Origin of the sequence: Thauera sp. AutoDN2, from assembly GCF_051280715.1 — a bacterium.
Classification (GTDB): Bacteria; Pseudomonadota; Gammaproteobacteria; order Burkholderiales; family Rhodocyclaceae; genus Thauera.
Genome location: NZ_JBNCAR010000013.1, coordinates 1 through 55996 on the forward strand (window position 1 = coordinate 1; position 55996 = coordinate 55996).

At 64.9% G+C, this 55996-nt stretch carries 55 protein-coding genes and 2 tRNA genes (1 of these 57 cut by a window edge); 28 read left to right on the forward strand and 29 right to left on the reverse strand.

The genetic code is table 11. From position 1 onward, the window contains the following. Positions 1-553 precede the first annotated feature (553 nt). Positions 554-1009, forward strand: a complete 456-nt coding sequence (gene parS / locus ACPT9U_RS09220; RefSeq protein WP_435750695.1) for a type II RES/Xre toxin-antitoxin system antitoxin — start codon at positions 554-556, stop codon at positions 1007-1009. Between the two features lie 225 nt (positions 1010-1234). Here parS and ACPT9U_RS09225 read toward each other — a convergent pair whose 3' ends face one another. The 9 genes from ACPT9U_RS09225 to ACPT9U_RS09265 all read right to left on the reverse strand — a co-directional run bounded on the left by ACPT9U_RS09225 (position 1235) and on the right by ACPT9U_RS09265 (position 10667). Beyond that, complete coding sequence (locus ACPT9U_RS09225; protein WP_435750696.1) at positions 1235-1990, reverse strand: hypothetical protein; 756 nt, start codon at positions 1988-1990, stop codon at positions 1235-1237. After that, positions 1980-4745: a hypothetical protein gene (locus ACPT9U_RS09230; protein ID WP_435750697.1), complete on the reverse strand. Its 2766-nt coding sequence runs from the start codon at positions 4743-4745 to the stop codon at positions 1980-1982. The genes ACPT9U_RS09225 and ACPT9U_RS09230 overlap by 11 nt, the downstream gene beginning before the upstream one ends. Beyond that, the gene (locus ACPT9U_RS09235; RefSeq protein ID WP_435750698.1) at positions 4742-6721 is read right to left on the reverse strand and encodes a hypothetical protein; all 1980 of its coding nucleotides are present in this window, start codon (positions 6719-6721) and stop codon (positions 4742-4744) included. Before ACPT9U_RS09235 ends, ACPT9U_RS09230 begins: the two co-directional genes overlap by 4 nt. Positions 6722-6874: 153 nt before the next feature. Beyond that, on the reverse strand, positions 6875-7264 hold the full coding sequence (locus ACPT9U_RS09240; protein ID WP_435750699.1) for a hypothetical protein: 390 nt from the start codon (positions 7262-7264) through the stop codon (positions 6875-6877). A gap of 187 nt (positions 7265-7451) precedes the next feature. Next, entirely contained in the window at positions 7452-8435 is a 984-nt protein-coding gene (locus ACPT9U_RS09245; RefSeq protein WP_435750700.1) for an HD domain-containing protein, read from the reverse strand. Beyond that, positions 8425-9753, reverse strand: coding sequence for an Arm DNA-binding domain-containing protein (locus tag ACPT9U_RS09250; protein ID WP_435750701.1), 1329 nt, complete (start codon positions 9751-9753; stop codon positions 8425-8427). The genes ACPT9U_RS09245 and ACPT9U_RS09250 overlap by 11 nt, the downstream gene beginning before the upstream one ends. Further along, the gene (locus ACPT9U_RS09255; protein ID WP_048708876.1) at positions 9746-9979 is read right to left on the reverse strand and encodes a hypothetical protein; all 234 of its coding nucleotides are present in this window, start codon (positions 9977-9979) and stop codon (positions 9746-9748) included. The genes ACPT9U_RS09250 and ACPT9U_RS09255 overlap by 8 nt, the downstream gene beginning before the upstream one ends. A gap of 459 nt (positions 9980-10438) precedes the next feature. Next, positions 10439-10515: transfer RNA gene (locus ACPT9U_RS09260), tRNA-Met, on the reverse strand. A 76-nt stretch (positions 10516-10591) separates the two neighbouring features. Next, positions 10592-10667: transfer RNA gene (locus ACPT9U_RS09265), tRNA-Thr, on the reverse strand. A 103-nt stretch (positions 10668-10770) separates the two neighbouring features. Here ACPT9U_RS09265 and ACPT9U_RS09270 point away from each other — a divergent pair. Then, positions 10771-10944, forward strand: a complete 174-nt coding sequence (locus ACPT9U_RS09270) for a hypothetical protein (RefSeq protein WP_435750702.1) — start codon at positions 10771-10773, stop codon at positions 10942-10944. On the opposite strand, the gene ACPT9U_RS09275 is transcribed toward ACPT9U_RS09270, so the two are convergent. Beyond that, a complete protein-coding gene (locus tag ACPT9U_RS09275; RefSeq protein WP_435750703.1) occupies positions 10941-11402 on the reverse strand; it encodes a ProQ/FINO family protein in 462 nt (153 codons plus the stop codon). The genes ACPT9U_RS09270 and ACPT9U_RS09275 overlap by 4 nt on opposite strands. Positions 11403-11591: 189 nt before the next feature. Between ACPT9U_RS09275 and ACPT9U_RS09280 the strand changes: the two genes are divergently transcribed. Further along, positions 11592-11924 carry a hypothetical protein gene (locus tag ACPT9U_RS09280; protein WP_418363238.1) on the forward strand — a complete coding sequence of 111 codons (333 nt, stop codon included), beginning with the start codon at positions 11592-11594 and terminating at the stop codon, positions 11922-11924. 36 nt (positions 11925-11960) lie between these two features. Here ACPT9U_RS09280 and ACPT9U_RS09285 read toward each other — a convergent pair whose 3' ends face one another. Both ACPT9U_RS09285 and ACPT9U_RS09290 read right to left on the reverse strand, forming a co-directional pair. Continuing rightward, on the reverse strand, positions 11961-12614 hold the full coding sequence (locus tag ACPT9U_RS09285; RefSeq protein ID WP_435750704.1) for a cytochrome b/b6 domain-containing protein: 654 nt from the start codon (positions 12612-12614) through the stop codon (positions 11961-11963). 2 nt (positions 12615-12616) lie between these two features. Next, positions 12617-14239: a tetrathionate reductase family octaheme c-type cytochrome gene (locus ACPT9U_RS09290; protein ID WP_435750705.1), complete on the reverse strand. Its 1623-nt coding sequence runs from the start codon at positions 14237-14239 to the stop codon at positions 12617-12619. A 248-nt stretch (positions 14240-14487) separates the two neighbouring features. Between ACPT9U_RS09290 and ACPT9U_RS09295 the strand changes: the two genes are divergently transcribed. Next, complete coding sequence (locus tag ACPT9U_RS09295; protein WP_435750706.1) at positions 14488-16305, forward strand: diguanylate cyclase; 1818 nt, start codon at positions 14488-14490, stop codon at positions 16303-16305. A 72-nt stretch (positions 16306-16377) separates the two neighbouring features. Here the strand turns inward: ACPT9U_RS09295 and purM are convergent, their stop codons facing one another. Further along, entirely contained in the window at positions 16378-17445 is a 1068-nt protein-coding gene (gene purM, locus ACPT9U_RS09300) for a phosphoribosylformylglycinamidine cyclo-ligase (protein WP_435750707.1), read from the reverse strand. Between the two features lie 140 nt (positions 17446-17585). Between purM and ACPT9U_RS09305 the strand changes: the two genes are divergently transcribed. The 10 genes from ACPT9U_RS09305 (at position 17586) to ACPT9U_RS09350 (ending at position 25683) form a co-directional block, all read left to right on the forward strand. Next, complete coding sequence (locus ACPT9U_RS09305; RefSeq protein WP_418363243.1) at positions 17586-18698, forward strand: AI-2E family transporter; 1113 nt, start codon at positions 17586-17588, stop codon at positions 18696-18698. Then, positions 18695-19387, forward strand: coding sequence for a DnaA regulatory inactivator Hda (gene hda, locus ACPT9U_RS09310; protein ID WP_418363244.1), 693 nt, complete (start codon positions 18695-18697; stop codon positions 19385-19387). The genes ACPT9U_RS09305 and hda overlap by 4 nt, the downstream gene beginning before the upstream one ends. A gap of 103 nt (positions 19388-19490) precedes the next feature. Then, complete coding sequence (locus ACPT9U_RS09315) at positions 19491-20153, forward strand: HAD family hydrolase (protein WP_435750708.1); 663 nt, start codon at positions 19491-19493, stop codon at positions 20151-20153. A 142-nt stretch (positions 20154-20295) separates the two neighbouring features. After that, positions 20296-21660: a polynucleotide adenylyltransferase PcnB gene (pcnB, locus tag ACPT9U_RS09320; RefSeq protein ID WP_418363246.1), complete on the forward strand. Its 1365-nt coding sequence runs from the start codon at positions 20296-20298 to the stop codon at positions 21658-21660. Between the two features lie 11 nt (positions 21661-21671). Continuing rightward, the gene (gene folK, locus ACPT9U_RS09325) at positions 21672-22181 is read left to right on the forward strand and encodes a 2-amino-4-hydroxy-6-hydroxymethyldihydropteridine diphosphokinase (protein WP_418363247.1); all 510 of its coding nucleotides are present in this window, start codon (positions 21672-21674) and stop codon (positions 22179-22181) included. 94 nt (positions 22182-22275) lie between these two features. Then, a complete protein-coding gene (locus ACPT9U_RS09330) occupies positions 22276-22659 on the forward strand; it encodes a DMT family protein (protein WP_418363248.1) in 384 nt (127 codons plus the stop codon). Positions 22660-22682: 23 nt separating this feature from the next. Next, the gene (locus ACPT9U_RS09335) at positions 22683-23321 is read left to right on the forward strand and encodes a deoxynucleoside kinase (RefSeq protein WP_435750709.1); all 639 of its coding nucleotides are present in this window, start codon (positions 22683-22685) and stop codon (positions 23319-23321) included. 103 nt (positions 23322-23424) lie between these two features. Continuing rightward, entirely contained in the window at positions 23425-24240 is an 816-nt protein-coding gene (gene panB / locus ACPT9U_RS09340; RefSeq protein WP_435750710.1) for a 3-methyl-2-oxobutanoate hydroxymethyltransferase, read from the forward strand. Positions 24241-24276: 36 nt separating this feature from the next. Continuing rightward, positions 24277-25104: a pantoate--beta-alanine ligase gene (gene panC, locus ACPT9U_RS09345; protein WP_418363251.1), complete on the forward strand. Its 828-nt coding sequence runs from the start codon at positions 24277-24279 to the stop codon at positions 25102-25104. A gap of 132 nt (positions 25105-25236) precedes the next feature. Beyond that, entirely contained in the window at positions 25237-25683 is a 447-nt protein-coding gene (locus ACPT9U_RS09350; RefSeq protein WP_418363252.1) for a CBS domain-containing protein, read from the forward strand. A 124-nt stretch (positions 25684-25807) separates the two neighbouring features. On the opposite strand, the gene pepN is transcribed toward ACPT9U_RS09350, so the two are convergent. Continuing rightward, a complete protein-coding gene (gene pepN / locus ACPT9U_RS09355) occupies positions 25808-28495 on the reverse strand; it encodes an aminopeptidase N (protein ID WP_435750711.1) in 2688 nt (895 codons plus the stop codon). A gap of 94 nt (positions 28496-28589) precedes the next feature. After that, complete coding sequence (locus ACPT9U_RS09360; protein ID WP_435750736.1) at positions 28590-29033, reverse strand: RDD family protein; 444 nt, start codon at positions 29031-29033, stop codon at positions 28590-28592. Positions 29034-29330: 297 nt separating this feature from the next. Here ACPT9U_RS09360 and ACPT9U_RS09365 point away from each other — a divergent pair, with 297 nt between their 5' ends. From ACPT9U_RS09365 to ACPT9U_RS09385, 5 genes are all read left to right on the forward strand, one after another. Further along, positions 29331-31043, forward strand: coding sequence for an acetolactate synthase 3 catalytic subunit (locus ACPT9U_RS09365; protein ID WP_418363255.1), 1713 nt, complete (start codon positions 29331-29333; stop codon positions 31041-31043). Between the two features lie 31 nt (positions 31044-31074). Beyond that, complete coding sequence (gene ilvN, locus ACPT9U_RS09370; protein ID WP_418363256.1) at positions 31075-31566, forward strand: acetolactate synthase small subunit; 492 nt, start codon at positions 31075-31077, stop codon at positions 31564-31566. A gap of 56 nt (positions 31567-31622) precedes the next feature. Next, positions 31623-32639, forward strand: a complete 1017-nt coding sequence (ilvC, locus tag ACPT9U_RS09375; RefSeq protein ID WP_435750712.1) for a ketol-acid reductoisomerase — start codon at positions 31623-31625, stop codon at positions 32637-32639. A 174-nt stretch (positions 32640-32813) separates the two neighbouring features. Beyond that, positions 32814-33668, forward strand: coding sequence for a CDP-diacylglycerol--serine O-phosphatidyltransferase (gene pssA / locus ACPT9U_RS09380; RefSeq protein ID WP_418363258.1), 855 nt, complete (start codon positions 32814-32816; stop codon positions 33666-33668). Further along, a complete protein-coding gene (locus ACPT9U_RS09385; protein ID WP_418363259.1) occupies positions 33665-35200 on the forward strand; it encodes a 2-isopropylmalate synthase in 1536 nt (511 codons plus the stop codon). Before pssA ends, ACPT9U_RS09385 begins: the two co-directional genes overlap by 4 nt. A 63-nt stretch (positions 35201-35263) precedes the next feature. Here ACPT9U_RS09385 and ACPT9U_RS09390 read toward each other — a convergent pair whose 3' ends face one another. The 3 genes from ACPT9U_RS09390 to ACPT9U_RS09400 form a co-directional block, all read right to left on the reverse strand. Beyond that, positions 35264-35611 (reverse strand): DUF2069 domain-containing protein, encoded by a 348-nt coding sequence (locus ACPT9U_RS09390; protein WP_418363260.1) that lies wholly within the window; start codon positions 35609-35611, stop codon positions 35264-35266. Continuing rightward, positions 35608-36207 (reverse strand): NAD(P)H:quinone oxidoreductase, encoded by a 600-nt coding sequence (wrbA, locus tag ACPT9U_RS09395; protein WP_435750713.1) that lies wholly within the window; start codon positions 36205-36207, stop codon positions 35608-35610. The genes ACPT9U_RS09390 and wrbA overlap by 4 nt, the downstream gene beginning before the upstream one ends. 110 nt (positions 36208-36317) lie before the next feature. After that, positions 36318-37829, reverse strand: a complete 1512-nt coding sequence (locus ACPT9U_RS09400) for a hypothetical protein (protein WP_435750714.1) — start codon at positions 37827-37829, stop codon at positions 36318-36320. A gap of 168 nt (positions 37830-37997) precedes the next feature. Here ACPT9U_RS09400 and rpsP point away from each other — a divergent pair, with 168 nt between their 5' ends. The 4 genes from rpsP to rplS all read left to right on the forward strand — a co-directional run bounded on the left by rpsP (position 37998) and on the right by rplS (position 40158). Then, positions 37998-38246, forward strand: coding sequence for a 30S ribosomal protein S16 (gene rpsP, locus ACPT9U_RS09405; protein WP_418363263.1), 249 nt, complete (start codon positions 37998-38000; stop codon positions 38244-38246). 31 nt (positions 38247-38277) lie between these two features. Beyond that, on the forward strand, positions 38278-38796 hold the full coding sequence (rimM, locus tag ACPT9U_RS09410) for a ribosome maturation factor RimM (protein ID WP_418363264.1): 519 nt from the start codon (positions 38278-38280) through the stop codon (positions 38794-38796). 98 nt (positions 38797-38894) lie between these two features. Continuing rightward, positions 38895-39653, forward strand: a complete 759-nt coding sequence (gene trmD / locus ACPT9U_RS09415) for a tRNA (guanosine(37)-N1)-methyltransferase TrmD (RefSeq protein ID WP_418363360.1) — start codon at positions 38895-38897, stop codon at positions 39651-39653. A gap of 97 nt (positions 39654-39750) precedes the next feature. Next, a complete protein-coding gene (gene rplS / locus ACPT9U_RS09420; protein ID WP_418363265.1) occupies positions 39751-40158 on the forward strand; it encodes a 50S ribosomal protein L19 in 408 nt (135 codons plus the stop codon). Between the two features lie 102 nt (positions 40159-40260). Here rplS and lptG read toward each other — a convergent pair whose 3' ends face one another. After that, positions 40261-41337, reverse strand: coding sequence for an LPS export ABC transporter permease LptG (lptG, locus tag ACPT9U_RS09425; RefSeq protein WP_435750715.1), 1077 nt, complete (start codon positions 41335-41337; stop codon positions 40261-40263). Then, positions 41334-42416, reverse strand: a complete 1083-nt coding sequence (gene lptF / locus ACPT9U_RS09430; RefSeq protein ID WP_435750716.1) for an LPS export ABC transporter permease LptF — start codon at positions 42414-42416, stop codon at positions 41334-41336. The genes lptG and lptF overlap by 4 nt, the downstream gene beginning before the upstream one ends. Before the next feature lie 206 nt (positions 42417-42622). On the opposite strand from lptF, the gene ACPT9U_RS09435 reads away from it, so the two are divergent. From ACPT9U_RS09435 to ACPT9U_RS09450, 4 genes are all read left to right on the forward strand, one after another. Next, positions 42623-44122: a leucyl aminopeptidase gene (locus ACPT9U_RS09435; protein WP_418363268.1), complete on the forward strand. Its 1500-nt coding sequence runs from the start codon at positions 42623-42625 to the stop codon at positions 44120-44122. 17 nt (positions 44123-44139) lie between these two features. After that, a complete protein-coding gene (locus ACPT9U_RS09440; protein WP_418363269.1) occupies positions 44140-44580 on the forward strand; it encodes a DNA polymerase III subunit chi in 441 nt (146 codons plus the stop codon). Next, positions 44577-45236 (forward strand): hypothetical protein, encoded by a 660-nt coding sequence (locus ACPT9U_RS09445; protein WP_418363270.1) that lies wholly within the window; start codon positions 44577-44579, stop codon positions 45234-45236. Before ACPT9U_RS09440 ends, ACPT9U_RS09445 begins: the two co-directional genes overlap by 4 nt. A 78-nt stretch (positions 45237-45314) precedes the next feature. Continuing rightward, the gene (locus tag ACPT9U_RS09450) at positions 45315-48299 is read left to right on the forward strand and encodes a valine--tRNA ligase (RefSeq protein WP_435750717.1); all 2985 of its coding nucleotides are present in this window, start codon (positions 45315-45317) and stop codon (positions 48297-48299) included. A gap of 142 nt (positions 48300-48441) precedes the next feature. Here the strand turns inward: ACPT9U_RS09450 and ACPT9U_RS09455 are convergent, their stop codons facing one another. Both ACPT9U_RS09455 and ACPT9U_RS09460 read right to left on the reverse strand, forming a co-directional pair. After that, positions 48442-48672: a sulfurtransferase TusA family protein gene (locus tag ACPT9U_RS09455; protein ID WP_418363272.1), complete on the reverse strand. Its 231-nt coding sequence runs from the start codon at positions 48670-48672 to the stop codon at positions 48442-48444. An 81-nt stretch (positions 48673-48753) separates the two neighbouring features. Continuing rightward, on the reverse strand, positions 48754-50193 hold the full coding sequence (locus ACPT9U_RS09460) for a M48 family metalloprotease (RefSeq protein WP_435750718.1): 1440 nt from the start codon (positions 50191-50193) through the stop codon (positions 48754-48756). 122 nt (positions 50194-50315) lie between these two features. Between ACPT9U_RS09460 and moaC the strand changes: the two genes are divergently transcribed. Further along, complete coding sequence (gene moaC / locus ACPT9U_RS09465; protein WP_418363274.1) at positions 50316-50804, forward strand: cyclic pyranopterin monophosphate synthase MoaC; 489 nt, start codon at positions 50316-50318, stop codon at positions 50802-50804. Positions 50805-50818: 14 nt separating this feature from the next. On the opposite strand, the gene ACPT9U_RS09470 is transcribed toward moaC, so the two are convergent. The 7 genes from ACPT9U_RS09470 to ACPT9U_RS09500 all read right to left on the reverse strand — a co-directional run. After that, the gene (locus ACPT9U_RS09470) at positions 50819-51040 is read right to left on the reverse strand and encodes a hypothetical protein (protein ID WP_418363361.1); all 222 of its coding nucleotides are present in this window, start codon (positions 51038-51040) and stop codon (positions 50819-50821) included. A gap of 8 nt (positions 51041-51048) precedes the next feature. Beyond that, positions 51049-51783 (reverse strand): ABC transporter ATP-binding protein, encoded by a 735-nt coding sequence (locus tag ACPT9U_RS09475; RefSeq protein ID WP_435750719.1) that lies wholly within the window; start codon positions 51781-51783, stop codon positions 51049-51051. An 8-nt stretch (positions 51784-51791) separates the two neighbouring features. Further along, on the reverse strand, positions 51792-52496 hold the full coding sequence (locus ACPT9U_RS09480) for an ABC transporter permease (protein ID WP_435750720.1): 705 nt from the start codon (positions 52494-52496) through the stop codon (positions 51792-51794). 69 nt (positions 52497-52565) lie between these two features. After that, a complete protein-coding gene (locus ACPT9U_RS09485) occupies positions 52566-52874 on the reverse strand; it encodes a hypothetical protein (protein ID WP_435750721.1) in 309 nt (102 codons plus the stop codon). A gap of 3 nt (positions 52875-52877) precedes the next feature. Then, positions 52878-53147: a sulfur carrier protein ThiS gene (gene thiS / locus ACPT9U_RS09490; protein ID WP_094268369.1), complete on the reverse strand. Its 270-nt coding sequence runs from the start codon at positions 53145-53147 to the stop codon at positions 52878-52880. A 9-nt stretch (positions 53148-53156) separates the two neighbouring features. Beyond that, complete coding sequence (locus tag ACPT9U_RS09495) at positions 53157-54449, reverse strand: NAD(P)/FAD-dependent oxidoreductase (RefSeq protein ID WP_435750722.1); 1293 nt, start codon at positions 54447-54449, stop codon at positions 53157-53159. 59 nt (positions 54450-54508) lie between these two features. Then, positions 54509-55996, reverse strand: partial view of an aldehyde ferredoxin oxidoreductase family protein gene (locus ACPT9U_RS09500; protein ID WP_435750723.1) — the 3' portion only. The gene runs 360 nt beyond the window's last position; only the last 1488 of its 1848 coding nucleotides appear in the window; its start codon lies beyond the right edge, outside the window; its stop codon occupies positions 54509-54511.

The following is a 55996-nucleotide window of genomic DNA, read 5'->3' on the forward strand; positions in this document are numbered from 1 at the left end:
GCTCGAGCACACTGGGATCTACGGCTTGCTACCCCGGACGCTCAACATAATCGAGGCATCTACATAATCGGCCTTATGTGGAGATCCACATAAGGCCGAGGACGAGGCGGTCAGCTTGAGGAAAAGACTGGCAGCTTGACGATCAGAAAGCCGACTTCGACCTCGCAAACATCATCAGGCAGGTCAGGGTCGGTACTTCCAGTTGGCAGAATGGGGAAGCCGCTATTCACCGTCGCCTGGCGCTCGAACGGCAGATGACCAGCACATTGCTGCCGAACTGCGCCATCAAACCACCGGCAGCTAAGGCACCGATGTCCTGCCGGTCGATCGGAGGTTCGTGTTAATGCCAGCCCAATCAGACAGGAAGCCGACTGCACCGCAGAAGCCCCTGAGATGGCGCCCGACGGTGTCGGCGCGATGGCCGGGCGAAGGCGAACATTGGTGCGTCCGAGACCAAGCACCCTGGTAAGCAGCGCCGTATGGGCGCGCATGGACACTGACAGGCACTTTAACTAGACTGCGCTCGAGTTCGTAGCTTCCACTGGATTCCGCGATGCCCTCCTCTTCCGAGACAGCCTCCGATTCGATGTCGGTTATCAGCCTACTTGGGGGTGAGGCTGTTCTCCACGCGAAGCCTCGCGTGCCGCTCGAATGGGTTCCGCTTGTGCGCAAAGGGCTGCCGTCTGGCTCGATTGACGCCGCGATTCGGGTGACCCGGATTCCAAAGAGCGATCTGGCCCATGCCCTGAATATATCGGAACACACTCTACAGCGCCGGAAGCGCGAAGGCATGCTATCGCCCGAGGAGTCGGGCAAGCTCGTTCGGTTTGCCCGCATCGTCGAGCGCACAGCACTGGTGCTCGAGGATACGGATGTAGCACTGGATTGGATTCAAAGCCCCAACCCTTCGCTCGGTGGTGGCACACCCTTGTCTCTTTTGGACACGGAGATGGGTGCCGACGTCGTGCTCGACACCCTCGGTGGGATCGAGCACGGCGTCTTCGTATGAAGCAGTGTCGTTGCTCGGAATAAAGATTCCGCACTCGGCGGAGAAACTGCACGCCACTTCTGCGGCGACTCGTCGCCGTGGAGTTCCCTGATGACCTACAGGGCAAGATTGCGGTCCCTGCCCTGCTCGAACGCGTGCTGCAAAAACTCGCTTCGCGCGCGGCCCCACGATTGTCGGGCGTTACGCAGTTCGCGGTCATTTAACCTTATACATTCCTCAGCCCAATCAAATGAGCTGCTCGAAGATGAGCCGCGCAGGCTTTTGAGTAACCGGTGACAACTGTACCCTCGCCTGCACTTCGATCTGATCCCCCCCGGCTGTACTGAACAACTCGCCGACTGCGCGATGCAGCCGAACCTGCTCTTCGGAGTTGGCGGTTTCGAGCAACAGGGGAATGCGCCCCCCCGCAGGGGTCCTTAACGCGCTGCCCTCGGCCATGTCGATGATATCGGTCACCATCAACGATCGCCGGTAATGCCCGTAGACCCGCATCCGAAAAAGACGACACTCGCCGTCGATAGGCGCGGGCAACTCGGATGCCGCCAGATAAACTGGACCAGTCGGCAGATCCAGTTGTACTCCATGGTGATGGAGCACTTTCAGCCTTTTCTCCTGTCGTGGCGACAGAGCCGGGGCATGCTCATCGTCCAGACGTGCGAGGATGGTAGCGTGTTCCTCTCGAATTCGATGCTCAAGATCCGCCAACTCCCTTGCGATCGCGATCTTGATCGGCATTGCACTGACCTCGTCCAGCCCCAGCGCTACCTGTGGCGCGGCCACCATGTGAATCTCGGCAAGCATTTGGCTATGCACCGCTGTCACATGCAGCTTCAGCCATATGTCCTGACGGCGGGGCTCAGGGATCAACAAGCGCAGTTCACGCTCAAGATCCCTAACCCGCACCTGTACGCGCTCGAATGCCAGCCGCTGCCCTGGGGCACTGATTGGCATCGAGACCGCCCTGGAGAACTCATCGATCATACTCACTCCCCTTCTTCACACTAGATGGCATCAGTAGTCCAGAAACCTCCACAATTTGGTCTCGGAGAACGGCAGCGACGCCTGCGGCCAGCATCCACGCATGGAATCCATCCAGGGAAATCGCTGCGGACGGTGGCCGCACGTCTTCTTCGACCGGCTGGGTGCTCCACAGCAAGTAGATCTTGGGACGAGCCTGGTGCGGCGTATGTTCAAAGGTTGGACAGGGCACCCCAAATGCTGCGCGAAACGCCCCCCGAATGGCTGCTCGCTCACGCGCAAGACCCTCCGTCGCGTCGGAGCACACGGATATCCCGATTCGAAGACCGGACGCCCCACATCGCCGCAACCAGTCGAACAAGGTCGCGGCACGTGTCGGGTCGAGCGCGAAGTGGCCCGATCGCCGGTAGCCCTCGACCCAGCTCATCCATGCGGCGTCCCCGACACTGCTGGGTAGCGCCGACCGCATAGCGCGATACTTTGCAGCTTGCCGTCGCCTGAAGTCGATTCGGTCAGCGGACTCGTTCCACAGCAGGAACTCGCGCAGAAAATGGGCATCGTGATCGCCGCTTCTCCAGATCCGCCGACTCGGACTCCAGGCTCCGACCAAGCGCAGAATCTGCATTGCAGCATGCACGATTGAATGCACCACTTCCGGCCTGCACGCATTTCGTCTGCAGACCCACGCAACCAGATCCTCGGGCGGCTTCTGGGTTGCCAAATCCTCAAGAATCCAGGCCACGCGCTCAATGCTGGGCGGCGGATCGTCTTTCAGCCAGGACGGTGGCACGGGTTCGACCAGCGTGATCCCTTCGGCTACGTCAGGCCAAGTTGATTTGCCTGCGTATGCGTAAAGCAATTTCCAGATCTGCGCATTTCGGTCGCCCAGCCCTTCCCGCGCCCTGAGCCGCTCCAGCCGTTTTCTAACGGATGCGGGCAGCTCACCGATCAAGCGAGCGCAGTCCGAGGCGGTGATGACGATCGTGCTCGACAGCACGGCATGCAACTCACCCTGCAGCCAGCGCTCATATTGATGTGCGTACGATCGCAGTGAGCTTGCCGCAAAATGGCCCATCCCGGCAGCAATCGAGTTCAGCCAATTGACATCACCCCGCTCTCGATTTCCCCCCACGATCTGGCGATTGCACCACGCGTGTGAAAGGGTGTGAAAAACTACCGAGGCATCGCCCGTCGCCGCGCGTAGTAGCCCGATCAGCGCGGCATGAAGCGTGCCGCGCCGATAGACGTGATCTGGGTGGTGAGGGTCGCCAAAAAGGAGATCAACATCCGTTGCCCCCTCGGCGCGACGCCTGCGGACCCAGTCATCCAGCACGGACGCTGCGACGTCATCGAGACGCATGGCCCGAACGCCGCTGTCCGACTTCGGTTGACGGTCGCGGATCATCGGCGCGACCTCCAGGACCGCCCCCTGCACATTGCGCAGCCGCAACGTCATCAGCTCCTCGGTCCGCAGCCGGCAGGACCATGCCAAGCGGAGCGAGACGGAAATCGCCCCGCGCAACCGATCGTCGAGATCACAGCGCGCGAGCCACTGATGAATGCGGTCCAGTTCGTGTGGCCAGATCGTGTTCGCAGCCGGAGGTGGATCAGGCAGCTGTGTGTGCAGAGCCTGCTCGAGTGCATCGATGCCGTGCCACCTCACCAGGTGATCATGAAAACTGGACATCGCCGATGCCAAATTCTTGCGGCTGCCAGCGCTTTTTGATGCCAGGACACGCTTATATATCTCGAACCATGCGGAGGCGTCGCGCGTCAGGGCGGTCATCCCCTGCAACTCCAGCATGAGCGGCTCCAGGAGCGGCGGCACGTAGCCAAGGATCGTGTTCACTGCGAGGTCCGAAACGCGCTCCGTGCCCGACTCGACCAGATCCACGGCCCAGGAGAATAACAATGCTGTTTGCCATCCTGATCGACACGCGGCTTCCATGTGCCCCCCGATCAAGCGCAGCATTTCCTGACGCATGCGGTGGTGCGTACCATCGGTCCGGGCGCCCTCCCGGATCGACGTTTTCAAGGCATCGATCAGCGCGTGACACTCTCCCGCTGTGGTGTCAGCCATATGGATCGCATCGAGGAGGCGTCCCATCGTGGAGATGTCTGTCGGCGGTGCAGCAAGGTCATCTGTGATCGAGAGAGCGAGTCCGGACTCGCGCCTCGCCAAGGCAGACCTCGGCAACGCACACAATGGCGCGTCACGGCACACATGTGCGGCAAGAAACCCTGGCAGTGACAGTACAGCCCATGTGCGACCCGCGGTGAGCACCCGCTCGACGACAATCTCGTCGCTCACGTCATCCCAGAACGGGACTGTCGCCCGCACAAACCCTGCGAGCTCCGCGATGGCAGCGTTCTCGCTCACCGCTTGTGCGCCACGCTGTTCCAGCAGCGCACAGACGGCGGGACCGAGCATGCGTCGGTCCAACCACCCTTCCCCCCATGTCCACTCGAGGAGGAGGCTGCCCGATTGATCGGCAAAAAGGCCTTCGCGCAGCGCAGCGGTCGCAAGCGTGAGATCGCGACGGGTGAGCACCGCTTCAGTCCCGATCAGCATCCCGAGCAGTCGTGCCTCCCAACCGAGCCACTCCGCGCGAAGAATTGCCTTTTGGAAGGCGATGAATCGGCGCGACTCGGCAACGCTGGAACTCGTCGTGCTGTAGCGAACGCGGCCGGCACGGTCACCGCGCACATTGACGGCTCGACGGGGCGCTGCACCATTCCCGCAAGAGTTGCGACTCATGCGACGATTCCCCGCAGCGGCCCCACCCCCAGGCGCGCGAGCTCTGCGTTCATCGCATTCACGACATCGAGCGCTAGCGCCAGCAGGCTGTCGCCGCCATCGCTGGACAGGGGGTGCTCGCCCTGCGTAACGTGGCGCATCAGGCGATCGATTGCGCGACTCGAAACGCCCAGCTCCACGAGCCGCGTCTGCCAATAAGCCCGTCCAAAGTTCTCGACGAGGCTGAACTCTTCTGGCCACCAACGCACCAGCTCACTTGAGCCGACAGGTTGGATCTCGCCTTGACGAGTGATCTGGACAAGCAACTCAACCGGAGCGCACGCCCCGATCTGCTCAAGGGTAGCGGCAGCGTCCGCGAAACTCTCGAAGCGACGCAGTCTGCGGGCCAATGCCTTGCAATGCCGCCGATACAGTTCAATTTGGTAGCGTGCAAGCTTGGCGAACGGGGTGGGATGCGGGCCGGCCGAGCGACCATCCGGCGCCCAGGCGGAAGGCGAGCGCTTGTCGAGCAGCCCAACGACCGGCGCATCAATGTCGACGTCGGCCGTAATGGGTAACCGGGTAACGGACCGCAAAGCCAGGACAAACACCAGAATCGAAGCGGCCGCTCGCGTGTAGGTGTTGTGATACTCGATCAGCTTTCCAAGGCCCGCGTTGCGCCCGGGTGCCACGGTTTCCACTTCGGAAGTCATCCAGGCGAACAAGCGCCGCATTGTGTCGTCGGTTGGAACGCCTAGAGCCCCTGCAGGCAACCCGGCCACAAGTGGCACGGGTGCGCCCCAACCAATGCGATCAAACAGCGCCCCCGCAGCCTGCCAGGCCATATCGCGCGCCAGCAATGTGTAGTACGCTTTGCTATGCGAAACGGTTTCAAACCGGCCGCTCAAAAATGCGGCCAGCACACGGTGCATGCCGAGTTCCGCGACACAGAAGCGCTCTACCGTGTTGCCTGCGCGCGCCAGGGTCGGCTTAATGCGTGCACTACAGCCGTGTGAAAGAAGATCAGCCTCCGAGATTTCAGGGGCGTCAAGCATCTCATCCACGGTCAGCGCAGCCGGTTTTTCCTGCTGCAATTTTCGAAGCCGGGCAGCCAGAAAATGGGGGAGCGGACGCGTCACTACCCTGCTCGCAGCGACGCTTCCGGCGCCCCGGGCGCGTCGGGCATGCGGCGCAACCGCGTTCAGGTCAAACAGGTAGAGCCCGCTTTCGACATCGATCGCGGCGGTCCAATCCCCAGCCCAGCGCGACAGCAGAGGAAGGCTGCGGGTGAGCTCGGTGTTGAGCCCCGTCAGCAACACGAGGGCGTGAAGGATCGCGCGCGGGTCATCATCCTCGACGCGCGCACGCAAAAACTCGCACGCTTTGATGAACTGAGATGATTCAAGGGCTCGATGCGAGGCCCGCGCTTGTTGTGCGTGCTCGGCCGCATAGTGCCACCGCGCACGGTAGTAACTCATCACTCTCGCTGGCTGCGACTTCTCGACCGGGGCCGCCGACGATGCCGAGAAACGAACCTCTGCCTCGCGCAGAATCGTTGATATGAGCGGATCGGCATCAGCCCTTTCACCCGCTTCAACAAGCTCTCTCAACCGGTTTGCCCGGCCCGGAGGGACCGGCCTTCCCTCAAGCACACCGCTGACAATCTCGGCACCGATTGCAGCCAGCAGGTCCGCTTGGACCTCCTCCGTGATAGTCAATACCAGGCGCCAAGCTGGGTACTTGGCGAGGCGCCGCCACAGCACCGACGAGGCGTTTCTTTTGACGCCGGGTGTAGGCAGCGTCAGCTCGGCGCACAACTCACGCAAGAGAAAGTCTGGCTCCGTGATCCACCTTCCGAGCGCCATAACCGCCAGAGCAGCCCCCCCGAGCGCTTGTTCAAGCGCGGGCTGGTCAGCTGGGGGACGAAGGGTCAGCAGTACGCGGCGCAGAGTCTCGCGCGACACCAAGCCGAGATCACTATTCCTCTCTCTGTCCATTGTTAGTAATCGTGGTTAAGAGAGGTCCAGCGTACCGCGAGCGACAAGGTCACTCTTGTTCGTAAAACACAGGTTCTTGGGGGTTTTGTGAGGAAGTCCCCCAAACGCCCCCAAGGTAAGCTGAGGGCCCTTCGGCCCCCATGTGCGCATCACTCAGCGGTCGTAGGCTTTGCTCAGAACCTGCGATGCGGACAGTTCGATCTCGAGGTCGCCGTCATCTCGGCGGAGCAAGACACGGCCACTTGCACTGTCCTGACCGAACCTGAACCGGGCACGCACTGTACACAGTCGCTCGCCCACGCCCTCGAGTCGGTGCACGGTGGCGCCATGCGTTTCGAGGATGCGACAACCGCTGTCCTTCAGAACCAACTCGCCATCAAGCAGCCGCGTTGCGTACCAGCCGGCCCAACCCAGCAGCGCCAGGGGAATGACAAGCGGGACCACAATCAGCGCGATGACAAAGTAGCTGCTGTCCGTCCATCTCCGCTGCGAGCGGCCATCTTCACGAGCCAACGCCTCAGGACGATCCTTTTTCTCTTCCATGTGTTCAACTCCTTGACCTTATGTATTTGCGCGTAACACCTGAAACTCAACAGCCTCCCTCCGACTGCTCCCGCAAGAGGAAGACACGATTCACGCTACCCCAGAGACGCAGATGTTCAAGGGCACACAAAGACGCCCGGGCAAACCGAACCGTGTGCCTTCGATCACCACCGTTGTGCATTGACCGCTATGCCAGTGCAGTCACCACGAACGGGCGCGCTCCCAGATGGCGGTGGTACCGACCAAACCCGGGCTGCCTGGGGGCACATCGGTTAATCAGATCGCTTTGCCCCGAAAGGCGATCCGCGGCGCTCAAGAGGATGGCCTCCAGGCTCTGCGGCTCCCTCAGACCAAGCCAGGCAGGCGCCCCTTTCGCGCAACCCAGCACATGCATGAGTGCAAGATAGTGCTGCTCGTCGATCAAAACGCGGTGCTGTGCCTGTGCGGCCGCAATCCATTCAATGACGGTCAGGCGGTGCCCTACCAGTCTCCCGCGCGCCGATAACTCGAGATTGCGATAGCCCAACCTGTACTCGTCAGCCTTGCCGGCGTCGTGGAGGAAGGCCGCAAGGATGAGAATGCCCAGGTCAATCCGCCTCTCATGCAGACCGAGACCTACGGCGCGCTCGACCACGTCGACGATGTGCCGCAGATTTCCACTCCGGCCCGCGTGATGGCCCGCAAGCGAACTCGGGCCATTGAGATAGCGGCGAAATCGATCGCCCTGCCAGAAGATGGCATTGAACAGATGCCTCAAGGATGGCGATAGCCCGTCCCAGTACCCGCCGGCACGTCTGAGAAGCGCACGGTCACCGAGCCAGCTCGGCGGCACCGTGTCAAAGAGGTTCAGCGATGGCTCGGGCCGCTCGAGCGGAACCAGGCGCGCAATGCGCACCGCGCCCTTGGTGGAGGTCGGACGTCCCAGCCACCTGATGCTTACCAGGCCGCCGGTAACAATCCGAACATCCACGCTGCGCGACAACCACTCCACTGTCATACTCGCCCGCTCGTGAAAGAGTACAGCCCGATTCATCTTGTCGTGGCCGTCAAAGTACAGTCTCGTGATTGACTGGACCCGGAACGCCAGCGGCAGATGCTGCACGACAAGATCGTCCCCAACAGGCAGTGCATGCACCGCCAAGGTCGCGACGTAATGGCGCTCATTCATCATCAGCCCCCTCGAGCGCGCCCGACAGCGAGCCGTCAGCATCCGTATGTTCATTCGCGTCGGCCGACTTCTCGACACCACCACCGATGGTTCGCGCGAGCAAACGCTCGAAGGCCGAGCCATCCTGGCGCGTGAGGTTCGGCACGTAGCGGCTGTAGACCTTGAAGAGCATCTCCGTGCTGGTATGCCCCATCTGCCGGGCGATCCATTCCGGGTTCTCGCCCGCAGCCAGCCACAATGTGGCCGCGGTATGTCGTGTCTGGTAAGGACGTCGCGCTTTCAGCCCAAGGTGGCGCAGCAGGGGATACCAGACCCGCTTGGTGACGTTGTTGTGATCGAGCGGACTTCCATCGCGGGAGCAGAACACGTATTTGCCCAGCCGCGCCGTCCTTGCCCGCTGGCGCTGCAGCGCTTCGAGCACCAACTGACTCATGCGGATGTCGCGAATCGACTCGGTGGTCTTGGCCTCGTCCTCTTGCTCCCCCATGACGCGCGTCTCTCGAATCAGGATCAGTCGATGCTCGAAGTCGACGTACTCCCACTTGAGCCCATCGACCTCGCCGGTGCGCATGCCGGTGAAGAATCGCACCGTGAAGTAGTCCCGGAAATCCTCGCGCACTGTCTTGAGAATCTGCTTGACCTCCTCGAGCGTAAAGGGCTGCACCTCGCTCTTGGGGATCTTGAGCGGTTTGATGTTGTAGAAGGGACAGATAAACTGAAAGCGGTCGGAGGCTTCCTTCAAAATCAACCCGACGATGTTCATGATCGCGTTGATGCGGCGGGGTGACAGCGTCTCCTTCTTCCGTCCGGGGACTTTGGCGAGTTCGGAACGGAATTGAAGCAGTTCTTCCCGAGCGATGCTTCCGACCACCCGCTCACCGAAGCGCGGGAGCAGGTACTTCTGCACGATGTCGTCGACCGTGCGCCGGTAGGAACGACGCCAGGCCACCTCGTTTTCAGAGATCCAGGTTGCGGCGAATTGCTCGAATCGTGGCGTCTCACGTGCAACCGCTCCCCACTGAGCAGCAAACGGTGCCCCGATAGGCATCGCAGCCGGCAAAGGCGGAGCGACTGTGACGACCGCTTGCGCTTCTACCCGGCCTCCGTGGGCTTTTGAGTTCTTCTTGCTGCCAGGGAAGAAGCTGGCGTAGTCGAAGGTGCCAGCGGCAAGATCCGTTTCAAGACGCTGTACGAGTCGCATGAGCTTCTTGCGGTTCGCGGGAGTGTCTTCCAGCCGCGTGTATTCACGACAACGCTTCCCTTCATAGCGAAAATCGATGAAGAGCGTTCCTGTGCTCGCGAGAGTCCGAATGCTAGCCATGACACACGCCCCCGTTCGACATCGGAATCACGAACGTGTTGAGTGAGGACTTCGCCATGTCCTCCTCGATCCTCTCCCAGACGTATAGGATCTTCCTTCCTCCAAACGGACGGATGTAGTGCACTCCTTCAAGCAGAACGCTGTCCTTGAGGCGCTCACGAATTGTTCGCTGGTCGTACTTGATGCGATCGGATAGTTCTTCAGTTGTCAGATAGGTCGCAGCCATTTCTTGCTCCTTTGCTATTTATCTATTTGTCTAGCACCTAGACAGTTTCAATCTATCGCAGAAGAGCAACGGGTCAACCCGCTATTTTCTAGACAGCTACAATCTCGCCGTACCCACTGGAGTCTGTGCACATGGATCGGCAACAAATCAATGTTCGGCTTACAGAAGAACTAGCCACCAAAATCGATCATCGACGAGTCTCGCTTCAAGCCGTACTAGGGAGGATCCCGAGTCGGTCCGAGGTCTTGCGCCTCGCGTTGGAGGCCTACTTGGGAACGGACACCGACGGGGCCAAGGGCAGACACGAGCAAAGATCAAACGGTGACCTCGCCAGAAAAGCAAAAAAATGACGGGGCCACGGGTGGGCCAACATGGGCCAAAGGTGGGCCAACATCATTCTGGTGGCCCAAGCGCAAAAAAGCCAACCACCGTTAAGTGATTGGCTTTAATGACTTTTTTTGGTTGCGGGGGCAGGATTTGAACCTGCGACCTTCGGGTTATGAGCCCGACGAGCTGCCAGACTGCTCCACCCCGCGTCGGAGAAACAAAACTATAAACGAGTCGTGCGCAAATTTCAATCCTTTTTTGCGCCGCACAAGGCTCGGAGAAAACTGGTGCCGGCAATAGGAATCGAACCCACGACCTTCTGATTACAAATCAGCTGCTCTACCAACTGAGCTATGCCGGCAAGGCGCTCGGATTATAGCGCAAGCTTGCGGATCCGATCTGCTTGCATCAAAGACTGTTTTTTTATACAGTTATTAGCAAGCTACAGTTCGGGGGAACAGGTCATGGAAACGATACTTGCACGAGTCATCACGCCTCTTGGGCTGCTGGCCGGCCTCTTGCTGGCCACCGGTCACATCGGCGGCGCACTTGCGCTCTCGGTTGCAGCCGGAGCGTGCGCATGGCTGGTGCGCTCCGGCGCGCTCCAGCACGACCTGCATCGGTCCCGTGAGGCCTAACGGCCAAATCTCTGGACCAACTGCTGCAGTTTCTGCTCGTGGCGGCGCTCGGCCTCTTCCGCCGCACGTTTCTCGCGCTGCTGGCGTGCCACCTCGGCAAAGCGCTCCTTGAGTGTGGTCGCAGCGTGCGTGCGGTGTTCCTCGGTGAGCTCACCCACCGGCTGGCCATCCAGGTCATGACGGTGAGTGCCGCGCGCCACCGACTTCAAATATTTGGTCGAAGCGGTGTGCAAACGCAAGGCCACGCGCAGGTTCTTGCGCTCGAAGTCAGGAAAGCGTTCGAGGATGGCCGTGTCGATCTTCAGGGCCAGCGGCAGATAGTCGCGAAACGTGGGTGATTCGGCCTGAAGGCGCTTGAGCATCGCGCGCGGGTCGACCTTTGCTCGAACCTGTTCGCTCGTAGCTGCCTCGGCAGCAGCCGGCTGCTCTGCAGCAGCCTCGATCTGTTCTGAAGTCATCTTTGCAAGAACTCTGGATTCGGTATAAAAATCTGAATTGGCATAGAGCCAAGTACAGACGTGGGGCACGGTGGCATGGGGACGATCGGGACCGCATTCTAACCCGAGCACCCCTCCCTGCGTCCGGGTGGGCGGTCGATGTGCGTCCGGCGCACACAGCCGAGTTGTCGATCGAATCAGGAGCAGATCATGAGAGAACGCTGGCGCCGCTTACCGGGCTCGCGGACCGAACCCGCAGGCCTGGAGCGCAAGATATTACGCCGGCTACCGTTGATCGCACTCGCGGGTACGGCTGCATGCATCTCTATTTCCTTGCTTGCACGCCTGATGTGGTGGGGCGACGACAGCAACGAAACCCTGCGCTCGCTGCAGATGATCGACATCTGGGTGATCGCAGCCGTGGTTCTGCACTGGACCGTCATCGCGGTCGTCGCAATCTACGCCTTTATCATATTCGTAATGAAGGGACCGGCTTACATTGCCGACCGTTACGAGCTTCCAGACGAGGACGCCCCGCGCTGAACCAGCCGCGGGGCGTCGGACAAGCGAGAGATGCGCTCAGACTTTGCCTGCGGGAGCCTTGCCACCACTATTGGCAGGGGCGTGATGCTCATCAATTTCTTCCCAGCCAGTGATCATCGCCTTGACGTGCGCGAAGACCGTGTGCCCGGTCGTGGTCAGATACACGTGGATGAAGAAGAACGCCGTGATCATGAATGCGCCGGCCGTATGCACGATGGCCACCGTCTCGAGTGTGAAATACTTGTCCAGCCCGAGCTGCGCCCAGTTGCCGTAGAACAGGTACAGCAGCCCTGAGCCCCAGATTACCGGCGAGATGAACGCCAGCAGAGCGAGGTAAGCCAGGCGCTGCAGCGGGTTGTGCTTCTGCACCACCGTCTTGCGGAACGGGTGCGGCATGTCCTTGAAGATCCCCACCGTGTAGTAGAGCACCATCGCCCCGACGTTCCGCATCGAAGGCAGATACTGACGCCACTCACCGGTGGTGAACTGCCAGAAGATCGTGAAGGCCCAGATCGTCAGCAGGGTCCAGGCGGCGAGCGTGTGCAGGTCGACAGCATTCTTGAAGCCCATCAGGCTGTAGCTGCCATGGATCTCGAAGCCGGTGATCATCATCACGATGATCAGCAGAGCCTGCGACCAGTGCCAGAAACGCTCATAACGCTTGTAGATGTAGATTCGGTTCTCACTCATTTTCAGTGCCCCTTGCGACGGGTGAGGATACGGGCAATGCCGTGGATGGAGCCGGCGCCAATCGCGCCAATAATGGCCAGACCGCCGAGCAGATCCACCCAGCCGTTACGGTCGCGGCCCGGCAGATAGATGTCGGTGATCTCGGTCAGGCGGCCTTCTTCCGAGCGGGTATGGCACTCCTGGCACTGCACAGCCTTCTCCTTTGGCGCCACCATGTGCGTGATGAACCAGTTCATCCGCGTCTCGATGAAATCGAACTGACCGCTGTAGGGCAGGCCAGCGTACTCCATGCCAAATTTGATCGACTTCTCGTAGTCCCAGTTGCCCCAGAACGCCGTGTCGTCCTTGCCATAGACGTGGTTGACCACCAGCGTCTTGTTCACCGGGTCGTACGGTTGCTTGCCGACCATGACCTTGAACGGCCAGATGCGTGCACTCGGGTCGCTTGCGGAGCCCTCGACGCGATTCAGTTCAAGGATCTTGGAGTCATCGATCTTGTCGGTGATCGCGACCTGATGCACGACGCCGTTGTACCACTTGTAGGTAGGCCGCACGTTCTCGCCATACTCGAAGTCGCCCTTGTCAGCCGAGTAGCTCAGGTGGCCATGATCGTCCTTGATGAACAGCCCCTTGCCGTTCTCGTCACGTTTACCGGCCGTCGACCAGTCCCACAAGGTCTTGGTGGGGATGCCGCCGCGGGCGAACTCGGGGATGTGACATGTCTGGCAAGCCACGCGGTTGGCGTGATGGTTAAGACGCTGATCCTCATGCGGGGTGAGGTCGTGGCACGACTCACAGGTGGCGCGATTGTGGTCCTCATGCTTCATGTCCAGGCCCTTCACGTCCTTCGCAGTCGCAGCGTAGCGGCTGCCGGAAGGCTGGTGCGCGTTGAAGGTGTGGCAGTCGGCACAGTCGAGGTTGGCACCATCCTTGGCCATGTGCACATCCACATCGCGATGCGGATCGATCAGCGAAGTATCGAGGTCGCCATGCTTGACCGCGTCGCCGCCGCCGCCGTTGAAGTGGCACGCGCCACAGTTCTCGCGCCCGGGCTTGCCCACGTTCTGCGCGACCTTGGTCAGATCGGGCGGCTGAACGATCTTGCCGCTGCCCTTGGGCATCTCTCGCGGCTCGTAGAGGGGGTGGCCTGCATCCGTCGGCACTTTCTTGTAGGTGGCCGTGGTGTCGTGACAGGCGAGGCAGTCGACGTTCTCTTCGTTGGAGAAGTCGTAGTTCTTGTCCTTCCAGTCATAGCCGGCGTGGCAACTCGTGCAACGCGGCTCGTTGGAAAGGATGGAGCCGCAGAAGTTGTTGGCGGCATGCTGCTTGCCAAGCTTCTTCCCGGTGGTAGGGCTAATGGTTTCCCAGGTCCAGTGCACGCTCTTCATGACCTGGTGACTGGCCTCGTTGTGACAGGCCAGACAGGCCTTCGTCACCTCCGGTCCACTGTTGAATGGACCCTGAAGCTCCTTGAACTTGCTGTGGTCCGCCGTACTCTGCGGCTTGCCACCTGAAGCGGCCACCGGTATGTCGCCCGCCGCGGGCGCCCCGATTGCCATGGTGCTGGCTACCATGATGATGGTGGCGCCCAGCCAATGGCGCCACCCCGATGTTCGTCCATTCATCTCTGTCTCCTCCAAGGAACTCCGGTTACAACTGAAATTTTACGCCGCCGCTCAATATCAGCTTTTGATTAATGTCTAACTTGAGCGATATCAAACCGAGAAAAAGTCCATGCAAGCTCCCCGGAGGACGGGACGAACTACCACGCCAGTCCCGGGAAGCCCCGTATAATTCCCGCGTTGATCCACCGCAGCGTGTGTCGGCAGCGATTGGCCGGCCCGTGCCATCTCGCCCCTCTTCCCACAAGCTCATGTCCACCTTCAGCAACCCGTCCGAGATCGCGCGTGAAGCACTTCGCCAGCTGGCAATGCGCCGCGTGGCACCAACTCCAGACAACTATTGCAAGCTCTACCACGAGATCTCCGGCACGGAAGCGGACGAGGACATCCTGCCCGAAGCCTTCATGCGCCGGCTCGCAGCGCGCCTCCCACGCGACAGCGCCGAGCGCCATCGCAACGCCCGCGAACTGGACCAGGTACTTACCGAAGGGAAACCCGCCGCGATCGAGGCCGCGCTGGGACGCTACCTCGACGGGCTGAAGCTAGCCGAGCAGCCGGCGTGGAACGATCTCATCACGAACTTGCTGCGCCAGTGGGAAACGCGACACAACGGGTGGACGACCGCACGCAAGCGGGAATCGCTCGAGCGCGTGCTCAACGCCTCGGACCCCACCACCCTGTTCAACCGCCTCCAGGGGCTGCTCAGGGGCTGGAGCCAATCGAACACGGCACAGGGCGAGTCCGTCGAACCGCTCCCCGACGGCGACGCAGCCGGCAGCCCGCCCGCCGAAGCCACGACTGCGGCAGCCCCCTCCAGCACTGCCCCCTGCGGGACTGCGACCGAGGCGAGCGCCGAGTTGCGCGCGCTACTGCAACAGAGCCTCAAGCAGGCCATTCCTCCGCTGTTGCACGAACACCCCGAACTGCAGCAGAAAGCACACGCGCTCGCCAAAGAGCTTGAAGGCCGCAGCAATTCGAGCGAACTCCGGGATTTCGGCCTGGCGCTGCGGGCCTTCGTCGGTGAGATCGAGTCCGCCGCGCTCGACGACGAAGAGGTAAACCAAGGGCTACTTGAGCTCCTGCGGCTGCTGTTGCGCAACATCGACGAGCTCGTGTTCGACGACAAATGGCTCAGCGGCCAGATCGAAATGCTGCGCGAGGTCGTCGAAGGCAGACCGGACCCACGCCAGCTGGACGACGCGGGACGCAGGCTGAAGGATCTGATCTTCAAGCAGAGTCAGCTCAAGCACTCATTGGCCGAGACCCAGCGTCACCTGCGCGACATGCTGGCCGGCTTCGTTGACCAGCTCGCTCAGTTCGCCGAAAGCACCGGCACCTACCACGACCGCATCGGCAACTGCGCACAGCGCATCGCAAAGGCACAGGACATCACCGAGATCGGCCCGCTGCTCGACGAGGTAATGACGGAAACACGGAGCATTCAGGAAGAGGCCCGCCGTTCACGTGACGAGCTGATTGCGGCACGCGAGCAGGCAGGCAAGGCCGAGCAGCGCATTTCCACGTTGCAAGCCGAGCTGGAGGAAGCCAGCCGGCTGATGCGCCACGACCAGCTCACCGGCGCCCTGAACCGGCGTGGGCTGGAAGAGATGTTCCACACCGAGGCCGCGCGTGCCGCACGCCACCGCTCGAAGCTCGCCGTCGCGCTGCTGGACATCGACCACTTCAAGAAGCTCAACGACTCTCACGGACATCGGACCGGCGACGAAGCACTCATCCATCTGGCACGGGTGGTGCGCCAGCACCTTCGTCCCCAGGACGTGCTGGCGCGCTTCGGTGGCGAGGAGTTCGTCATCCTGTTGCCCGAAACCGGCAACGACGCTGCGCAACAGGCGCTCGTGCGCCTGCAGCGCGAACTGACGCGCGAGTTCTTCATGGCCGACCAGCAGAAGGTGGTGATCACCTTCAGCGCAGGCGTAACCCCGGTCGCCGACGGCGAGGCACTCGAAAGTGCCCTGAAACGCGCGGATGGTGCGATGTACCGCGCCAAGCAGGCTGGACGCAACCGCGTCATGACGGCACCGCTTCCCGCCCCGCCTGCATCGTCCTGATCCACGCACCCCAGTTCCGCGCCAGCAGGACGGGGAAGCCGGGCGCCCGCAGGTGCCCGGCCAACACGGTCGTCAGCCGACGATGGTCTGGGCCTCACCTTCGCGGCGGGCATCAATGCGGCCGATGCGATACACCGTCTCGCCTTCTGCCTCCAGCTTCTGCATCACAGCATCGGCATCCTGCGCCGACACGATCACCACCATGCCGATGCCGCAGTTGAACACACGGTACATCTCGTCTTCCGCCACACGGCCGGCCATCTGCAGCCACTGGAAGAGTGGCGGCAGAGACCACGACTCGACATCGATCCGGGCAGTGAGCTCGTCGCGCAGGATGCGGGGAACATTCTCGGTGATGCCGCCGCCGGTGATATGGGCCATGCCCTTGACCACGCCAGGCATCGCCTGCATGAGCGCCAGCATCGGCTTCACGTAGATGCGGGTGGGCGCCATCACCACGTCGCGGAAGGCCCGGCCATGAAAAGGCGCGTCCATGTCGGTCCCCGTGCGCTCGAGGATCTTGCGGATCAGCGAGTAGCCGTTGGAATGCGCACCGCTGGAAGCCAGCCCCAGCACCACGTCGCCCGGCACGATCCTGCTGCCGTCGATGATGTCGGCCTTCTCCACCGCACCCACCGCGAAACCGGCCAGGTCGTACTCGCCCTCCGGGTACATGCCGGGCATCTCGGCCGTCTCCCCACCGATCAGCGCGCAACCTGCAAGCTCGCAACCACGCGCGATGCCGCTGACCACGTCCGTCGCAGCATCCACGTCGAGCTTGCCGCAGGCGAAGTAATCAAGGAAGAACAACGGCTCGGCACCCTGCACCAGGATGTCGTTGACGCTCATCGCCACCAGGTCCTGACCTACGGTGTCGTGCTTGTTCAGCTGGAAGGCCAGCTTGAGCTTGGTGCCGACGCCATCGGTGCCGGACACGAGCACCGGCTCCCTGTACTTCTTCGAAAGCTCGAACAGCGCGCCAAAGCCGCCGATGCCGCCCAGCACCTCGGGGCGCATGGTCCGCTTGGCCATCGGCTTGATGCGGTCGACCAGCGCGTCACCGGCTTCGATGTCCACCCCCGCGTCGCGGTACGACAGGGGCGCCTGGGGTTCAAGAGGGGCAGGATGATAGTCGCTCAAGATCGTTCCTTTGGGCTCGCAGGATGCAGGATCAAAGCCACCCGGTAGCGGGCCGTGCTTGAGGCCGCAACGCCAAGTGGCTACATTTACGTGTTTCGCGGGCCGTTTTGTCCCGCGCCAAGTCCGCGATTTTACTTGAAATGAACTCACCTCGCGCCGATCGCCTGCAAACCTTCGCCTGGGCCGCGGCCGGCCTGGCGATCCTGGGCCTGTTCTGGCTGCTCGGCCCCATCCTCACCCCGTTCGTGATCGCCGGCGTGTTCGCCTACATCTGCGACCCGGCCGTGAACTGGATGGTGGCGCGCCGCGTTCCTCGTGCAATCGCCGTGCTGCTGGTGATCATCGGCCTCGGACTGCTACTGATCGCGCTCGCCCTGATTCTGGTGCCGATGGTCTACCGGGAAGGCCTGCTGCTGGTGCGCCGGCTACCGGATCTGGTTGAAATGTACAACGCGCAGATCGCCCCCTTGCTGCAGTCGCGACTCGGGATCGAGGCGCAGCTCGATGCAGCGCAGTTCCGTGCACTCGTCGCGGAGAACTGGACCAGCGCACAGGACATCGTGCCCGTCGTTCTGGGCCACCTGAAGACGGGCGGCATGGCATTGCTTGGATTCCTCGCCAACCTGTTCCTGATCCCGCTGGTGATGTTCTATCTCCTGCAAGAGTGGCCGCACATCCTGGACGCACTCCGGCGCATCGTGCCCCGCCCCTGGCTGGCGCGCACGATGCGCATCCTTCAGGACATCGACTCGGTGATGTCCGAGTTCCTGCGCGGACAGCTGTCGGTCATGATGCTGCTCGCCGTGTTCTACAGCGTCGGTCTGTGGCTGGCCGGGCTCAAGTTCGCGTTGCCGGTGGGCGTGCTCACGGGTCTGCTGGTGTTCATCCCCTACGTGGGTTTCGGAGGCGGGCTGATCCTCGCGATCGTGGCGGCCGTGCTGCAGGCGGAGGGATGGCCGCCGCTGATCGGCGTGGCGGCGGTATACGGCCTGGGGCAGATGGTCGAGAGCTTCCTCCTCACGCCCTACCTGGTCGGGGAACGCATCGGCCTGCACCCGCTCGCGGTGATCTTCTCGTTGATGGCGTTCGGGCAGTTATTCGGCTTCGTCGGCGTGCTCGTCGCCCTGCCCGTGAGTGCTGCCCTGCTGGTCGGACTGCGAGAAGTCCAGGGCGCATGGCTGAGCAGCCCCGTGTACCTCGGCAGGGACACGCCGCCGGAATCCCCTCCGACAGGAGACGCGGGCGCGCGATGAAACAGCTTCTCCTCGACATCCGCCCCGACGCCCCGCCCACACTGGAGAACTTCGTCGCAGGCGCCAATGCCGAGCTGGTGGCCACGCTGTCGCTGCTGGCCGAGCCGGGCACGGCCGTCCAGCTCCCCGTCCCCCACCTCTACCTGTGGGGCGAACCTGCCTGCGGTCGCAGCCATCTGCTGCGCGCCACTGCCGCCATGGCCCGCAGCCACGGCCGGCCCGCGCACCTGCTGGGTGCACAAGACGTGGACGACGCTCTGCCCGAAACGCCAGATGCGCTGCTTGCAATCGACGACATCGACGCGCTCCCCCCGCCGGCGCAGATCGCACTGTTCAACGCCTTCAACCGCGCCCGCGGCAACGGCCAGTCGCTGCTGCTCTCGGGACCGATCGCACCGCTTGGGCTCGCGCTGCGCGAGGACCTGCGCACCCGTGTCGGCCAGAGCCTGATCTACGAGGTCAAGGCGCTGGACGACGACGCACGTGCTGCCATCCTCGCCGCGCTCGCCGAACGGCGAGGACTGCGCCTGGCCGACGAGGTGGTGGACTTTCTGCTGCGCCACGGACGCCGCGACCTCGCCAGCCTGCGCACGGTGCTCGATGCCCTGGATACCGTCTCGCTCGAGCGCAAGCGCGCGATCACCCTTCCCCTGCTGCGCGAGATGATGCAGCACGGGCTGGAGATCTGAGCACGCTCGGCCAGACGCCGCCAGCGTCTCTGCCTGCGCCCCTCCCTCCCGCCTCCTTTCGCACCCGACACCCTGCACCCGACACTCTTTACGGAGCCACAACGTGAATCTCGTCCTCTTCGACCTCGACAACACCCTGCTCGCCGGCGACTCCGACTTCGCCTGGGCGCAGTTCCTCATCGGCAAGGGCGTTCTCGACCGTGAAGTCCAGGAAGCGAAGAACATCGAGTTCTACGAGCAGTACAAGGCCGGCACCCTCGACATCTTCGAGTTCCTCGACTTCCAGCTCGCCCCGCTCGCCCGCCACGCGCGCGAACAGCTCGACGCCTGGCACATCGAGTTCATGGAGCGGTCAGTGCGCCCGATGATGACGCCCAAGGCACGCAAGCTGGTGCGGGAACACCTGGACGACGGCGCCATCGTGGCCGTGGTCACCGCTACCAACGCCTTCGTCACCGGACCGATCGTGCGCGAGTTCGGCATCCCGCACCTGGTCGCCACGATCCCCGCGCAGGAAGGTGGCGCCTTCACCGGCAAGCCGCGCGGCATGCCCGCATTCAAGGCCGGCAAGATCGAGCGCGTGGAGAACTGGCTGGAATCCCTCGGCCTGCACCTTGGCAGCTTCAGTCGAAGCTGGTTCTACAGCGACTCCCACAACGACCTGCCGCTGATGGGGCGCGTCACCAACCCGGTCGCCGTCGACCCGGACGACACCCTGCACGCGCACGCCACCCGCGCTGGCTGGCCGGTGATCTCGCTGCGCTGAATCACGCCGTGGGCGCAGTCGCTCGACCGCGCCCGGCCGCTCCGCCGCGCGCGATTCCACCGATCAAAGCCGATCCTGCACCGCGCCGGGGCGAATGCTTCGGTTATCATTGCGCGCTTATGCAAGAACACCCCCTCTCGAGATGATCCGCAAGCTGCTGCGCAAGGTCTTCAAGCGCCCGGGCGGCGCCATACGCCGTGAACCCGCCCTGATCCCCGTCGAACGCCACGGCATCCGCCGCGAGCAGCTTTCCCCCGCCGCGCGCAAGGTCTGCGCAGTTCTGCAGGAGAAGGGCTTCAAGGCTTTCGTCGTGGGCGGCGCGGTGCGCGACCTGCTGATCGGCCAGACCCCGAAGGATTACGACGTGGCCACCAGCGCTACGCCCGAGGAAGTCCGCGGCGCCTTCCGCCGCTCACGCATCATCGGGCGCCGCTTCAAGATCGTTCACGTGATGAGCGGGCCGGAGACGATCGAGGTCTCCACCTTCCGCGCCAGCCAGGACGCCGAAACCGCCGAGACCGATGAACACGGTCGCGTACTGCGTGACAACGTCTTCGGCAGCCAGGAAGAAGACGCCACCCGCCGCGACTTCACCGTCAACGCCCTGTATTACGACCCCGGCACCGAAACCATCGTCGATTACCACCACGGCGTGGCCGACATCCAGCAGAAGACGCTGCGCATGATCGGCGACCCGCGTACCCGCTACCGCGAGGACCCGGTGCGCATGCTGCGTGCGGTGCGACTGGCGGCCAAGCTCGGCCTCTCCATCGACCCCGCAGCACGCCAGCCGATCCGCGAGATGGGGCCGCTACTCGAAAACGTGCCCGCCGCGCGCCTGTTCGACGAGATGCTCAAGCTGCTGTTCTCCGGTCACTCGATGAAGTGCCTGCAGCAGCTGCGCGGCGAAGGCCTGCACCACGGCCTGCTACCCCTGCTGGACGTGATCCTCGAGCAGCCCATGGGCGAGCGTTTCGTCACCCTGGCGCTGGAGAACACCGACCAGCGCGTGCGCCAGGACAAGTCCGTCTCGCCGGGCTTCCTGTTCTCCACCCTGCTCTGGCATGAGGTGCTGAAGGCCTGGGAACATAAGAAAGCGGTTGGGGAACACAGCCAGCCGGCGCTCTTTGAAGCCATGGACGAGGTACTCGACGCCCAGGCCGGCAAGCTGGCGATCACCCGGCGCATCGCCGGTGACATCAAGGACATCTGGGCCCTGCAGCCGCGCTTCGACAAGCGCGCCGGCAAGACGCCCTACCGCCTCATCGAGCAGCCCCGCTACCGCGCAGGCTGGGACTTCCTGCGCCTGCGCGCGCAAGCGGGCGAGATTCCGATGGAGATCGTGGACTGGTGGGACCGCTTTGCCCATGCCGGCCATGACGAGCGCGAGGCGCTGATTCACCAGGCGCCCGCCGAGGCCTCCCCTGCAGCGAAGAAGCGCCGTCGTCGCAAGCGCAAGCCAGCCGCCGGCGCCAGCGCACAGGCCACGCCCGCGGACAACGCCTGACCCCTCACCGCATGTCCAACGCCACACGCGCCTTCGTCGCCTTCGGCGCCAACCTGGGCGACCCTGCGAGCGCGTTCTCGTTGGCCCTCGCACGCCTGGGCGCCCTGCCCGGGGTCCGCGTAGTGGCGTACTCCTCGCTGTACCGCAGCGCGCCCGTCGGGGTCGACGGCCAGCCGGACTACATCAACGCCGTGATCGCGCTCGAAACGACGCTGGCGGCGCGCGCCCTGCTCGACGCACTGCTCGGGATCGAGCGCGAAGGCGGTCGCACACGCGCCTTCCACATGTCGCCCCGCACCATGGATCTGGACCTGCTGCTCTACGGAGGGGAAATCATCGAGGAGCACGGCCTGCAGGTGCCCCACCCGCGCATGCATCTGCGCGCCTTCACCCTGCTGCCCCTGGCCGAGATCGCGCCCGACGCGGTGATCCCCGGGCTCGGCGCAGTCACCGAGCTGCTCCCGGCAGTGGCCGACCAGGCCATCGAACGCATGCCGGACACCTCACCCACCCGCGTTTGAGCGCGCGGTCGGCCCCAGCCGCAGCATACTCGCTGCAGACCTACCCCCTCCTGCCCGCGCCGTCCGCCGCTTCACCCGAGGCTTCGCGCTGATCATGCCCGCCTGGCTCCACTCCGCCACCACGTCCTTCACAGCCAACCCCGTCTGGCTCCAGACCGCGCTGCTGCTCACCGCCTCCAACGTGTTCATGACTTTCGCCTGGTACGGCCACCTGAAGAACATGCAGGGCAAGGCATGGTACGTGGCCGCGCTGGTAAGCTGGGGCATCGCCCTGTTCGAATACCTGCTTCAGGTTCCGGCCAACCGCATCGGCGCCACCGCGCTCAGCCTCGCGCAACTCAAGATCATGCAGGAGGTCATCACGCTGCTGGTGTTCGTGCCCTTCGTCATCCTCTACATGAAGCAGCCCATCAAGCTTGACTATCTGTGGGCCGCCTTGTGTATGCTCGGGGCGGTCTACTTCATTTTCCGCAGCTGAGGCGGACGAGAAGCCACGCACGCATGCTCGACAAAGCCCGATACATCGTCGTCGAAGGTCCGATCGGAGCCGGCAAGACTTCGCTCGCGAAGCGCCTGGCCGAGCGCCTGCAGGCCGAAACCCTGCTCGAGCAGGCCGAACGCAACCCCTTTCTCGGGCGCTTCTACCAGCAACCCGAACGCTGGGGCATGGCAACCCAGCTCTCCTTTCTCTTCCAGCGCATCGACCAGCTCGCCGGGCTGGGGCCGATCGAGGGGGAACGCAGGGTGGTCGCGGATTTCCTCTTCGACAAGGACCGCCTGTTCGCCGAGCAGAACCTCGCCGAGAGCGAACTCGCGCTCTACCAGCGCGTGCACGACACGCTGCAGCCCGTCAACGCCCCCCGACCCGACCTCGTCATCTACCTCCAGGCGCGACCGGACACCCTGCTCGGCCGCATCCACAAGCGCGGCCTCGAGGCCGAACGACGGATCACCGAAACCTACCTTCACCAGGTGGCCGAGCGCTACACGCGCTATTTCTACCAATACGACGCAGCCCCGCTCTTCATCGTCGACAATGACCGACTGAATCCGGTCGACCGCGACGAGGACTTCGAGATGCTGCTCGAACGCCTGCGCGAGATGCGCAGCTACCGTGAATTCTTCGGCTACGCAGACTGAACCTTGCCGGCGCCCCCTATCCCCACGTGATTGCGCATCGCCGCCTGCGCTTGTACCCGGCAGGCGTTTGGTGAAACACTGCGCCCCCCACCAGGAGTCATGAATGAGCTACCTTCAGGACCAGAAGCCCGTCACCCTCTTCGAACTCGGCAAGATGCGCGCCGAGGGCCACAAGATCGCCATGCTCACCGGCTATGACGCGAGCTTCGCGGCACTGCTCGGGCGCGCGGGGATCGATTGCATCCTCATTGGCGACTCGCTCGGCAACGTACTGCAGGGGCAGAAGTCCACCCTGCCGGTAACGCTCGAGCACATGGCCTACCACACCGAATGCGTCGCGCGCGCCAACGCGCGCCCGCTGATCATCACGGACATGCCCTTCGGCACTTACCACGAGAGCCGCGAGCAGGCCATGCGCAACGCAACCCGCCTGATGGCGGCCGGCGCCCAGATGCTCAAGCTCGAGGGGGGCGAGTTCATGGCCGAGACCATCCGCTTTCTGGTCGAGCGGGGCGTGCCGGTGTGTGCGCACATCGGTCTCACACCTCAGGCGGTACATCAACTCGGCGGCTACCGTGTGCAGGGTCGCAGCGAGGAAGGAGCCGCCCGGCTCAAGGCCGACGCGCTCGCGCTCGAACAGGCGGGCGCCGCGCTGATGGTCATGGAAATGGTACCTGCTGCACTGGCCGGCGAGATCACGGCCAGCCTGAAGAACATGGCGACGATCGGCATCGGCGCCGGGCCGGACTGTGACGGCCAGGTGCTGGTACTGCACGACATGATCGGCGTGTTCCACGGCAAGACCGCACGCTTCGTGCGCAACTTCATGGAAGGGGCGGCAAGCATCGAGGACGCCGTCGGGCGCTACGTCGCCGCGGTCAAGGACGGCAGCTTCCCCGCCGCCGAGCACTGCTACTGAGCCGCCCGCCGGCATCCCCTTCGCGAGCCTTCACCCATGCAGATCCACGACACCATCGAGAGCGTGCGCGCTGCACGCGCCCAGGCCGGCAAGGTCGCCTTCGTGCCCACCATGGGCAACCTGCACGAGGGTCACATCGCGCTCATGCGCCAGGCCGGCGAGCACGCCGATTGCGTGATCGCCAGCATCTTCGTCAACCGACTGCAATTCGGCGCCGGCGAGGATTTCGAGCGTTATCCGCGCACCTTCGCCGCCGACTGCGAGAAACTGCAGGCGGCCGGCGTAGCCCATGTGTTCGCACCCGACGAAAAGGTGATGTACCCGCAACCGCAACGCTATTACGTCGAACCTGCGCCGGCGCAAGTCTCCATCCTCGAGGGCGAGTTCCGCCCCGGTCACTTCAGCGGCGTCGCCACCGTCGTGCTGAAGCTGCTCAACATCGTTCAGCCCGACATCGCGCTGTTCGGCAAGAAGGATTATCAGCAGCTGATGGTGCTGTCGAACATGGTGCGCGAGATGGCGATGCCGGTCGAAGTACTGCCTGGCGAGACGGTACGTGCCGACGACGGCCTCGCACTCTCCTCGCGCAATGGCTACCTGAGCGCCGAAGAACGCGCGCGCGCACCGCTGCTCTACCGACTGCTGTGCGGCATCCGTGACGCCGTACGCGCGGGCGACCACGACCTGCTCAAGCTCGAAACCGAGGCCGTGGCGCAGCTGGCGGCGGCGGGCTGGGAACCCGACTATATCGCGGTGCGTCGTCGCATCGACCTGCAGCCGCCCGCGCACATGGACGACCCATTGGTGGTGCTCGCCGCCGCCAAGCTTGGGCGCACACGCCTCATCGACAACCTCGAAATCTGAGCGGGCGGATGCGATAAGGGTTCGCCCACTCTTGCGCGCACCAGCAGTTATGGTTAAAACCAGATCACCTGAAGAACCGGGCCGCTCCGCATGGCGGGGCACGCTCGCCAACAAAGAAGGGGGAGCAACAGAATGAACACGACAGTCAAGCAGATCCTCGATCAGAAAGGCGCAGCCTTCCAGTCCGTGCGCCCGACCGACTCGGTGTTCGACGCGCTGTCGCTGATGGCGCAGCACGACATCGGCAGCGTACTGGTGATCGAGCACGAGAAACTGGTCGGCATCTTCACCGAGCGCGACTATGCCCGTAAGGTGGTGCTCAAGGGCTTGGTCTCACGCGACGTCAAGGTTGGCGACCTGATGACGAAGAACCCCTACACCATCGACACGATGCAGACCGCGGACACGGTGATGGCGACCATGACCGCCAAGCGCTTCCGCCACATTCCGGTGGTCGAGGACGGCAAGGTGCTCGGCATCGTCACCATCGGCGACATGGTCAAATCCATCGTTACCCAGCAGGAAAAGACCATCAAGCAGCTCGAGAGCTACATCGCGGGCGATCTCGCCGCCGAGTGAGCCTGCCCCGCGCACGCGGGACAGGGACGTTGTCGCAGACACAGGAACGCCGGATCACCCGAGGAGGTGTCCGGCGTTCTGGCATTCCGGACCATGCGCCCTGGCTAGGGCGCACGGCCACAGGTCAAGCCTGCAGTGCCTTGCCGACGATCTCGGCTACATCGACGGACAGTCCCGGCGCCGCGAGCACGCGCTCGAGTTGCGGTCGGATGCTGGCCTGCAGCGCCGGCGTGAAGTGGCGCCAGTTCTCCAGCGCCCGCGCCATGCGCGAGGCCACTTGCGGATTGCGGCTGTCGAGCGCGATCACCTGGTCGGCCCAGAACGCATGGCCACTGCCATCGGCCGCGTGGAACTCGCCCGGGTTGGCGCGGAAGAACGTACCGAGCAAGGCATAGACCTTGTTCGGGTTCGACAGGCTGAAGGCAGGATCTTCGAGCAGCGCGCGTACACGGACGAGGGTCGGCTCCGCCTCGTCACTCCAGCGCCATGCCCCGGCCTGCAGCGCGAACCACTTGTCGAGCACCAGCGCATCGTCCCGATGACGCTCGTGGAAGGCACGCAGCGCCAAGGCACGCGCCGGGTTCGTGCTCTGCACCAGCGCAGCGAGCGCGCCGAAACGCTCGGTCATGTTGGTCGCGGCTTCGAAGCGGGCCTGTGCGAGCGCCAGCCCTTGGGCGTTCCCCGCCGCCGCGAGGTAGCGCAGCGCCAGGTTCGCAAGCGCGCGGCGGCCCGCATCGGCAGGATGGTAACGATACGGGCCGGATACCTGCATCGACTCGCAGGTCGCGAGCCATTCAGCCGCGAGCGACGCCCCCAGCGTGCGCATGAGGCGCACGAGCGCCGACCGCAGCGCCAGCGGATCGGCCGGTTTCATGCGCTCGAGCAGATAGGCCTCGCCTGGCAGGGCCAGCGCCTGCGCGCGGAAGGCGGGCTCCAGCGCGGGATTGCCGAGCAGGGCGCGGAAGGCGTCGAGGAAGGCGGGCGGCACCCCAGCCGATGGGTCGGCCGCCATCGCCAGCGCGACGCGCTCGGCGTAGCGCTGTGCGGCATCCCAGCGGTTGCAGGGATCGGCATCGTGCGCCATGCGGAAGGCGAGGCGCGCATCGTCCTCGTCCAGATCGAGGATCACCGGTGCCGAGAAGCCGCGCAGCAGCGAGGGCACGGGCTCGGCCGGCAGGCCGACGAAGCGAAAGGTCTGCGACTCCTCGGTGAGCTTGAGCACGCGCGTCGTGGCGCCCGGCTGGGACTCGCCCTCGAGTTGCAGCGGGCAGTCGCGCCCGTCCGGTCCGATGAGGCCGGCCGCGAATGGAATCATCAGCGGCAGTTTGGCATGCTGGCCCGGCGTGGCAGGCGTGCTCTGAGCCAGCGTCAGCGTGTAGCTGCCGTCGGCGGCATTCCATTGCCCGCTGGCCTTCACCCGCGGGGTGCCGGCCTGGCTGTACCAGCGCATGAACTGGTCGAGATCGAAGCCGTTGTTGGCCTCGGACATCACCTCGACGAAATCGTCGCAGGTCACGGCCTGACCATCGTGGTAGCTGAAGTAGAGATCCATGCCGTTCCGGAAACCCTCGGGACCCAGCAGGGTGTGCAGCATGCGGATGACTTCCGCGCCCTTCTCATACACCGTAGCGGTGTAGAAGTTGTTGATCTCTTGATAACTGTCCGGGCGGATCGGGTGCGCCATCGGCCCCGCATCCTCGGGGAACTGTGCGGCACGCAGCACGCGCACGTCATCGATGCGCTTGACCGCGCGCGCAGAGGCAGCGCCCTCGGGACCGGCGGCCTCATTTGCCATCCTCCCCAGCATGTCGGCCGAGAACTGCTGGTCGCGGAAGACCGTCAGCCCCTCCTTCAGCGTGAGCTGGAACCAGTCGCGGCAGGTGACGCGGTTGCCGGTCCAGTTGTGGAAGTACTCGTGCGCCACCACGCTCTCGATGTGCTCGTAATCGACGTCGGTGGCGGTGTCGGGCTTGGCGAGAATGAACTTGGTGTTGAAGATGTTCAGGCCCTTGTTCTCCATCGCCCCCATGTTGAAGTCGGCCACGGCGACGATCATGAAGCGGTCGAGGTCAAGCTCCAGGCCGAAGGTCTCCTCGTCCCAGCGCATCGAATGGACGAGCGAGTCCATCGCATGCTCGACGCGGTCGAGGTTGCCCGCCTCCACCCACACCTGCAGCAGCACCTCGCGGCCGGACATGGTTTCGACCTTTCGCTCGAGCGCGACGAGGTCGGCAGCGACCAGCGCGAACAGGTAGGACGGCTTCGGGAACGGATCTTCCCACTTCGCGTAGTGGCGGCCGCCAGGCAGTTCGCCCTGTTCGACGAGGTTGCCATTGGACAGCAGGACCGGGCAGCTCGCACGGTCGGCCTCGAGCGTGACGGTGAAGCGCGCCATCACATCCGGACGGTCAGGAAAGCAGGTGATGCGGCGGAAGCCTTCGGCCTCACACTGGGTAAAGAAGCCGCCATTCGACAGGTAGAGCCCCGACAGCGTGGTGTTGGCCTTCGGGTTGATGCGGGTCTGCACCTCCACGACGGCGCGCTCGCCTTCCGCCGCGATCTCGATCAGCGTGCCGTCCTCGCGCAACACCTGCGCCGGCGCACCATCCACGGTGATCGACAGGCGCTCCAGATCCTCCCCCCAGAGGCGAATCGGCCCGTCGACGGCCGCGCGATTGCGCACGCAGTGCATGCGGTTGGTGACGACGGTGGCCTCGGCGTGGAGGCAGAAGTGCAGATCGACGGACTCGACCGTCCACGACAACGGCTGGTAATCAGCGCGCTGGATGCTTGGGGATTGTTCGGTTTTCATTCTTTCTCCGTCGGCGCTTCGAGGCGCAACTAGGGGGGATGCAGCAATCGCGAAGCCGCCCGCAGCCCCGGGGGCTTCGCGGCGGTGACGCAGTTCAGGTCTTGGACTGCTGCGAGAGTAAAACGATGCAGGTGCCGGCAAGTCGGTCGTGGAGGAACTGGCGCTCACGGTCGATCAGCGCCCACAGCAAGCCGAAGCCCAGCAGGAGCACCGAGGGCCAGGCCAGGGCGTAGCGCAGCCAGCAGCGTCCGAGACTCGCGCCCTGTCCATCCGCGGCAACGATCTTCAACCGCCAGGTCTGCATCGCCAGCGTCTGCCCGCCCCGCCGCCAGTACCAGACGAAATAGACGCCGAGCACCAGGAACACGTGAATCCAAAGCATCCATCCCGGCGGCGTGAATCCGGTGACCGGACCGAGGATCAGGTAGGGCACGAGGAAGGTAAGCGCCAGCACGCCGAGCAGCAGCATGGATTCGTACAGCATGGATGCGAACCGGCGGCGAAGCCCCGCGAGCTCAGCCACCGTTCGGTTCGTCATCCCGGCCTCGTCCGCGGCGGTGGCGGAAACTACTGAAAGGGGACCAGCCCCGCTGTCGCCGGCCTTGCGGCCAGCGCGCCTGCTGCGTGTCATGAAATCTTCCGGAAGATGCGCCGCTTTCGCGACGTCGGGCTGAAGGACGGCTGCGGCGCCGGAAGGCCGCAGCCGATGCAGAAATCCGGCAGGGTCATGACATGCGCGGACATGGGCGTGAAAGCCCCGCCAGCCTTGACCAAACCATCAGCGGCCGGTAACGTTCTGCGTTTATTCAAACCCCTAGATACGAGAGAGTTCGCGATGGTGCTGTCCGGAGCCGAAATTCTAATCAGGTGCCTTCAGGAAGAAAAGGTCGAATACGTCTTCGGTTATCCGGGTGGCTCGGTACTCTTCATCTACGACGCCTTGTTCCAGCAAGACCAGGTGCGCCATGTACTGGTGCGCCATGAGCAAGCCGCGGTGCATGCCGCCGACGGCTTCGCGCGCAGCACGCACAAGGTCGGCGTCGCGCTGGTAACCTCCGGCCCGGGCGCCACCAATGCCGTCACCGGCATCGCCACCGCCTACTGTGACTCGATCCCGATGGTGATCATCTCCGGTCAGGTCCCCACTGCGGCGATCGGTCAGGACGCCTTCCAGGAAGTCGACACCGTGGGCATCACCCGCCCATGCGTGAAGCACAACTTCCTCGTCAAGGACGCGCGCGACCTCGCCGCCACGATGAAGAAGGCCTTCTACCTCGCACGCACCGGCCGCCCCGGCCCGGTGCTGGTCGACATCCCCAAGGACGTGTCGATGCAGCGCTGCGACTTCGAGTACCCGAAAGAGATCTCGATGCGCTCATACAACCCGGTGGTCAGGGGCCACTCGGGCCAGATCAAGAAGGCCGTGCAACTGCTGCTCGAAGCCAAGCGCCCGATGATCTACACCGGCGGCGGCGTGATCCTCTCCAATGCGGCCGAACAACTCACCAGGCTCACGCGCCTGCTCGGCTACCCGATCACCAACACGCTGATGGGCCTGGGCGGCTACCCCGCGAGCGATCGCCAGTATCTGGGCATGCCCGGCATGCACGGCACCTTCGAAGCCAACATGGCAATGCACTACAGCGACGTGCTGCTCGCCGTGGGCGCCCGCTTCGACGACCGCGTGATTGGCAACCCCGACCACTTCTGCGAAGAGCCGCGCAAGATCATCCATGTGGACATCGACCCGTCCTCGATCTCCAAGCGCGTGCGCGTCGACATCCCCATCGTCGGTGACGTGAAGGAAGTGCTGGACGAGATGATCCGCCAGCTCGAGTCCGGCGAGGCCCGGCCCAACCCCGAGGCGCTCGCTGCGTGGTGGAAGCAGGTCGAGGAGTGGCGCAGCCGCAACTGCATGGTCTACCGGAACTCGGACGAAATCATCAAGCCGCAGTTCGTCGTCCAGAAGCTCTGGGAAGTGACGGGCGGCGAGGCGATCATCACCTCCGACGTGGGCCAGCACCAGATGTGGGCCGCGCAGTACTACCGCTTCGACAAGCCGCGCCGCTGGCTCAACTCGGGCGGCCTGGGCACGATGGGCGTCGGCATGCCCTACGCGATGGGCGCCAAGCTCGCCAACCCGGACATGCCGGTGGCCTGCGTGACCGGCGAAGCCTCGATCCAGATGAACATCCAGGAACTATCCACCTGCAAGCAGTTCCGCCTGCCGATCAAGATCTGCAACCTGAACAACCGCTACCTGGGCATGGTGCGCCAGTGGCAGGAGCTGTTCCACGGCGGCCGTTACTCCGAGTCCTACATGGACTCCCTGCCCGACTTTGCCAAGCTGGCCGAGTCCTACGGCCATGTGGGCATCCGCGTGGACAGGCCCGCCGACGTCGAAGGCGCCTTGCGCGAGGCCTTCACCACGCACAAGAACGAGCTCGTGTTCCTCGACTTCCAGATCGACGCGACCGAGAACGTCTATCCGATGGTGCAGGGCGGCAAGGGTCTCACCGAGATGATCCTGTCGGCCGAAGACCTCTGATCGCCACCCACCGATTGCGGAACACAACACCATGCGTCACGTCATTTCCCTCCTGATCGAAAACGAATCCGGCGCGCTTTCGCGCGTCTCCGGGCTGTTCTCGGCGCGCGGCTACAACATCGAGTCGCTCACCGTCGCCCCGACCGAAGACTTCTCGATGTCGCGGATGACCATCGTCACCACGGGCTCGGACGAGATCATCGAGCAAATCACCAAGCAGTTGAACAAGCTGGTGGAAGTGGTCAAGGTCGTCGACATTTCCGAGGCCGCCCACATCGAGCGCGAACTGATGCTCGTCAAGGTGCGCGCCACCGGCAAGGACCGCGAGGAGATCAAGCGCACCGCCGACATCTTCCGCGCCCGCATCATCGACGTCACCGACGCCTCCTACGTCGTCGAACTCACCGGCAATCAGGGCAAGCTCGACGCCTTCATCGGCGCCATCGACCCGGCCCTGATCCTCGAGACCGTGCGTTCGGGCGTGTGCGGCGTCGGCCGCGGCGACCGCGTGCTCAAGGTCTGAGCACAAGAAACAACGTTCCCGTTTTCACGTACCGACCCGCCAAACAAAGGAAAGACATGAAGGTTTATTACGACAAGGACGCCGACCTCTCCCTCATCAAGGGCAAGAAGGTCACCATCGTCGGCTATGGCTCGCAGGGCCATGCCCACGCCCAGAACCTGTCCGACTCGGGCGTCAAGGTCACCGTCGGCCTGCGCAAGGACGGCTCGTCCTGGGAGAAGGCCAAGGCCGCCGGCCTGAAGGTCGAAGAGATCGCCAAGGCCGTCAAGGGCGCCGACGTCGTCATGATCCTGTTGCCGGACGAGAACATCCCGCAGGTGTACAAGGACGAAGTCGAGCCGAACATCAAGAAGGGTGGCGTGCTGGCCTTTGCCCACGGCTTCAATGTGCACTACAACCAGGTCGTGCCGCGTGAAGACCTGGACGTGATCATGGTCGCCCCGAAGGGCCCCGGCCACACCGTGCGCTCCGAGTACCTGCGTGGTGGCGGTGTCCCCTCGCTGATCGCCGTTTACCAGGACCGCTCCGGCAAGGCGCGCGACATCGCCCTGTCCTACGCTGCGGCCAACGGCGGCACCAAGGGCGGTGTGATCGAGACCAACTTCCGTGAAGAGACCGAGACCGACCTCTTCGGCGAACAGGCCGTGCTGTGCGGCGGCGCCGTCGAGTTGGTGAAGATGGGCTTCGAGACCCTGACCGAAGCCGGCTACGCGCCGGAGATGGCCTACTTCGAGTGCCTGCACGAGCTCAAGCTGATCGTCGACCTGATGTACGAAGGCGGCATCGCGACGATGAACTACTCGATCTCGAACAACGCCGAATATGGCGAGTACGTGACCGGCCCGGAAGTCATCAACGAGCAATCGCGCGAAGCCATGCGCAATGCGCTCAAGCGCATCCAGACCGGCGAATACGCCAAGATGTTCATCCTCGAGGGCAAGACCAACTACCCGAGCATGACCGCCCGCCGCCGTCTGAACGCAGCCCACCCGATCGAGCAGGTCGGTGGCCAGTTGCGCGAAATGATGCCCTGGATCAAGGCCAAGGCCCTGGTCGACAAGTCGAAGAACTGATCTTCGCTTCCGGCATCATGCACAAGGCCGGCTCCGCACGCGCGGGGCCGGCCTTGTGCTTTTTCCGCCACCTGCGCGGGCCAGGCAATCACTGCGCTTTGCGCTCCGGAGCGCCGGGCATACGCGCGCCTGCGCTAGAATGCGCATTCAGGATCTCTAGCTGGTAAGCCCAACGTGCCCTACAACGAACCGCATCTCGCGCCGGTCATCGAGAAACGTCGGCGTGGTATCTACATCCTGCCGAACCTTTTTACGACGGCCGCGCTGTTCGCCGGCTTCTACGCCATCGTGCAGGCGATGAACGACCGCTTCGAATACGCCGCAGTAGCGATCTTCGTGGCCATGGCGCTCGACGGACTGGACGGCCGCATCGCCCGGATGACGCATACCCAGAGCGAATTCGGTGCCGAGTACGACTCCCTCTCCGACATGGTCTCCTTCGGCGCAGCACCCGCGCTCGTCATGTACGAGTGGGCGCTGCAGGATCTCGGCAAGCTGGGGTGGATGGCCGCCTTCATCTACTGCGCCGGCGCGGCTCTGCGCCTGGCCCGCTTCAACACCAACATCGACGTCGTCGACAAGCGCTACTTCCAGGGCCTGCCCAGCCCCGCCGCAGCCGCCCTCGTTGCCGGCATGGTCTGGGTCGGCATCGACAACGGCTTCAGCGGCGACGAACTGCGTGGGTACGCCGCGGCGCTGACCATCTTCGCCGGCGTCTCCATGGTCAGCAACGTACTGTTCTGGAGCGGTAAGGACATCAACCTGCGCAAGAGCGTCCCCTTCATCGTACTGATCGCACTGGTACTGGCCTTCGCGCTCATCTCCAGCTATCCGCCGGGGATCCTGTTCGCACTTTTCCTGGTCTATGCCGCATCGGGCTATGTGATTGCCGTGCTGCGCTGGCACAGACGCAGGCAGTCGAGGCAGGAGCCACCGGCCCCACCCGCCTCCGCTGCACAGAAAGACCAGAAAGACGGCCCTGACGCATCGACGGCAGGCGATTTGACCGACCCCGGGAGCAAGCCATGAAAGACAAGCTGATCATCTTCGACACCACCCTGCGCGACGGCGAGCAGAGCCCGGGCGCATCGATGACCCGCGACGAGAAGCTGCGCATTGCCCGCCAGCTCGAGCGCATGCGGGTCGACGTCATCGAGGCCGGCTTCGCTGCCGCCTCCAACGGAGACTTCGAGGCCGTTCGCTCCATCGCCGAAGCGATCAAGGACTCCACGGTCTGCTCCCTTGCCCGCGCCAACGAGAAGGACATCCGCCGCTCGGGCGAAGCAATCACCCCCGCAGCCCGCGGCCGCATTCACACTTTCATCGCCACCAGCCCGATCCACATGGAGAAGAAGCTGCGCATGACACCCGACGAGGTCGTCGCGCAGGCGGTCAAGGCAATCGGCTGGGCGCGCGAATACACGGACGACGTCGAGTTCTCGGCCGAAGACGCCGGCCGCTCCGAGATCGATTTCCTGGTCCGCATCTTCGAGGCGGTCATCCAGGCCGGCGCGAAGACGATCAACGTGCCCGACACCGTCGGCTACAACGTACCCGAGCAGTTCGCCAGTACCGTACGCGCCCTGATCGAGCGCGTCCCCAACGCCGACAAGGTGGTGTGGTCGGTGCACTGCCACAACGACCTCGGCCTGGCCGTGGCCAACTCGCTCGCCGCGGTACGCGCCGGCGCCCGCCAGGTCGAATGCACGATCAACGGCCTCGGCGAGCGTGCGGGCAATGCTTCGCTGGAGGAGATCGTCATGGCGGTACGCACGCGCGCCGACATTTTCCCGGTCGAGACTGGCATCGACGCCACCCAGATCGTGCCCGCCTCCAAGCTGGTGTCGCAGATCACCGGCTACCCGGTGCAGCCCAACAAGGCCATCGTCGGCGCCAACGCCTTCGCGCACGAGTCCGGCATACACCAGGACGGCGTACTCAAGCACCGTGAAACCTACGAAATCATGCGTGCCGAAGACGTGGGCTGGGGTGCCAACAAGCTGGTGCTCGGCAAGCTCTCCGGCCGTAACGCCTTCCGCGCCCGCCTGCAGGAGCTTGGCATCGAGATCGAAAGCGAGGAGCACCTGAACCAGGCCTTCGCCCGCTTCAAGGATCTCGCCGATCGCAAGTCGGAGATCTTCGACGAGGACCTCACCGCACTGATGCGCGACGAGGCCGTCACGCCAGCGCCCGAGCAGTACCGCCTGGTGTCGACCCGCTTCCACTCCGAAACGGGAGAAACCCCGGTGGCCGAGCTCACGCTCACCGTGGGCGGACATGAATCGCATGCGCGTGCCGAAGGTTCCGGGCCGGTGGATGCGGCCTTCAAGGCGATCGAGTCCATCGTCACGAGCGGCAGCCAACTGCTGTTGTATTCGGTCAATGCAATCACCACCGGGACCGACGCCCAGGGTGAAGTGACCGTTCGCCTGTCGCACGAAGGGCGCGTCATGGACGGGCAAGGCGCCGACACCGATATAATCGTCGCTTCGGCCAAGGCCTACCTGAACGCGCTCAACAAGCTGCACGTCGGCACCGAGCGCCTCAACCCGCAGGTTTGAGCCCGTCACACGCAGGGGCAGGCAGACTGAGGGCGCAAGCCCCCTGCCCCTTCCTCCCCCGCGTCACTGCATCCGCGACGGCGCGGTAGCGCGCGCGTGCAGCATGGTGCTGGCAAACAGCGCGACCGAAAGCGCAATCTCCACGATTGCGAACAGTCCGGTGAGACCGGGATCCGTGGCGCGCAATACGCCCTCGGTGAAGTACAGCAGCGAGAGCATCGACAGCCACTGCGAGGTATAGCGACGCCCGCGCAGCACACCGAACACCGCCGGGAGCAAGGGCAGCGCCTTCAGCATCATCCACGACCCGCCCGGTCGCAGCGGCGCGAGCCAGCCTTCCCACACCACACAGAGCGCGATCAGGGACAGCAGCAGGACGCTGGAAAGCCTGGACAGCGATTGCGCACTCATCGCACACCCGCCAGGCGCAGCGCCGTCTCTGCCAGCCGCCTGCCCTGCGCCTGCGCCAGATGAACCTCGTCGGTGCTGGGCTCGGGTTGCCCGTCCACCCCCGCCACATGGCTCGCGCCGTAGGGCGTGCCGCCCGAGCGTGTGCTGCTCAGCACCCCCTCACTGAAGGGCAGCCCCATGACCAGCATTCCGTGATGAAAGAGCGGCAGCATCATGCTCAGCAGCGTGCCCTCCTGACCACCGTGCATGCTCGCCGAGGACGTGAACACGCAGGCCGGCTTGCCCTCGAGCGCGCCGTTGACCCACGCGCCAGCGAGGCCATCCAGGAAATACTTCATCGGCGCCGCCATGTTGCCGAACCGCGTCGGACTGCCCAGTGCGAGCCCGATGCAGGCCTCAAGATCGGCGACCTCGACGTAGGGCGGGCCATCCGCCGGGATGTCGTCCTCCACCGCCTCGCACACGGTGGAAACCCTCGGCACAGTCCTGACCCGCGCACACGCCCCGGGGACCTGATGGATGCCAACGGCGATCTGTTCGGCGAGCGCGCGTACCGAGCCGCGATGGCTGTAGTAGAGAACGAGGATTTCGTGCATGGGGGCTGTGTTCCAGGGCGGGGGGCGAATTATACCCTTCGTCCCCCGGCAGCCCTGCGGGTTCCGGGTAACGAGCTCCGGACCTCGGATCCCGACTCGCGGGCGCCGGATCAGATCGGATACGGATCGAGCTCGTACTGGAACAGTTCGACACGCGAGGTCTGCATGTCGAGTCCGAGCGCACGCGCCTGCGCGATGTAGAGCGACGCGCCCTCGCGCACGAACACAAAGCGGCGCGAAGCATAGGTGCCAGCGGGCGCAAGCATGGCGGGATGGCGCCGCACGGGCTCCATCGCCGGAAGGGCGAGCGCGGGCTCAAGCTTCTTCGCGGCCCGGCCGCGAAAACCGACCTCCACCGGCTGAAAACCGACGCCGACGATCTGCAAGCCGAGCTCGAGTTGCCCCGGGTGCTCGCTGCGCGCCCAACGCACGATGCAGATGGACCAAGGCTGTTCGGCATCGCGCCGCAGAGCCAGTGTGGAGCCGGATTCAATCTCTCCCCGGACGCCGGCAACGCTCATGATCGCAAGCCCACCCGGGCTCTCGTTGATGACCTCCCACTTCTGGATGCCGGCCAGCGGGCGCTCAGCATCCTTTCCCAGCAACCACATCGCATGCAGCCCGACGCACACCTGGACTGCATAGTGCCGGGCGCGACGCGGCTGCTCCCGCACCGGAACGGCCATCCACAGACCACGCAAGCGCTTGAGCAGCGCGAGCGCCTCGAGGGCCTTCAGCCCGGGCGGCAGACCCGCGCCCTGCAGCGCCTCCGGCGCAAGTTCGTCCTGGGCGCCGGCAAGCTCCGCGGCAGTCAGGTTCGCCGTTACCCAATCAATACACTCGCCCAAGCGCTGCGCCATCGGCCTGGGATTGAAGGACCAGATCTCGGAGCTACCCTCCCGCTCGGCCGGCACAGGCCTGCGCGCGACCGCCACCGGTGGAGCGTCGCCCGCCAGGTCCACCCACCACTGCGCCGCAGTCGCCGCCGGGCTGCTCCGCGTAAGATCGGCAACCGAGAGCAGGCGCTCATCGAGGAAATCGAACAGCCACACGAGTTCCCGGCCGGTCAGCGCATCGGGCTGTGAAGCGGCAAGCGTGAGCAGGCGCAGATACCAGGGCGCGAGGCGCTGCCCGGCAGCCGTGCCGATCCCCGTAGAGCGCGCGAGTCGATGTGCGAGCCGCCAACTGCCCTCGGGCACGTCCGAGGCCGCGAGCCCCGCGACACGGAAGACTTCGAGCACCGCCTCGAAAGCGTGCGCAGCGGCCGCATCCCGTTCGGATGCACTGCCCCCGGCACCGGATTCGACAAACTGGAGCAACCCGCCCGAAACAGCAATCAACAAGGAGCCCAATGCCGCCTGGCGTGCGAACAGCGCCTCGTCAAGCGGCAGCGGGCAGCCCGCCGCCTCGGCGCGATAATCCGCGCAGAGTCGCCGCAGAAAGGACACCGCCGCCACGCCGACACGGACACCTCCCCCCTCCAGCGCACCGCCCCTCTGCAGGACCGCGCAAAGCGGATCGCGCAGGGCCTCGAGGCCCTCGACCGAAGGCGCAAAAGCCCGATCCTCGAACAGGTCGAGCAGGGCCTGGGCTTCGTCGGAAAGAAGTGGGGACGTGTTCATGGTCGGTCGCGCTGTCGGGCACACCGCATTCTATCTGCTCCACCGCTACGGGGAAGCGGCCCTTTCGGCCCATCTCCATGCACAGGAAAGTTGCGCATTATTCTTGCCGTCTCGGGAGCAAAGGCCTATACTCCGCGGTTTTTCGCATCCACCGATCAGGAATAACAGATGGTCGTCATTCGCCTTGCCCGTGGTGGCGCCAAAAAGCGCCCGTTCTTCAACATGGTCGTTGCTGATTCGCGCAATCGTCGCGACGGTCGCTTCATCGAGCGTGTCGGTTACTACAACCCGATCGCTGCCGGCGCCGAACAGAGCCTGGTGATCAACACCGAGCGCCTGGCCTACTGGCAGCAGAACGGCGCCCAGCTGTCGCCGACGGTTGCCCGCCTCGTCAAGCAGGCCGCCAAGGCTGCTTGATCGGCTGCGGTCTGCCACGGCGGAACGAAGCATGATCGTACTGGGGCGCATCGTCGCCCCTTTTGGCGTTCAAGGGTGGGTCAAGATCCACCCCTTCGGTGACGATCCACTGTCGTGGCGCAAGATGTCCCACTGGTGGCTGAGCAGCGACGACGCTGCGCCGGCTTCCCAATGGAAGCAATACACGCTCGCGGCCTGCCGCGCGCACGGCAAGGGGCTCGTCGCCGCGCTGACCGAGGTCCCCGATCGGTCGTCCGCAGAAGCGATCGATGGCTTTTACATCGCCGCGCCGCGCGAAGCCTTGCCCAAGCCGGCCGAGGGCGAATACTACTGGGGCGACCTTGTCGGCCTGGCGGTCGAGAACGAGGCCGGTGAAGCGCTGGGCACGGTGAAGGGACTGGTTTCGACCGGTGCCCATGACGTGCTGCAATTGCAGGAAGGTGAAGGCGAAGGGAGCGTGGAACGCCTGATTCCCTTTGTCGCCGCCTACGTGCTGGACGTAGATCTGGCTGCCCGGCGCATCCGGGTGAGCTGGGAAAAAGACTGGTGACGCGGACTTGCACGCTTCCGGTCGAAGCGCAAGCCTCCACGGACGCTACGCAGGAAGGAGCGCCGAAGGGCATCGAAGGTGGGCAACGTCGCTACGACGTGATTACGCTCTTCCCCGAGATGTTCGCGGCCCTCACCGGAAGCGGCATCACACGAAGGGCGATCGATCGCGGGCTGTACGCCATGGGGCTCCACAACCCGCGCGACTTCACCAGCGACCCGCACCGCACCGTGGACGACCGCCCCTATGGTGGCGGTCCGGGCATGGTGATGCTGGTCGAGCCGCTCGCACAGGCGATCGCTGCGGCGCGCACGGCGCAGGAACAGGCGCTAGGGCGCAGCGGACGGGTAATCTACCTGTCGCCGCAGGGTCGAAGGCTGGACCAGGCAGTGGTGATGGAACTGGCTGCAGAGCCTGGGCTGGTGTTGCTCTGCGGACGCTATGAAGGCGTGGATCAGCGCCTGATCGAGCGTGAGGTCGATGAAGAACTCTCGCTCGGCGACTTCGTGCTGTCGGGCGGGGAATTGCCGGCGATGGTACTGCTCGACGCGATCGTGCGTCAGCTGCCCGGCGCACTGAATACGGCCGACTCGGCACAGGAAGACTCCTTTGCCGACGGCCTGCTGGACTGTCCGCACTACACGCGGCCAGAGATGTACGAGAACGATCGAGTGCCCGATGTGCTGTTGTCGGGCAACCACGCGGCGATCCGCCGCTGGCGGCTCAAGCAGGCGCTGGGCCGCACCTGGCAGCGCAGACCCGACCTGCTCGGGTTGCGCCAGCTGAGCAAGACCGAATTGAAACTGCTTGAGGAGTTCAGGCAGGAGCAAGCCGGGGCGGAAGGTCGGCAGACCTGAACCCCTTACACAAACGGCACGTACCAGGTTGCGACCTGCTCTGCGGCCAGGCCGACGCAGATGGCGGAAGGCCGATAACATCGATGGAGTTTTTGCAATGAACCTGATTCAGCAACTCGAGCAGGAAGAGATCGCCCGCGTCGCCGCCGGCAAGACCATCCCCGCCTTCGGCCCCGGTGACACCGTGGTCGTCCAGGTGAAGGTCAAGGAAGGCAACCGCGAGCGTCTGCAGGCCTACGAGGGCGTGGTGATCGCCAAGCGCAACCGTGGCCTCAACTCCTCCTTCATCGTCCGCAAGATCTCCTCGGGCGAGGGCGTCGAGCGTACGTTCCAGACCTACTCGCCGCTGGTCGCCGGCATCGAGGTCAAGCGTCGTGGTGACGTGCGTCGCGCCAAGCTGTACTACCTGCGCCAGCGCTCGGGCAAGTCGGCTCGCATCAAGGAAAAGCTGGACTACAAGGCGGCCGCTGCAAAGCGCGCCGCCCAGCAGCAACAGGAAGGCTGATCGCAGCGCGCTGCGGTCACTTCTCGCAACGGGCCTTCGGGCCCGTTTTTTCGTTCACCGGCATATCCAATGCCGCGCCTTCCCAAGCGGCAGCGTCTGCGCTCAACGGCGCTCGACGTAGTGCATCAGCCAGGCGGCCGCAGCAAGGAAGATCAGGCTCGGCGTCAGCGCGGCCATGACCGGCGGCCAGGCGTTGATCATGCCAAGGTTGGAGAACAGGCCGTTGAGCAGGTGGAAGCCCACCCCCAGCATGACCCCCATGAAGATGCGCGCGCTCGCGCCGCCCATGCGGTCATGGATGAAACCGAATGGCATGGCCAGCGCCATCATCACGAGCACGGCGAAGGGGTAGATGATCTTCTTCCACAGCGCGATCTCGAAACGGTCCGAATTCTGACCGTTGTCGCGCAGGTGCTTGATGTAGGTCCACAACCTGCCAAGCTGCATGTGCTCCGGCGACACCATCAGCACACCCAGCACTTCCGGCGTGAGCTCTGACTTCCACGCGATTTCCGGCAGGTGCTCGACCTCGGTGCGGTCACCGTGAAAGCGGGTACGGGCGACCTCGAGCAACTTCCATTCACCCTGCCCGTCGAACACGCCCTGGCTGGCCTCGGCGATGGAGACGAGGGCATAGTTCTCGTCGAAGGTGTAGATGCGCGCGTTGCGCAGCGTGCGATCCGGCATCAGCGTACGCACGTTGATCACTTGCCGCCCATCCTTCACCCACAGCCCGGAGCGAAGTTGCTGCGACACGGTGGCCTTGGTTGCGTTGAGCTTCCACTCCTCCGCCGCCGACTCGGCGGGGGGCGCGACGTACTCACCGATCAGGAACACCAGGGCGACGAACACCACGCCGATCAGGCCCAGGGTGCGCATCAGCGCGCCGTTCGACATGCCCGAGGCACGCATCACCGTAATCTCGGAATGCCGCGCCAGCGTCGCCAGCGCATAGAGGCTACCGATCAGCACCGCGATCGGCATCAGCTCGTAGACCCGCGCCGGCAGGGTCAGCACCACATAGATCACCGCCTGGTAGAGCGTATAGCCCCCCTTGCCGATGTCCTCGAGCTCGTTGATGAGGTCGAAGAAGGCGAACAGGCCGAGGAAGGCGACCAGCACCAGCAGGGTCGAGCCGAAGATTTCCCGCGCGAGATAGCGCAGCAGCACCACGCTCATGTACGCTTCCGCCAGAACGGTGACACGGCGAGCCGCGTGTAGAACAGCAGCCCGAGCGCACCGAGCACCACCAGATGCGGCAGCAACAGGCCCGGGACAAAACCAACCCGCCCCTGCGTCACCCAGGACTGGAACACCGAGATCGCGTTGCTGTAGAGCAGATAGACGAGCAGCGCGATAAGCATGTTATTGGCCCGCCCGGCGCGAGGATTGACAAAGGAGAGCGGAATGGCCAGCAGCGCAAGCAGCAGCGCCACGACCGGTACGCCGATGCGCCCGACCAGTTCGCCCAGGCTGCGCTTGTCCTGCTGCGCCAGCAGCAATGCGGTCGGCTGCGCGCGCGTGCGGGCGAGCTGGCTGGTGACCTGCTTCTGCTCCAGTTGCACCTCGTAGCGACCGAACTCCATCACGCGGAACGCCGGCGTACCCGGGGTGCCGTCATAGCGCCGTCCGTTCTCCAGCACCACGTAGCGCCGTCCCTCGCCATCACTGCGCAGGAAGCCTTCGGACGACACGATCACAACCAACCCGCCAGAGCGTGTCTGCTCGCTGACGAACACGTTGCGCACGCGCCCGTCTTCGCCCGCCCCCACTTCCACGAAGAACACGCGCTGCGCGCTGGAGGATTCACGAAACACGCCTGGCGCGACACGCTGCGTATCGTCGCGACTGTCCAGCCGCGCGCGGTATTCGCCGCTCTTCTGCTGCGCCCAGGGGGACAGATAGAGCGCCCCGGCGCCAATCACCAGCACCAGCGGCAGGGCAAAGATCAGCACCGGCCGGATCCAGGACGTCAGCGGCACACCCGCAGCGAACCACACAACCATCTCGGAGTCACGGTAACTGCGCGAAAGTGAAACCAGGATGGCAATGAAGAGCGTCAGCGTCAGGACCGTCGGCATCTGCGCGAGCGCCCCGAAGCCGATCAGCGCAGCGACCGCATCGGCCGGCACGCTGCCCCCTGCCGCCTGGCCGAGCAGGCGGATGAGCACGGTGGAGATCAGGATCGCGAACAGGGCAACGAACACCGCGGCTGCCGTCTGCGCGAGCTCCCGTTGCAAGGCACGACGGAAGATCATCGGACGACGAGCCCGGATCGGCTCGGAAGAAGCAGCGAAGAAGGAGGCGGAGGAGACGGGAAGCGGGGCAAGATGCGGTACCGGAACGCGGCACCCCGCCGCGCAGCTCGCGCGGATGCAGACGGGAAGCCTTTTTGACGCCCTGCTTGCGAACGGGCCATAATCGACCGCAATCCGAAACCGGCGTATTTACAAGGAAAAAGCGGATGGAATTTACCATAAAGACCGGCAACCCGGCACAGCTGAAGACCGGCCTGCTGGTGCTCGGCGTGTTCGCCGGCAGCAAGCTCCCCCCTCTCAGCGCAGTCGTCGACGATGCGGCGCAAGGGCTCGTTTCCGCCCTGCTCAAGCGCGGGGATCTCGAGGACAAGGCCGGCTCCACGCTGTTGCTGCACGACGTGCATGGCACGCACGCGGAGCGCGTTCTGCTTGTCTGCCTGGGCACGGAAGACGCGTTCAGCGACAAGGCCTACCGTGACGCGCTGAGCGCCACCGCGAAGGTGCTCGCCTCCAGTCCGGCGAAGGACACCGTGATCACGCTCGCGGAGGTGGGGCCAAGCGGCCGTGACCTGCCCTGGCGCCTGCAGCAGGCCGCGCGCATCCTCGCCGACGGCGCCTACCGCTTCGACGCGCTCAAGACCGACAAGAAGAAGGACAGGAAGCACCGCGGCACGAAGAAGCTCACCCTGCTCGTCAGCAGCGAACTCGACGCCGGGTTCGACACTGCCATGCTGCAGGGGCAGGCGATCGCCACCGGTATGGCGCTGGCGAAGGATCTCGGTAACCTGCCGGGCAACCTCTGCACCCCCACGCATCTGGCCGAAACCGCAGTGGCGCTCGGCAAGCAGTACAAGTTCGACGTCGAAGTGCTCGAACGCGCCGACATGGAAAAGCTCGGCATGGGCGCCTTGCTGTCGGTGGCCCGCGGCTCGCACCAGCCACCCAAGTTCATCGTCATGCACTACAAGGGTGGCAAGACCAAGGCAAAGCCCATCGTGCTGGTCGGCAAGGGCATCACCTTCGACACCGGCGGCATCTCGCTGAAACCCGCCGCCGAGATGGACGAGATGAAGTTCGACATGTGTGGCGCCGCCAGCGTGCTCGGCACCTTCAAGGCGATCGCACAGATGGGCCTGCCCATCAACCTCGTCGGTCTCGTCCCCACCACCGAGAACATGCCCGGTGGCGGCGCCACCAAGCCGGGCGATGTCGTCACCTCGATGTCGGGGCAGACCATCGAGGTGCTCAACACGGACGCCGAAGGCCGCCTGATCCTGTGCGATGCGCTCACCTACGCCGAGCGCTTCAAGCCCGAGTGCGTGATCGACATCGCCACCCTCACCGGCGCCTGCGTGGTCGCGCTCGGCAAGATCCCGAGCGGACTGCTCGCAAACGATGACGAGCTCGCCGCCGAGATCCTGCGCCGCGGCACCGAATCCGGCGACCGCGCATGGCAGCTGCCGCTGTGGGAGGAGTATCAGGAGCTACTCAAGAGCAACTTCGCCGACATGGGCAACATCGGCGGCCGCTACGCCGGCACGATCACCGCTGCCTGCTTCCTGTCGCGCTTCGCCAAGGCCTACAAATGGGCGCATCTCGACATCGCGGGCACTGCCTGGGTGTCGGGCGACGCCAAGGGCGCCACCGGCCGTCCGGTGCCGCTGCTGTCGTCCTTCCTGATCGGCCGCGCCGCCAGAAAGGCTTGAGCAACGGTCGTCCTGCCATGGCCGCACGCGTTCATTTCTACCACAACACGCCCGACCGGCTCGCCCTCGCCTGCGAGCTGGTCGCGAACGCCCACGGCCGCAGCCGCAAGGTGGCGGTGCGCTGCACGACTCCCGAGCAGCTCCGTACGCTCGACAAGCTGCTGTGGACGGCCGAACCGCTGAGTTTCATCCCCCATGTCCCCGCTGACCATGCACTGGCCAGCGAAACGCCCGTCACGCTGGCATGCGCGGGGGAAGCCCCGAACTGGCCGCATGGCGACGTGCTGCTCAACCTCAGCGACGATTTGCCCGCCGAGCACGACGCCTTCCGCATGGTGGTCGAGATCGTCGGACACGACGCTGCAGAACGGCACGCTGCCCGCCAGCGCTGGATGCGCTACCGCGAGTTGGGCTGCGAACTCAAGGCCTTCGACGCCGAACGCAGGGAGGCGCTATGAACAAATGGTCCTCGTTTCCTGACGACGATGAGTTCGAACGTGCCGACGACCTGATCGACCAGGCAGACGCCCTGCTGCGCCGTCACCGCGGGACCGACGCGCCAGCACCCAACGTCCCCCATGAGCCCGCCCACGAGCGCTTCGACGACGACGAACTTCCCATCCTCACCGAAGTGGTCGAGGACTTCGAGCCGCCCGCGGGCTGGCGCCCGGCGGAAGCGATGCCTCAGCCCGCAGCTGAACCCGAACACATCGAACCACTCGCCGCACCACTGCGTTGGGAAGACCTTGCGCCCCCCCCCATCAAAGCCCAGCCAGCACCCAGCGCATCCTTTGCGGCCCCAGCGCCATCGACACAGGGGCCGGACCCGGTCCTGGATGCGGTCTTCCCCGACAGCCCCCCAGCCGGCACGCCAGCGCTACCGGACCTGACGGAGCGACTCGTCGAACTCGACACCACGATTGCCCGCGAGATTTCACGCTGGGTCGAAGCCGAGCTGCCTCAACTCGTCTCGCGCGAGCTGGATCGCGTGCGCCGGCAACTGGAGATCGAGGTCCAGTCCCACCTGCGCGCCACCCTGCTGCCGGAGATCTCCGCACGCATCAGCGCCCTGCTCGACCAGAACAGCGACGACACGCCGCCCCCCCGCGCCTGAACACGCCGGCGCGCGCATCGGGGCCCGCGGCGCGCATCCGCTATAATCCGCGCTTTGCCTACAAGCGCGTAGAACACCATGGAACTGGCCAAGAGCTTCGAGCCCGCCGACATCGAACGTCGCTGGTACCCGGAATGGGAATCCCGCGGCTATTTCAACGCCGGACTCGACAAGTCGAACCCCAACGCCTTCTGCATCCTGCTGCCGCCGCCCAACGTCACCGGCACGCTGCACATGGGGCACGGCTTCAACCAGACGATCATGGATGCGCTCACCCGCTACCATCGCATGCGGGGTGACAACACGCTGTGGCAGCCGGGCACCGACCACGCCGGCATCGCCACCCAGATCGTCGTGGAGCGCCAGCTCGATGCCCAAGGCATCAGCCGACACGACCTCGGCCGCGAGCGCTTCCTGGAGAAGGTGTGGGAGTGGAAGGAGTACTCCGGCGGCACCATCACGCGCCAGATGCGCCGCCTGGGTACCAGCCCGGACTGGAAGCGCGAGCGCTTCACGATGGACGAGGGCCTGTCGAAGACCGTCACCGAGACCTTCGTGCGCCTCTACAACGAGGGCCTGATCTACCGCGGCAAGCGACTGGTGAACTGGGATCCGAAGCTCGGCACCGCGGTGTCCGATCTGGAAGTGGTGTCCGAGGAAGAGGACGGGAAGCTCTACCACATCCTGTATCCGTTCAGCGACGGTCCGATCGGTGAACTGAAAGGTCTGACGGTGGCCACCACCCGCCCCGAGACCCTGCTCGGCGACGTCGCGGTGATGGTGCACCCGGAGGACGAGCGTTACGCCCACCTCATCGGCAAGACCGTCGCCCTGCCGCTCACCGGCCGCCACATCCCGATCATCGCCGACGACTACGTCGACCGCGAGTTCGGCACTGGTTGCGTCAAGGTCACGCCGGCGCACGACTTCAACGACTACGCCGTCGGCCAGCGTCACAAGCTCGACATGATCGTGGTGCTGACGCTCGAAGGCAGCGTGCCCGCGGTGGCCGAGCGCTACACCACCGACGGCATCACGCTCGAAGGCGTGCCGATGCCCGCCAGCGTCGCCGGCCTGGATCGCGTGCCGGCGCGTGATGCGGTGGTCGCCGAGCTCGAACAGCTCGGGCTGATGCTCGAGATCAAGGCGCACAAGATGCAGGTGCCGCGCGGCGACCGCACCAGCGTGGTGATCGAGCCGATGCTGACCGACCAGTGGTTCGTCGCCATGTCCAAGCCCGGCGCGGACGGCAAGAGCATCACCCAGAAGGCGCTCGACGTCGTCGCCTCGGGCGAGATCAGGTTCTACCCCGAGAACTGGGTCAACACCTACAACCAGTGGCTCAACAACATTCAGGACTGGTGCATCTCGCGCCAGTTGTGGTGGGGCCACCGCATCCCGGCCTGGTACGACGAGGAAGGCAAGATCTTCGTCGCCACCTGCGAGGAAGAGGCGATCCGCGCCTGGAAGGCCGACCTGCAGGCCGAGATCGACGCACTGACCGCCGAGGTGCAGTCGCGCCAGAGCGAGGGCCAGACCACCGCCGACTACCCGGCAATCGCCGAGCGTCTGGCGCTGCTGCACGCCCGCCACGACGCCGGCCACCTGCGCCAGGAAGACGACGTGCTCGACACCTGGTACTCGTCGGCGCTGTGGCCGTTCTCGACCCTGGACTGGACCGCCGAGTGGCCCGGCAAGAGCAACGACGCGCTCGACCTCTATCTGCCCTCGACCGTGCTCGTCACCGGCTTCGACATCATCTTCTTCTGGGTGGCGCGCATGGTCATGATGACCAGGCACATCACCGGCAAGATCCCGTTCAATCACGTCTACGTGCATGGTCTCATCCGCGACGCGGAAGGCCAGAAGATGAGCAAGTCCAAGGGCAACGTGCTCGACCCGATCGACCTCATCGACGGCATCGGCATCGACGAGCTGGTCGGCAAGCGCACCTTCGGCCTGATGAACCCCAAGCAGGCGCAGAGCATCGAGAAGAAGACTCGCAAGGAATTCCCCGAGGGCATCCCCGCCTTCGGCACCGACGCGCTGCGCTTCACCTTCGCCAGCCTGGCCAGCCCGGGCCGCGATATCAAGTTCGACCTCGCGCGCTGCGAGGGCTACCGCAACTTCTGCAACAAGCTGTGGAACGCCACCCGCTTCGTGCTGATGAACTGCGAGGGCCAGGACTGCGGCATCGGCGACAACGTCGCCTGCTCCACCGAGGTGCTCGACTTCTCCTTCGCCGACCGCTGGATCGTGTCGCGCCTGCAGCGCACCGAGGCCGAAGTCGCGGCGCAGTTCGAGGCCTACCGCTTCGACCTGGTCGCGCGTGCGGTGTATGAGTTCGTGTGGGACGAGTACTGCGATTGGTACCTGGAGCTCGCCAAGGTGCAGATCCAGTCCGGCACCCCGGCGCAGCAGCGCGCCACTCGCCGCACGCTGCTGCGCGTACTCGAGACCGTGCTGCGCCTGGCGCATCCGCTGATCCCCTTCATCACCGAAGAACTCTGGCAGACCGTGGCACCGCTTGCCGGACGCAAGGACGGCGACAGCATCATGCGCGTGCGCTACCCGCGCGCGGACATGGGTCGCATCGACGAGGCATCGGAGGCCAAGGTCGCCGAACTGAAGGCAATGATCTACGCCTGCCGCAACCTGCGCGGCGAGATGAACATCTCCCCCGCCCAGCGCCTGCCGCTGGTGGCCGCGGGCGACAAGGCCGCGCTCGCCGTTTATGCGCCCTACCTTGCCGGCCTGGCCAAGCTCGCCGAGGTGCAGATCGTTGACGAGATCGGCGCGGACGAACTCGCCCCGGTCGCGGTGGCCGGCGAGACCCGGCTGATGCTGAAGGTGGAGATCGACGTCGCTGCCGAGCGCGAACGCCTGGGCAAGGAGATCGCCCGCCTCGACGGCGAGATCGCCAAGGCCGAAGGCAAGCTTGGCAACGCCAGCTTCGTCGATCGTGCACCCGCCGCGGTGGTCCAGCAGGAGCGGGATCGCCTCGCCGGATTCAAGGCCACCCTCGAGAAGCTGAAACCGCAACTGGCCAAGCTGGGCGCTTAAGTACCCATCTGCGCTGGCAAGACAAAACGGGCTGCCCGATTGATCGCGGCAGCCCGTTTGCTGTCTTACGGAAACCAGGCGCGAATGCGGTTCGCCATGACGCCGTCAGGCAGCTTCGCCGTGGCCCGGCGTCGCCGCAAACCTACTTCCGCTTCAGGAAGAACTCGAACGCCTTGTCTGCCGTCTCGCCCTGCTTGACCAGCTCATTCCCGGTCTGGCGTGCAAATGCCTGGAAGTCCTTGACTGAACCCGGATCCGTCGCCACCACGCGCACCACCTGCCCCGAAAGCATCTCTGCCAGCATCTTCTTGGCACGCAGGATGGGCAACGGGCAGTTCAGACCACGGGCATCCACTTCCTTGTCGAAATTCATCCTCTCCGTCCTTTGTTCTGGGGTTTTCAAGCGCGACCGATTCTAAAGTACGGCAGGCAACCGGCAAAGCGCCGCAAACACTCACTGCTGCCGCCGCGCTTCCTGCAGGCTGCGCTGCAGTTCGCGCAAACGGGCATCCACGGCAGACAGCAGATAGAAGTCGCCGTCACCCGCCTTGCGCGCGATCTCCAGTTGCTCGATGGCCGCCGGCAAGCTGCCGCGCAGTACATACACCTCCGCCTGCGCGCGGTGCTGCGCACTACGCTCGCCGAGCGCAGCATGTGCGCGCGAGAGCAACTGCCACAGGCGCGGATCACCGCTACGATCGTCAAGCAGACGCCGCACCGCCTTCGCGGCCTCGCCGGCCTGCCCTGCCTGGATGCGGGCATCGGCAAGCGCATAGGCCACGCTGCGGCTGGCCGGAAACTGCCTGCGCGCCGCATCCAGGATGCGCACTGCTTCCGCACCGTCCCGGCGCGCGATGTGGATCTCGGCAGCCAGCGTTTCCAGCCAGGGGGACGCGGGCGCACGCTTTCGCACCACATCGAGACGCACCAGGGCATCGTCGGCACGTCCTGCACGCAGCAGCGCGCGTGCGAGCCCATAGGCCATCTCCTCCGCCTGGGGCGCACGCGCCACTTCGGACTCCAGGTCCCGCACCGCGTCGGCGGGCTGGCCCGCATCTGCACGCAGCTTCGCGCGTGCGTAGCGGAAGTCGGCGGAGTCGAGCACCTGCCGGTACGGCATTCGCGTGACACGGTTCTCCATGTCGGCAATACGTTCCGTCGTCAGCGGGTGAGTGCGGAGGTACGCCGGCGCGTTGTTCTCATACACCCGGGTGTTGCGCTGAAGACGCTCGAAGAAGCTCGGCATGCCGCGCACGTCCATCCCCGCCTTGTCCAGCGTCTCCAGCCCCACGCGATCGGCCTCGCGCTCGAAGGCGCGGGTATAGCCGAGCTGTGACTGGATGGCCCCGGCCTGCCCGGCGGCGATCGCAGCCTGACTCACATCGGAATTGCTGCGCGCCGCCAGCACCGCCACCAGCAGCGAAGCCATCATCAGCATCGCCGACTGGCTCTGCTTGCCCACGATCTGTGCGATATGGCGCTGGGTGACGTGGGCGATCTCGTGCCCCAGCACCGAGGCGAACTCCGACTCGGTCTGCGCCGCGAGCAGCAGCCCGGTATGCACACCGATATAGCCGCCAGGCAACGCGAAAGCGTTGAGCGTCGGGTCGCGCACGACAAAGAAGTCGAAGTCCTGCGTGGGGTTGTTGCTCACCCCCGCCAGCCGATGTCCGAGGCGATTGACGTATTCCTCGATCTCCGGGTCATCCAGGTAGGCGGCATCCCGCCAGCGGATCTGGGCGATGATCTCTTCACCGATGCGGCGCTCGGCCGCGGGGGAAAGCTCGGTAGCCGCCACGTCGCCCAGATCCGGAAGATCGTACGACTGGGCACTGAGCGGAGCGGGCAGCGCAAGCGCGCAACTGAGCAGGAGGGCGAAAGGTCGTCGCATCATCGGATGCTATGATACTGCCCGACGCCAACCCGTTCCCACACTCGATGTATCGGCGTGTTTTGCTGGCACCTCGTCCGGTGCAGCATGCGCCCTGCGCGAGCAGCCCGCCCCCATCTCCGCCCATGACGACCGTATCCTCCAACCCGCTCACCCATTTCGACGGCGAAGGCCAGGCCCACATGGTCGACGTCGGCGCCAAGGCCGAGACCCGCCGCGTCGCCATTGCGACCGGCCGCATCCTGATGCTTCCAGATACCTTCGCGATGGTGAAATCCGGCACGGCCAAGAAGGGCGACGTGCTCGGCATCGCCCGCATTGCCGCGATCCAGGCCGCCAAGCGCACCAGCGACCTCATCCCCCTCTGCCACCCGATCCCCCTCACGCGGGTCGCGGTGGAGTTCGACCTCGACGAAACCGAGTGCGCCATCCGCTGCACCGTCACCGCCGAAACCGTCGGCCGCACCGGCGTCGAGATGGAAGCGCTCACCGCGGTGAATGTCGGCCTGCTCACGATCTACGACATGTGCAAGGCCATCGACCGCGGCATGCGCATGGAAGGCATTCAGCTCATGGAAAAGCTCGGCGGCAAATCGGGGCACTGGAAGGCCTGAGGCGCACGAGCGGGTCAGTCGCGCCGCCCGGCCTCATCGCTGCGGGCCAGCCTGGCCAGCGCGAGCGGAAAAGCACCCGACCCCGCCAGCGCGACCGCCGACACCAGGAAGGCCAGCCCAGCCATCGGGTCTGCGAGCGCCGGGTGCAGTCGCGCACCCTCGCCCGCAAAGCAGATCAGCGCCGGTATCAGCGCCAGCGCCGCGAGCGCGAAGAGGATCAGCGCCGACACGGGCATCGAACGTTTCACGCGCCGTGAAAACGCATCCGCCATGGAAGTTCTCCCTGGATGAAGAGGCGCGCCTCTTCCGACTGTGGACGGGCAAAGAAGGCGCGCACCGGGGTGTGCTCGCACACCCGCCCCGCAGACATGAACACGATGTCGTCCGCGAGCCGCGTGGCCTGTCCAAGATTGTGGGTGACCATCAGGACGCGGGTGCCGTCGGTACGGATCTCGCGGATGATGCGCTCGACTTCGGCGCTGGCCGACGGGTCAAGGCTGGCGGTGGGCTCGTCGAGCAGCAGCAGGCGCGGCTTCGTCAGCCACGCGCGCGCCAGCGCGAGGCGTTGCTGCTCGCCCCCGGAAAGCTGTCGCGCACTGTCCTCGGCACGGTCGGCCAGGCCGACACGCTCGAGCATCGCCAGCCCCTGCCGGCGGCGTTCGGCGGCGGTCAGCCCAAGGGGTTTCAGCCCCAGCGCGACGTTCTGCAGTACAGAGGCGCGCAGCATCATCGGCCGCTGGAACACCATCATCACGCCCTGCGCCGGCCGGCGCGCGCCCTCGTCGCCCCAGGCCATGCTGCCGGCGTCCGGTTCGATCAGGCCGCAGATCACCCGCAGCAGCACGCTCTTGCCCGCCCCGTTGGGGCCCAGCACCAGGGTGATGCCTTCGTCGCCCAGATCGAGATCGATGCCGGCCAACACCTCGCGGCCGTTGGGCTGGTAGCGCAGGCCGCGGATGCGCAGGGGAAAAATTGCCATCGTCCGCCTCAGCCGTAGCGCCGCATTGCCCAATGGCGCAGCACGAAGGCCAGCGCGTTGAGCGCGAGGATGATGACGATGAGCACCACGCCGAGCGCGATCGCCAGCGCGAGGTCGCCCTTGCTGGTCTCGAGCGCGATCGCGGTGGTCATCACGCGCGTCGCCCGGTCGATGTTGCCGCCGACGATCATCACCGCCCCCACCTCGCTCATCGCGCGCCCCAGGCCCGCCAGCACCGCCACCAGCAAGGAGTGGCGACAGTCGTAGAGCAGCGTGGTGACGCTGTCCCACCACGAAAAGCGCATCAGCTGCAATTCTTCGGCGTAGCGCTGCCACACGTCCTCAACCACCTGGCGCGTGATCGCCGCCATCAGCGGAATCACCAGCAGGCTCTGCGCGATGACCATCGCCAGCGGCGTGTACAGCAGGCCGAAGCCACCGAACGGCCCCGAGCGCGACAGCAGCAGGTACACCACCACCCCCACCACCACCGAAGGCAGGCCCATCAGTCCGTTGACCAGCACCGACAGCGTGTTCTTGCCCGGGAAACGCCCCACCGCAATGCATGCGCCGAGTGGCAGACCGATCAGCGTGCCCAGCAGCACCGCGCCACCACTGACCTGCAGCGACAGCACCACGATCTCGGCCACGGTGTGGTCGAAGGTAGCGAGCAGCGAAATCGCGTCGGAGAAGGTGGCGGCGAAGGCGGACATCGGCGGGGAGCATAACCGAAACCCCCTGCCCGCCGGAACGCGCGGAGCGTTGATCGGGCAGACGCGCTGTCAGCCGCCTCCCTTCTGCATCGCCCGGTCGAGACGCACCAGTAGCGCGCGGCGCGCGGCCTCGTCACCCGGCCCGAAACGGTAGCGCACGATCAGTTGCGGCAGCTCGAACAGCCCCAGGCGACGCACGCCGGCCGGCTCCAGTTCGATGACGAGCATTTGCGCCCCCTCCTGCAGGCTCAGGCGCCGAGCTTCCGCGCTGCCCTGCACCGCGGGCCAGGCCTGGCGCAGGTCGCGCTCGAATTCACGCGCGGTGGCGGTGACCCGGCGCTCGAAGGACTCGGGCACCGGGCCATTGATGAAGGCCACGCCTCAGCCGCCGGCGATCGGCGGCCAGATGGCGAGCTCGTCGCCGTCCTGCAAGCGGCGCCTGGCGCGCTCGGCCGGCGGCACGAAATGGCCGTTGACCAGCACCAGGTGGGCGCTGCGCTCGGGCACGCGGTAGCGGTGAATCATTTCCGCCACGGTCGTGCCCTCGTCCACGTCCAGTTCCAGCCGGTTGCCGCGGTGGCCGTCGGGCAGGTAGTCCGACAGCGAGGCAAAGAGCTTGAAGGCGATGCGGATCGTCACACGGGTCTCCATGCGCCGCCCTCAGCGCGCCAGCGCCATCGGTTGCTGGCTGCGGGCAACGTAGGCATCGACGAAGGACAGCGGGTTGGCGAGCAAACGGTCCTTCCAGTCGCCAAGCCTGACCTGGCCGTGGATCAGGCCGCGCAGTGCGCCGACGTGCTGGGTCAGGCCGATGGAGGTGGCGCCGATCAGCACGTCGTCCTTGAACTGCAGGCTGAGGTAGCGGTAGCGCGCCTCGTCGACCAGTTCGACACCGCTGCCGCCGGCGTCCGGCTTCTCGCCCCACCACTGGCCGAAGGACGATGAGATCAGGCCCAGCGTATCGAGCACGTTGATCGCCAGCACACCATTGAGCTTCGTGTCCCTGGCGGTGGCGCCGCGCGCCATGTTCATCGCCGCGATGCGCGCCTGGTCGGCGGCGTTGGGCTGGATAGCGGCGACGAGGTGCGCGCCGGTGAAGAGATCCGGCGCCTCGGCCACATCACCGGCGGCGAAGATGCCGGACACGCTCGTCTCCATGCGGTCGTCGACCAGCACGCCCTTGGCGACATGCACCGGGGTCTCTTCCAGGAAGCCGACATTGGGCGCGACACCCGCGGCGACGATGACGAGGTCGCAATCCAGGCGGTCACCGGTCGACAGCGTGACGGCCAAGGGTGCGTCGGCCCCCACTTCGCTGCCACGATCGACGCGCTGCACACCCGCCGAGGTGACGACGCGGATGCCCTTCTCTTCCACCCAGCGCTTGATCATGCCACCGGCCTTGGGCGTCATCATGCGCGGCACCATGCGGTCGCCCATCTCCACCACCGTGAGCTGCACGCCGCGCTTGGCCAGCGCCTCCATGATGATGCAGCCGATGAAGCCGGCACCCAGCTGCAGCACGCGCGCGCCCGGTTTGGCATGGGCGGCGATCGCGCGTGCGTCGCCCAGCGTCCAGCAGGTCTGCACCTCGGGCAGGTCCACGCCGGGGATCGGCGGGCGCACGGGATGCGAGCCGGTGGCGATCAGCAGGCGGTCATAGCTTTCGAAATGGCCGTCGTCGAACAGCACGGTGCGCTTTTCGGTGTTGAGCGCCACCGCGCGGCCACGCATCTGGCGGACGCGCAGGCGTTCGAAATGGTCGGCGCCCTTGCGCAGATACGTGCCCGATTCGTCGATGTTGCCTTCGAGCAGGTAGGGGATCGCCATGCGCGAATACGGTGGCGCGTCCTCATGGCCAACCATGACGATCTCGTCGTGCGGCGCGGCCTTGCGCAGCGTTTCGGCAGCAACGACGCCTGCCGGGCCGTTGCCGAGAATAAGGTGTTTCATTGGAGCATCCTCGAACGAAAGGCGGGCGCCCCGAAGGGCGCCCGCTCAGGCTTGCACCGTTACAGTCCCAGACGGGCCCGCGTCTCGGCCGTCGGCTGGCCTTCGGGCGTCCAGCCGCGCACCTGGTAATACTCGGGCAGCATCTTCGCCAGGCCGTTGACCATGCCCTTGGCCGGACCGGTCTTGGCCGGTTCCTGCGTCAGACGCGGCGGCAGATTGTCGTCCTTGGCGGTGAAGCCGGCGGCGTTGTTGAACATGCGTTCCATGTTCCAGATGCGCTCGCCCACCTCGTTCAGCTTCTCCATGCTCCAGTCACCCTCGCAGGCAGCGGCCACCTGCGGCTGCACGTCGGCCAGGGTCCATGCGAAGCTGGTGAAGACGCAGATGCCGGCCGAGTCGAACACCGCGGTGGCGTCCTGGAAGGCCTTGACCAGCTCGGGCTTGCCGTCGGTGGCCAGCGGGTCGGTCTTGACCGGAATGCCGAGCACTTCGGACGCCACCGTATAGCCGCGCAGGTGGCAGGCGCCACGGTTGGAGGTGGCGTAGGCCAGGCCCATGCCCTGGATGCCGCGCGAGTCGTAGGCGGGGAATTCCTGGCCCTTCACGCTCATCGACAGCTCGGGACGGCCGTACTTCTCGCACAGGCGCTTGCTGCCCATGCCGAGCTCCTTGCCGAAACCCTCGCCCACCGCGGTCATCTCGACCATCTTCGCCAGCGCCTCGGCCGAACCGAAGGGCGCCGCCATCCCGATGATGTCGTCGTTGAGGATGCCCAGCTCGTACAACTCCATCGCCGCGCCGACCGTGGCGCCGAAGGAGATCGGGTCCATGCCCTGCTCGTTGCAGATCAGGTTGGCGTACTGCAGCGCCTCGAGGTCGCCGACACCGTTGGCCGCACCCAGCGCCCAAGCGGCCTCATACTCCAGGCCGCCGGAGGCGCCCCAGTACTTCGGGCTGTTCTTGACGGTGAAGTGCCCCTTGTCGATTTCCGAGATGCGCCCGCAGGCGATGGTGCAGCCGAAGCAGGCGGCGTTGGTGACCAGGTGGGTCTTGCCATCGGACTCGCGCTTCTCGTGCATTGCCTCGGCGGAGATCTTGGACGCATCCTCGAACTGCACGTCGCGGTGGTTGCGGGTCGGCAGCGCGCCAATCTCGTTGATCACGTTCATCAGCACCTGGGTGCCGTACTTGGGCAGACCCTGGCCGGTGACCGCGTTGTCGGCGAGCACCTTCTTGGCGTCGCTGGTCGCCTTCAGGAAGGCGCCGAAATCCTTGATGCCCGACACGCCCTTGGTGCCACGGATGGCCACCGCCTTGAGGTTCTTCGAGCCCATCACCGCGCCCACGCCGGAACGGCCGGCCGCGCGATGCAGGTCATTGACCACGCAGGCATACAGCACCTGGTTCTCGCCCGCCTTGCCGATCGACGAGATGCGCACGAGCGGGTCCTGCAGCTCGTCCTTGATCTGCTCCTCGGTCTCCCAGCAGCTCTTGCCCCACAACCCGGCGGCGTCGCGCAGTTCGGCCTTGTCGTTCTCGATGTAGAG

Coding starts and splice junctions, on each gene's coding strand:
- parS (WP_435750695.1), top strand. CDS start 554: ATGCCCTCCTCTTCCGAGACAGCCTCCGATTCGATGTCGGTTATCAGC.
- ACPT9U_RS09225 (WP_435750696.1), bottom strand. CDS start 1,990: ATGATCGATGAGTTCTCCAGGGCGGTCTCGATGCCAATCAGTGCCCCA.
- ACPT9U_RS09230 (WP_435750697.1), bottom strand. CDS start 4,745: ATGAGTCGCAACTCTTGCGGGAATGGTGCAGCGCCCCGTCGAGCCGTC.
- ACPT9U_RS09235 (WP_435750698.1), bottom strand. CDS start 6,721: ATGGACAGAGAGAGGAATAGTGATCTCGGCTTGGTGTCGCGCGAGACT.
- ACPT9U_RS09240 (WP_435750699.1), bottom strand. CDS start 7,264: ATGGAAGAGAAAAAGGATCGTCCTGAGGCGTTGGCTCGTGAAGATGGC.
- ACPT9U_RS09245 (WP_435750700.1), bottom strand. CDS start 8,435: ATGATGAATGAGCGCCATTACGTCGCGACCTTGGCGGTGCATGCACTG.
- ACPT9U_RS09250 (WP_435750701.1), bottom strand. CDS start 9,753: ATGGCTAGCATTCGGACTCTCGCGAGCACAGGAACGCTCTTCATCGAT.
- ACPT9U_RS09255 (WP_048708876.1), bottom strand. CDS start 9,979: ATGGCTGCGACCTATCTGACAACTGAAGAACTATCCGATCGCATCAAG.
- ACPT9U_RS09270 (WP_435750702.1), top strand. CDS start 10,771: ATGGAAACGATACTTGCACGAGTCATCACGCCTCTTGGGCTGCTGGCC.
- ACPT9U_RS09275 (WP_435750703.1), bottom strand. CDS start 11,402: ATGACTTCAGAACAGATCGAGGCTGCTGCAGAGCAGCCGGCTGCTGCC.
- ACPT9U_RS09280 (WP_418363238.1), top strand. CDS start 11,592: ATGAGAGAACGCTGGCGCCGCTTACCGGGCTCGCGGACCGAACCCGCA.
- ACPT9U_RS09285 (WP_435750704.1), bottom strand. CDS start 12,614: ATGAGTGAGAACCGAATCTACATCTACAAGCGTTATGAGCGTTTCTGG.
- ACPT9U_RS09290 (WP_435750705.1), bottom strand. CDS start 14,239: ATGAATGGACGAACATCGGGGTGGCGCCATTGGCTGGGCGCCACCATC.
- ACPT9U_RS09295 (WP_435750706.1), top strand. CDS start 14,488: ATGTCCACCTTCAGCAACCCGTCCGAGATCGCGCGTGAAGCACTTCGC.
- ACPT9U_RS09305 (WP_418363243.1), top strand. CDS start 17,586: ATGAACTCACCTCGCGCCGATCGCCTGCAAACCTTCGCCTGGGCCGCG.
- hda (WP_418363244.1), top strand. CDS start 18,695: ATGAAACAGCTTCTCCTCGACATCCGCCCCGACGCCCCGCCCACACTG.
- pcnB (WP_418363246.1), top strand. CDS start 20,296: ATGATCCGCAAGCTGCTGCGCAAGGTCTTCAAGCGCCCGGGCGGCGCC.
- folK (WP_418363247.1), top strand. CDS start 21,672: ATGTCCAACGCCACACGCGCCTTCGTCGCCTTCGGCGCCAACCTGGGC.
- ACPT9U_RS09330 (WP_418363248.1), top strand. CDS start 22,276: ATGCCCGCCTGGCTCCACTCCGCCACCACGTCCTTCACAGCCAACCCC.
- ACPT9U_RS09335 (WP_435750709.1), top strand. CDS start 22,683: ATGCTCGACAAAGCCCGATACATCGTCGTCGAAGGTCCGATCGGAGCC.
- panB (WP_435750710.1), top strand. CDS start 23,425: ATGAGCTACCTTCAGGACCAGAAGCCCGTCACCCTCTTCGAACTCGGC.
- panC (WP_418363251.1), top strand. CDS start 24,277: ATGCAGATCCACGACACCATCGAGAGCGTGCGCGCTGCACGCGCCCAG.
- ACPT9U_RS09350 (WP_418363252.1), top strand. CDS start 25,237: ATGAACACGACAGTCAAGCAGATCCTCGATCAGAAAGGCGCAGCCTTC.
- pepN (WP_435750711.1), bottom strand. CDS start 28,495: ATGAAAACCGAACAATCCCCAAGCATCCAGCGCGCTGATTACCAGCCG.
- ACPT9U_RS09360 (WP_435750736.1), bottom strand. CDS start 29,033: ATGACGAACCGAACGGTGGCTGAGCTCGCGGGGCTTCGCCGCCGGTTC.
- ACPT9U_RS09365 (WP_418363255.1), top strand. CDS start 29,331: ATGGTGCTGTCCGGAGCCGAAATTCTAATCAGGTGCCTTCAGGAAGAA.
- ilvN (WP_418363256.1), top strand. CDS start 31,075: ATGCGTCACGTCATTTCCCTCCTGATCGAAAACGAATCCGGCGCGCTT.
- ilvC (WP_435750712.1), top strand. CDS start 31,623: ATGAAGGTTTATTACGACAAGGACGCCGACCTCTCCCTCATCAAGGGC.
- ACPT9U_RS09385 (WP_418363259.1), top strand. CDS start 33,665: ATGAAAGACAAGCTGATCATCTTCGACACCACCCTGCGCGACGGCGAG.
- ACPT9U_RS09390 (WP_418363260.1), bottom strand. CDS start 35,611: ATGAGTGCGCAATCGCTGTCCAGGCTTTCCAGCGTCCTGCTGCTGTCC.
- wrbA (WP_435750713.1), bottom strand. CDS start 36,207: ATGCACGAAATCCTCGTTCTCTACTACAGCCATCGCGGCTCGGTACGC.
- ACPT9U_RS09400 (WP_435750714.1), bottom strand. CDS start 37,829: ATGAACACGTCCCCACTTCTTTCCGACGAAGCCCAGGCCCTGCTCGAC.
- rpsP (WP_418363263.1), top strand. CDS start 37,998: ATGGTCGTCATTCGCCTTGCCCGTGGTGGCGCCAAAAAGCGCCCGTTC.
- rimM (WP_418363264.1), top strand. CDS start 38,278: ATGATCGTACTGGGGCGCATCGTCGCCCCTTTTGGCGTTCAAGGGTGG.
- rplS (WP_418363265.1), top strand. CDS start 39,751: ATGAACCTGATTCAGCAACTCGAGCAGGAAGAGATCGCCCGCGTCGCC.
- lptG (WP_435750715.1), bottom strand. CDS start 41,337: ATGAGCGTGGTGCTGCTGCGCTATCTCGCGCGGGAAATCTTCGGCTCG.
- lptF (WP_435750716.1), bottom strand. CDS start 42,416: ATGATCTTCCGTCGTGCCTTGCAACGGGAGCTCGCGCAGACGGCAGCC.
- ACPT9U_RS09435 (WP_418363268.1), top strand. CDS start 42,623: ATGGAATTTACCATAAAGACCGGCAACCCGGCACAGCTGAAGACCGGC.
- ACPT9U_RS09440 (WP_418363269.1), top strand. CDS start 44,140: ATGGCCGCACGCGTTCATTTCTACCACAACACGCCCGACCGGCTCGCC.
- ACPT9U_RS09445 (WP_418363270.1), top strand. CDS start 44,577: ATGAACAAATGGTCCTCGTTTCCTGACGACGATGAGTTCGAACGTGCC.
- ACPT9U_RS09450 (WP_435750717.1), top strand. CDS start 45,315: ATGGAACTGGCCAAGAGCTTCGAGCCCGCCGACATCGAACGTCGCTGG.
- ACPT9U_RS09455 (WP_418363272.1), bottom strand. CDS start 48,672: ATGAATTTCGACAAGGAAGTGGATGCCCGTGGTCTGAACTGCCCGTTG.
- ACPT9U_RS09460 (WP_435750718.1), bottom strand. CDS start 50,193: ATGATGCGACGACCTTTCGCCCTCCTGCTCAGTTGCGCGCTTGCGCTG.
- moaC (WP_418363274.1), top strand. CDS start 50,316: ATGACGACCGTATCCTCCAACCCGCTCACCCATTTCGACGGCGAAGGC.
- ACPT9U_RS09470 (WP_418363361.1), bottom strand. CDS start 51,040: ATGCCCGTGTCGGCGCTGATCCTCTTCGCGCTCGCGGCGCTGGCGCTG.
- ACPT9U_RS09475 (WP_435750719.1), bottom strand. CDS start 51,783: ATGGCAATTTTTCCCCTGCGCATCCGCGGCCTGCGCTACCAGCCCAAC.
- ACPT9U_RS09480 (WP_435750720.1), bottom strand. CDS start 52,496: ATGTCCGCCTTCGCCGCCACCTTCTCCGACGCGATTTCGCTGCTCGCT.
- thiS (WP_094268369.1), bottom strand. CDS start 53,147: ATGGAGACCCGTGTGACGATCCGCATCGCCTTCAAGCTCTTTGCCTCG.
- ACPT9U_RS09495 (WP_435750722.1), bottom strand. CDS start 54,449: ATGAAACACCTTATTCTCGGCAACGGCCCGGCAGGCGTCGTTGCTGCC.